Annotated in this window: 48 protein-coding genes (1 of these 48 cut by a window edge); 30 read left to right on the top strand and 18 right to left on the bottom strand. The window is 65.2% G+C overall.

The window, feature by feature from the left end:
• Nucleotides 1–225: 225 nt before the first annotated feature.
• The 11 genes from Spa11_RS21170 to Spa11_RS21125 all read left to right on the top strand — a co-directional run bounded on the left by Spa11_RS21170 (nt 226) and on the right by Spa11_RS21125 (nt 10,088).
• A complete protein-coding gene (locus Spa11_RS21170) occupies nt 226–717 on the top strand; it encodes a hypothetical protein (protein ID WP_145116576.1) in 492 nt (163 codons plus the stop codon).
• Nucleotides 714–2,309 carry a phage terminase large subunit family protein gene (locus tag Spa11_RS21165; RefSeq protein ID WP_145116573.1) on the top strand — a complete coding sequence of 532 codons (1,596 nt, stop codon included), beginning with the start codon at nt 714–716 and terminating at the stop codon, nt 2,307–2,309. The genes Spa11_RS21170 and Spa11_RS21165 overlap by 4 nt, the downstream gene beginning before the upstream one ends.
• A gap of 368 nt (nt 2,310–2,677) precedes the next feature.
• Entirely contained in the window at nt 2,678–4,030 is a 1,353-nt protein-coding gene (locus tag Spa11_RS21160; RefSeq protein WP_145116570.1) for a phage portal protein, read from the top strand.
• A 181-nt stretch (nt 4,031–4,211) separates the two neighbouring features.
• Nucleotides 4,212–4,376: a hypothetical protein gene (locus Spa11_RS23135; protein ID WP_197529575.1), complete on the top strand. Its 165-nt coding sequence runs from the start codon at nt 4,212–4,214 to the stop codon at nt 4,374–4,376.
• A 269-nt stretch (nt 4,377–4,645) separates the two neighbouring features.
• On the top strand, nt 4,646–5,512 hold the full coding sequence (locus tag Spa11_RS21155; protein WP_145116568.1) for a hypothetical protein: 867 nt from the start codon (nt 4,646–4,648) through the stop codon (nt 5,510–5,512).
• Between the two features lie 226 nt (nt 5,513–5,738).
• On the top strand, nt 5,739–6,212 hold the full coding sequence (locus tag Spa11_RS21150; protein ID WP_145116566.1) for a hypothetical protein: 474 nt from the start codon (nt 5,739–5,741) through the stop codon (nt 6,210–6,212).
• A 157-nt stretch (nt 6,213–6,369) separates the two neighbouring features.
• The gene (locus tag Spa11_RS21145) at nt 6,370–7,533 is read left to right on the top strand and encodes a phage major capsid protein (protein ID WP_145116564.1); all 1,164 of its coding nucleotides are present in this window, start codon (nt 6,370–6,372) and stop codon (nt 7,531–7,533) included.
• Between the two features lie 200 nt (nt 7,534–7,733).
• Nucleotides 7,734–8,837, top strand: coding sequence for a LamG-like jellyroll fold domain-containing protein (locus Spa11_RS21140; RefSeq protein ID WP_145116561.1), 1,104 nt, complete (start codon nt 7,734–7,736; stop codon nt 8,835–8,837).
• A gap of 9 nt (nt 8,838–8,846) precedes the next feature.
• Nucleotides 8,847–9,233: a hypothetical protein gene (locus Spa11_RS21135; protein WP_145116558.1), complete on the top strand. Its 387-nt coding sequence runs from the start codon at nt 8,847–8,849 to the stop codon at nt 9,231–9,233.
• A 1-nt stretch (nt 9,234) separates the two neighbouring features.
• Complete coding sequence (locus Spa11_RS21130) at nt 9,235–9,450, top strand: hypothetical protein (protein ID WP_145116555.1); 216 nt, start codon at nt 9,235–9,237, stop codon at nt 9,448–9,450.
• Nucleotides 9,450–10,088 carry a hypothetical protein gene (locus tag Spa11_RS21125; protein ID WP_145116553.1) on the top strand — a complete coding sequence of 213 codons (639 nt, stop codon included), beginning with the start codon at nt 9,450–9,452 and terminating at the stop codon, nt 10,086–10,088. The genes Spa11_RS21130 and Spa11_RS21125 overlap by 1 nt, the downstream gene beginning before the upstream one ends.
• A gap of 108 nt (nt 10,089–10,196) precedes the next feature.
• Here the strand turns inward: Spa11_RS21125 and Spa11_RS21120 are convergent, their stop codons facing one another.
• The gene (locus Spa11_RS21120; RefSeq protein ID WP_145116551.1) at nt 10,197–11,318 is read right to left on the bottom strand and encodes a radical SAM protein; all 1,122 of its coding nucleotides are present in this window, start codon (nt 11,316–11,318) and stop codon (nt 10,197–10,199) included.
• A complete protein-coding gene (gene epmB / locus Spa11_RS21115; RefSeq protein ID WP_197529574.1) occupies nt 11,315–12,286 on the bottom strand; it encodes an EF-P beta-lysylation protein EpmB in 972 nt (323 codons plus the stop codon). Before epmB ends, Spa11_RS21120 begins: the two co-directional genes overlap by 4 nt.
• Before the next feature lie 192 nt (nt 12,287–12,478).
• Between epmB and efp the strand changes: the two genes are divergently transcribed.
• From efp to epmA, 4 genes are all read left to right on the top strand, one after another.
• A complete protein-coding gene (efp, locus tag Spa11_RS21110) occupies nt 12,479–13,054 on the top strand; it encodes an elongation factor P (protein ID WP_145116547.1) in 576 nt (191 codons plus the stop codon).
• A gap of 64 nt (nt 13,055–13,118) precedes the next feature.
• On the top strand, nt 13,119–13,724 hold the full coding sequence (locus tag Spa11_RS21105; protein ID WP_145116544.1) for a LemA family protein: 606 nt from the start codon (nt 13,119–13,121) through the stop codon (nt 13,722–13,724).
• Between the two features lie 101 nt (nt 13,725–13,825).
• Nucleotides 13,826–15,808, top strand: a complete 1,983-nt coding sequence (locus Spa11_RS21100; protein WP_145116542.1) for a M48 family metallopeptidase — start codon at nt 13,826–13,828, stop codon at nt 15,806–15,808.
• Nucleotides 15,763–16,743, top strand: a complete 981-nt coding sequence (epmA, locus tag Spa11_RS21095; RefSeq protein ID WP_197529573.1) for an EF-P lysine aminoacylase EpmA — start codon at nt 15,763–15,765, stop codon at nt 16,741–16,743. Before Spa11_RS21100 ends, epmA begins: the two co-directional genes overlap by 46 nt.
• A gap of 107 nt (nt 16,744–16,850) precedes the next feature.
• On the opposite strand, the gene Spa11_RS21090 is transcribed toward epmA, so the two are convergent.
• The 5 genes from Spa11_RS21090 to Spa11_RS21070 form a co-directional block, all read right to left on the bottom strand.
• Nucleotides 16,851–17,348 (bottom strand): dihydrofolate reductase, encoded by a 498-nt coding sequence (locus Spa11_RS21090; protein WP_231933062.1) that lies wholly within the window; start codon nt 17,346–17,348, stop codon nt 16,851–16,853.
• A gap of 88 nt (nt 17,349–17,436) precedes the next feature.
• Nucleotides 17,437–18,246, bottom strand: coding sequence for a thymidylate synthase (locus Spa11_RS21085; protein ID WP_145116536.1), 810 nt, complete (start codon nt 18,244–18,246; stop codon nt 17,437–17,439).
• A 174-nt stretch (nt 18,247–18,420) separates the two neighbouring features.
• The gene (locus Spa11_RS21080; RefSeq protein ID WP_197529572.1) at nt 18,421–19,455 is read right to left on the bottom strand and encodes a VIT1/CCC1 transporter family protein; all 1,035 of its coding nucleotides are present in this window, start codon (nt 19,453–19,455) and stop codon (nt 18,421–18,423) included.
• Between the two features lie 62 nt (nt 19,456–19,517).
• The gene (locus tag Spa11_RS21075) at nt 19,518–19,781 is read right to left on the bottom strand and encodes a hypothetical protein (protein WP_145116534.1); all 264 of its coding nucleotides are present in this window, start codon (nt 19,779–19,781) and stop codon (nt 19,518–19,520) included.
• A 277-nt stretch (nt 19,782–20,058) separates the two neighbouring features.
• Complete coding sequence (locus Spa11_RS21070; RefSeq protein ID WP_197529571.1) at nt 20,059–20,568, bottom strand: GNAT family N-acetyltransferase; 510 nt, start codon at nt 20,566–20,568, stop codon at nt 20,059–20,061.
• Nucleotides 20,569–20,661: 93 nt separating this feature from the next.
• Here Spa11_RS21070 and Spa11_RS21065 point away from each other — a divergent pair, with 93 nt between their 5' ends.
• A complete protein-coding gene (locus Spa11_RS21065) occupies nt 20,662–20,979 on the top strand; it encodes a P-II family nitrogen regulator (protein ID WP_145116529.1) in 318 nt (105 codons plus the stop codon).
• A 91-nt stretch (nt 20,980–21,070) separates the two neighbouring features.
• Here the strand turns inward: Spa11_RS21065 and Spa11_RS21060 are convergent, their stop codons facing one another.
• Nucleotides 21,071–22,342, bottom strand: coding sequence for an arabinan endo-1,5-alpha-L-arabinosidase (locus Spa11_RS21060; RefSeq protein ID WP_197529570.1), 1,272 nt, complete (start codon nt 22,340–22,342; stop codon nt 21,071–21,073).
• A 143-nt stretch (nt 22,343–22,485) separates the two neighbouring features.
• Here Spa11_RS21060 and Spa11_RS21055 point away from each other — a divergent pair, with 143 nt between their 5' ends.
• Nucleotides 22,486–23,640 (top strand): DNA topoisomerase IV subunit A, encoded by a 1,155-nt coding sequence (locus tag Spa11_RS21055; RefSeq protein WP_145116524.1) that lies wholly within the window; start codon nt 22,486–22,488, stop codon nt 23,638–23,640.
• Between the two features lie 21 nt (nt 23,641–23,661).
• On the opposite strand, the gene Spa11_RS21050 is transcribed toward Spa11_RS21055, so the two are convergent.
• The 3 genes from Spa11_RS21050 to Spa11_RS21040 form a co-directional block, all read right to left on the bottom strand.
• On the bottom strand, nt 23,662–24,033 hold the full coding sequence (locus tag Spa11_RS21050) for a diacylglycerol kinase (RefSeq protein WP_145116521.1): 372 nt from the start codon (nt 24,031–24,033) through the stop codon (nt 23,662–23,664).
• 106 nt (nt 24,034–24,139) lie between these two features.
• On the bottom strand, nt 24,140–27,250 hold the full coding sequence (locus tag Spa11_RS21045) for an LPS-assembly protein LptD (protein ID WP_145116519.1): 3,111 nt from the start codon (nt 27,248–27,250) through the stop codon (nt 24,140–24,142).
• A gap of 305 nt (nt 27,251–27,555) precedes the next feature.
• Nucleotides 27,556–29,922 (bottom strand): DUF4159 domain-containing protein, encoded by a 2,367-nt coding sequence (locus Spa11_RS21040; protein WP_145116516.1) that lies wholly within the window; start codon nt 29,920–29,922, stop codon nt 27,556–27,558.
• 495 nt (nt 29,923–30,417) lie between these two features.
• Here Spa11_RS21040 and Spa11_RS21035 point away from each other — a divergent pair, with 495 nt between their 5' ends.
• The 4 genes from Spa11_RS21035 to Spa11_RS21020 all read left to right on the top strand — a co-directional run bounded on the left by Spa11_RS21035 (nt 30,418) and on the right by Spa11_RS21020 (nt 37,582).
• Nucleotides 30,418–31,404: an AAA family ATPase gene (locus Spa11_RS21035; RefSeq protein ID WP_231933283.1), complete on the top strand. Its 987-nt coding sequence runs from the start codon at nt 30,418–30,420 to the stop codon at nt 31,402–31,404.
• 610 nt (nt 31,405–32,014) lie between these two features.
• Nucleotides 32,015–32,929 carry a DUF58 domain-containing protein gene (locus Spa11_RS21030; RefSeq protein ID WP_145116511.1) on the top strand — a complete coding sequence of 305 codons (915 nt, stop codon included), beginning with the start codon at nt 32,015–32,017 and terminating at the stop codon, nt 32,927–32,929.
• A gap of 107 nt (nt 32,930–33,036) precedes the next feature.
• Nucleotides 33,037–35,202: a BatA domain-containing protein gene (locus Spa11_RS23490; RefSeq protein ID WP_145116509.1), complete on the top strand. Its 2,166-nt coding sequence runs from the start codon at nt 33,037–33,039 to the stop codon at nt 35,200–35,202.
• A 109-nt stretch (nt 35,203–35,311) separates the two neighbouring features.
• Nucleotides 35,312–37,582 carry a glutamine amidotransferase gene (locus Spa11_RS21020; RefSeq protein ID WP_145116506.1) on the top strand — a complete coding sequence of 757 codons (2,271 nt, stop codon included), beginning with the start codon at nt 35,312–35,314 and terminating at the stop codon, nt 37,580–37,582.
• Between the two features lie 124 nt (nt 37,583–37,706).
• On the opposite strand, the gene Spa11_RS21015 is transcribed toward Spa11_RS21020, so the two are convergent.
• The gene (locus Spa11_RS21015; RefSeq protein ID WP_145116504.1) at nt 37,707–38,699 is read right to left on the bottom strand and encodes an NADPH:quinone reductase; all 993 of its coding nucleotides are present in this window, start codon (nt 38,697–38,699) and stop codon (nt 37,707–37,709) included.
• Nucleotides 38,700–38,896: 197 nt separating this feature from the next.
• On the opposite strand from Spa11_RS21015, the gene Spa11_RS21010 reads away from it, so the two are divergent.
• Both Spa11_RS21010 and Spa11_RS21005 read left to right on the top strand, forming a co-directional pair.
• Nucleotides 38,897–40,495 carry a YcjF family protein gene (locus Spa11_RS21010; RefSeq protein WP_145116501.1) on the top strand — a complete coding sequence of 533 codons (1,599 nt, stop codon included), beginning with the start codon at nt 38,897–38,899 and terminating at the stop codon, nt 40,493–40,495.
• 60 nt (nt 40,496–40,555) lie between these two features.
• Nucleotides 40,556–41,899: a YcjF family protein gene (locus tag Spa11_RS21005; protein WP_145116499.1), complete on the top strand. Its 1,344-nt coding sequence runs from the start codon at nt 40,556–40,558 to the stop codon at nt 41,897–41,899.
• A 257-nt stretch (nt 41,900–42,156) separates the two neighbouring features.
• On the opposite strand, the gene Spa11_RS21000 is transcribed toward Spa11_RS21005, so the two are convergent.
• From Spa11_RS21000 to Spa11_RS20990, 3 genes are all read right to left on the bottom strand, one after another.
• Nucleotides 42,157–42,696 carry a hypothetical protein gene (locus Spa11_RS21000; protein ID WP_145116496.1) on the bottom strand — a complete coding sequence of 180 codons (540 nt, stop codon included), beginning with the start codon at nt 42,694–42,696 and terminating at the stop codon, nt 42,157–42,159.
• Between the two features lie 263 nt (nt 42,697–42,959).
• On the bottom strand, nt 42,960–44,048 hold the full coding sequence (locus Spa11_RS20995; protein WP_145117093.1) for a DUF1559 family PulG-like putative transporter: 1,089 nt from the start codon (nt 44,046–44,048) through the stop codon (nt 42,960–42,962).
• Between the two features lie 110 nt (nt 44,049–44,158).
• On the bottom strand, nt 44,159–45,814 hold the full coding sequence (locus Spa11_RS20990; protein WP_145116494.1) for a PEP-CTERM sorting domain-containing protein: 1,656 nt from the start codon (nt 45,812–45,814) through the stop codon (nt 44,159–44,161).
• A 491-nt stretch (nt 45,815–46,305) separates the two neighbouring features.
• Between Spa11_RS20990 and Spa11_RS20985 the strand changes: the two genes are divergently transcribed.
• The 7 genes from Spa11_RS20985 (at nt 46,306) to Spa11_RS20955 (ending at nt 54,846) form a co-directional block, all read left to right on the top strand.
• The gene (locus Spa11_RS20985) at nt 46,306–46,923 is read left to right on the top strand and encodes a thioredoxin domain-containing protein (protein WP_145116492.1); all 618 of its coding nucleotides are present in this window, start codon (nt 46,306–46,308) and stop codon (nt 46,921–46,923) included.
• 63 nt (nt 46,924–46,986) lie between these two features.
• Complete coding sequence (locus Spa11_RS20980) at nt 46,987–49,176, top strand: hybrid sensor histidine kinase/response regulator (protein WP_145116489.1); 2,190 nt, start codon at nt 46,987–46,989, stop codon at nt 49,174–49,176.
• A gap of 96 nt (nt 49,177–49,272) precedes the next feature.
• Nucleotides 49,273–49,833: a hypothetical protein gene (locus tag Spa11_RS20975; protein WP_197529569.1), complete on the top strand. Its 561-nt coding sequence runs from the start codon at nt 49,273–49,275 to the stop codon at nt 49,831–49,833.
• Between the two features lie 107 nt (nt 49,834–49,940).
• Nucleotides 49,941–50,786 carry a DUF1559 domain-containing protein gene (locus Spa11_RS20970; protein ID WP_197529568.1) on the top strand — a complete coding sequence of 282 codons (846 nt, stop codon included), beginning with the start codon at nt 49,941–49,943 and terminating at the stop codon, nt 50,784–50,786.
• A gap of 46 nt (nt 50,787–50,832) precedes the next feature.
• The gene (locus tag Spa11_RS20965; protein WP_145116482.1) at nt 50,833–51,219 is read left to right on the top strand and encodes a BlaI/MecI/CopY family transcriptional regulator; all 387 of its coding nucleotides are present in this window, start codon (nt 50,833–50,835) and stop codon (nt 51,217–51,219) included.
• Nucleotides 51,216–52,307 (top strand): M56 family metallopeptidase, encoded by a 1,092-nt coding sequence (locus Spa11_RS20960; RefSeq protein WP_145116480.1) that lies wholly within the window; start codon nt 51,216–51,218, stop codon nt 52,305–52,307. The genes Spa11_RS20965 and Spa11_RS20960 overlap by 4 nt, the downstream gene beginning before the upstream one ends.
• Before the next feature lie 115 nt (nt 52,308–52,422).
• Entirely contained in the window at nt 52,423–54,846 is a 2,424-nt protein-coding gene (locus tag Spa11_RS20955; RefSeq protein ID WP_145116477.1) for a glycosyltransferase, read from the top strand.
• A 77-nt stretch (nt 54,847–54,923) separates the two neighbouring features.
• On the opposite strand, the gene Spa11_RS20950 is transcribed toward Spa11_RS20955, so the two are convergent.
• The 3 genes in view from Spa11_RS20950 to Spa11_RS20940 are tightly spaced (each overlapping or abutting the next) and all read right to left on the bottom strand, a layout consistent with a single transcriptional unit that may run on beyond the window.
• A complete protein-coding gene (locus Spa11_RS20950) occupies nt 54,924–56,009 on the bottom strand; it encodes a type III polyketide synthase (RefSeq protein ID WP_145116475.1) in 1,086 nt (361 codons plus the stop codon).
• Entirely contained in the window at nt 56,006–57,193 is a 1,188-nt protein-coding gene (locus tag Spa11_RS20945; RefSeq protein WP_145116473.1) for an NAD(P)/FAD-dependent oxidoreductase, read from the bottom strand. Before Spa11_RS20945 ends, Spa11_RS20950 begins: the two co-directional genes overlap by 4 nt.
• Nucleotides 57,180–57,671: the 3' portion of a methyltransferase domain-containing protein gene (locus tag Spa11_RS20940; RefSeq protein ID WP_197529566.1), read on the bottom strand. It continues 186 nt past the right edge of the window; the window shows 492 of its 678 coding nt (coding positions 187–678); the start codon falls outside the window, past its right edge — the gene reads right to left on this strand; its stop codon occupies nt 57,180–57,182. Before Spa11_RS20940 ends, Spa11_RS20945 begins: the two co-directional genes overlap by 14 nt.

The raw sequence follows: 57,671 nt of genomic DNA, 5'->3' as shown, positions 1-57,671 counted from the left end.
GCTCTTCGACTCCGGGCGCGTAATCCCCCTTCCCCCTGAGGGGCCGCGGCCGGCGCATGGCTGATGTGCGTACCAATTGGTTCTGGCGTCGCGGTACTCGATGCGGCAATTCACGAGACGCGTTTCACCCTCCCCTAGCCCCTCCCTAGAAGGGAGGGGGACACGGGCGGGCGCTTCGCTTCCGTTCTTGATTAACTGATTACTGACCCCTGACCCCTGACTCCTGTGTACCTCTCCGACGAACAAAAACGTGAAGTCATCCTCATCGCCACCGTCGGGTGCGACCAGGAGACGGCCGCCAAGTATGTGAACTGTTCGGTGGAGCAGATCGGCGAGGAGATGCTGCGCGACGCGCGGTTTGGGGCCGATGTGCGGCGGGCAGAGGCGGCCTGTGAGCTGGGGCACATGCGGTGCGTGCAGCAGGCGACGCGGCAGGAGGGGCCGTGGCGGGCGAGTGTGTGGTGGCTCGAACGGCGCTTCCCGGAACGCTACGGCCGACGCGACGCGGGGACGATCGGGCGGCGTGACCTTGTGCGGTTCCTCGGCGCCGTGGCGGGCGGGCTGGCGCCAGCGATCCGCTGTGAGGAGGACCGGCGGCGCGTGCTCGACGCGCTGAGTGAGTTTGCCGAGTCGCTGATCGACCCGCTGTCGTATGTCGGCGGTTGGGACGAATCGGTTGAGGGTGATAGCGCGGGCGACGCACGGGAGGACGCATGACGACGTACTGGGGGAAGATCGATCGACGGGCGTCGCCGCGGTTGAGCCGCGCGTTCCGTGGGGCGCTGGCGGCGGCGTTCCTCGGGCGGCCGCTAGCGCGACCGCTCGAGCAGGCCGACACGGGGCTCGTCGCTTGGGGGCAGCGTTACCTGCCGGCGCATTTCGCCAAGCCGCCGTCGTTGTTGCACCGGTGGTTGGGGGATCAACTCGACCTGATGCGCGAGAGCAGGGGGCTGAAGGTGAACGTGATCGGGCCGCGTGGGGCGGCGAAGTCGACGGTGGCCACCTTGGCGGGCGTGCTGCGGGCGGCGGTCGAGGGGAGCGAGCCTTACATCTGGATCGTGTCGGACACCAAGGACCAGGCCCAGTCGCATCTCGAGAACGTTAAGACCGAGCTGCTGGAGAACCGCGAGCTGGCGGCGGCCTACCCCAGCGCGGTCGGCCGCGGGCCGCGCTGGCAGGCGGGGGGCGTCGAGTTGCGGAACGGCGTCGTCATCGAGGCGTACGGCACGGGGCAGCGGATCCGGGGGCGCCGGCGAAGGTCGCACCGGCCGACGCTGGTGGTGTGCGACGACCTGCAGAACGACCGGCACATCGCCTCGGCGCTGCAACGCGAGGCGTCGAGCCAGTGGTTCCACGGCACGCTGATGAAGGCGGGCACGAAGGAGACGAACCTCGTCAACGTCGCCACGGCCCTGCACCGCGACGCGCTGGCGATGCGGCTCGGGCAAACGGCGGGCTGGGCTTCGAAGACCTTCCGGGCGATTGTCCGCTGGCCGCACGACACGGAGCTGTGGCGCGAGTGGGAGGTGATCTACTGCGACAGCGACCGCAAGCACGCCGCCGCCGACGCGCGGGCGTTCTACGAGGCGAACCGCTTCGCGCTGCACGCGGGCGCCGAGGTGCTGTGGCCCGAGGAGGAGGACCTCTACACGCTGATGGAGATGCGCGTGCAGAGCGGCCATCCGGCGTTCGAGCGCGAGAAGCAGGGGTCGCCGATCGACCCGACGCGGTGCGAGTGGCCCGATTCGTACTTCGGCGAGCACGCCTGGTTCGCGGATTGGCCGAAGCGGCTGAAGCTGCGGGTGATCGCGATCGACCCCAGCAAGGGGAGCGACGCGCGGACGGGCGATTACTCGGCGATCGTGCTGCTCGGCGTCGATGAAAACGGCGTGCTGCACATCGACGCGGACCTCGCGCGAAGGCCGACCGCGCAGATGGCGGCGGACGGCGTTGCGCACTGCCTGGCGTTCAAGCCAGACGCGTTTGGCGTCGAGGCGAACCAGTGGCAGCAGCTGCTCGCGGGCGAGTTCGTCGCGGAGTTCGCGCGGCAGGGCGCGATCGGGATGACGCCGTGCGAGATCCACAACCACACGAACAAGGCGATGCGTATCCGGCGCCTGGGGCCGTACCTGTCGCAACGGCGGCTGCGCTTCAAGCGCGGCAGCCCGGGGGCGGCGCTGCTGGTGGACCAGCTGCGCGACTTCCCGATCGGCGCGCACGACGACGGGCCCGACGCGCTGGAGATGGCGATGAGGCTGGCGGAGGAGATTTGGCGCGAGGGGTTAGGGGCTGAGGGGCTAAGGGGCTGAGGGGACGCGCAAGCGTAGGGTGGGTCGGGACCCACCGCGAAGTGGGTGCCCGGCTTCGGTGGGTTGCAACCCACCTATGAGGCGAGCCGGGAGCGTGAGCGACCGGAGTGAATCACCAGACGACCCACTATCTAAACAGATCAAGCAGCGCTACTCCCCTCCCTTTTTAGGGAGCCCGTCATTCAGAGAAGTGGGGGGGAGGGTCTGCGGTGACTAGCGTCCTTACGCATTGAGTACCGATTTACGTGCGTGGCTCGAATCGCTGACGGAGTTTTTCGTAACGGAGAACGCAGACCCTCCCCTAACCCCTCCTTAAAGAGGGAGGGGGATTACCCATCGCACTACAACATTCGATCCATAGGTACAGCATGTCACACGCCTCTCTCACGCAACTTGAAACCCGCCTCCTCGAAGCCTTCGACGCCATGTGGGGCGACTACATCGACCCGCGGGACGCGTTCCGTGGCGAGAATGGAGAGTGGTGGGCGTCGGTGGGGGGCGTGGGGACGACGGCGGCGTCGGCGCCGTTTTCGTTGCCGCAGCTGGCGGACTTGCGGCAGGAGTGCCGGCGGCTGGCGGTTTCGAATGAGTTTGCGATCAACGGGCACGAGAACCGGATCAGCTACATCGTCGGGCCGGGGCACCTGTACCAAGCGACGATCCGCAAGGGCGTCGAGGCGCCGGTCGCGCTGGCCCTTGAGGTCCAAGCGGTCGTTGACGAGTTCCTGGCGGAGAACGACTGGCACGATCGCCAGCAGGAGCTCGTGCGGCGGCTCGATCGCGACGGTGAAGTGTTCCTCAGGTACTTCGACGACGGGCGCGGCGGGACGCGGATTCGCTTCGTCGAGCCCGAGCAGGTGGCGCCGCCGCGGGAACTGGGCGATGACAGCCCCTCGAGTCATGGCGTGCTCACCGACGCGGACGATGTCGAGACGGTGCTCGGCTACTACATCGACGGGCGCTTGATCGACGCGGGGGAGATCCAGCACCGCAAGGCGAACGTCGATCGCAATGTGAAGCGGGGCCTGCCGCTTTACACGGCGGTGCGGGCCAACCTGCGGCGCGCCGAGAAGCTGCTGCGGAATATGAGCGTCGTGGCGGAGATCCAGTCGGCGATCGCGCTCATCCGCAAGCACCGCAGCGCGACGCGCACCGGCGTCGAACAGTTCGTCGCGGATCGGTCGGCCGCCACGCGGATGGACGGCGCGGGTCGGACGCGACGCGTTACCGAGTATGGGCCGGGGACGATCCTCGACGCGCCGTCGGGGCTCGAGTACGAGTTCCCGGCGACGGGCGTCGATGCGGCCGGGTACGTGACGATCCTGCAGGCCGAGCTGCGGGCGATCGCCGCGCGGCTGGTGATGCCGGAGTTCATGTTCACGTCGGACGCGTCGAACGCCAGCTACGCCTCGACGATGGTGGCCGAGGGCCCGGCCGTGAAGATGTTCGGGCGGCTGCAAGCGGCGATGATCGAGCAAGACCGAAGGGTCTTCCACCGGGTGATCGACAACGCGGTGCGCTACGGGCGCTTGAGCGCCGACGCGGCGGCGGCCGTCGAGTTGCAAGTCACCGCGCCGACGCTACACACACGCGACCGCACGCTCGAAGCGCGGGCGGATGAGATTGCGTACCGCAACGGCGTGTTATCGACACAGACGTGGAGCCAGCGGCTGGGGCTCGATTACGCCAGGAGCAGAAGAACCGACGCGTGCATGGAGTGACGGAGGGGCTGAGGTGTTAAGGGGCTGAGGGGACGCGCAAGCGATCCCCCGTCTCTTCCCTTAGCCCCTCAACCCCTCAGCCCCTAGCCCCTCGTCAGATTGTGCGGAAAAGTGGCTATTACGGTACGTCTGTTCACCGTCGGTCGCATATAATACGGCCATGCGAAACGACAGGAGATCAATGATGAATGGTCGGGGCAAAGCGCGGGACGCGGAGTCGGCGTTTGTCGACCTCCTCAGCGAGGCGACGCAGCGCGGGTACTACGGTTCGGTGTCGCTAACGCTGCACGTGCAGGATGGGTTTATTCAGCAGGTGCGCGTGGCGACGGAGCGACTGGTGAAGTGAAAGGGGGAGAGCGGAAGGCGACAAGAGAAGTTCTCTCTGCGTGAGAACTTTTAACGGTGGCGCCCGAGGCTAGCGCCTACGGCTCAAAAAAGTCACGCACGACTTGAGCCGTAGGCGCTAGCCTCGGGCAGCGCCACCAGAAGGCTTTATTACACAAACAACGGCGTCGAGCCGAGCGTTGGTTCTTGAGAACCGGCGCATCCTTTCTCGAGCCCACGACTTTGCCTCTTGGTAGGCATGGTCGTGGGCTTTTTGCATTCATGGGGGGCATGGTGAACGAAACGGGTGACGTGGCGATTGAGGCCTCGCAGCAGCCGCTGCAGGAATACGTGCAATCGGCGGGGCGGGCGTTGCGGGTGGACGCCGTGCGCGGGGTGCTGCGGGGCGTGAAGCTGCTCGGGCTGCGGTCGCGGAATGGGCGGCGTTACGAGGAGTCGGGCCTGCGGAAGGCGATCGGGCTCTACGAGGGGTCGAAGGTCAATGTGAACCACCCCGAGCGCGACCCGCTCGCGCCGCGCGATTATCGCGACCGGCTGGGGATCGTGCGCAACGTGCGTGTCGAAGCGGGGCAGGGGCTGTTCGGCGACCTGCACTACAACCCGAGCCATCCGCTGGCCGAGCAATTGGCATGGGACGCTGAGCACGCGCCGGAGAACGTCGGGCTGTCGCACAACGTGCTCGCCCGCACGCGGCGTGACGGGGCGGGAATCGTCGTCGAGGCGATCACCCGCGTGCAGAGCGTCGACCTGGTGGCCGACCCGGCGACGACTGCGGGGCTGTTCGAGCAAACGGCGCTCGACGAGTTCGATCCGACGGTCGCGCTACAAGAAGAGATCGCGAGCCTCAAGCGGCAGCTCGAAGAAGCCATTGCCCAGACCGAGCGCGAGACACGGCTGCGGAAGCTCGAGCAGGGCCTTCGCGAGAGCGGCGTGGCGGCGGTGAGCGAGGCGTCGTTACGCGAGCTAGTCGCGGCGCCGGCGGAGGACGTCGATACGCTCATCGAGCGTGAGGTGAGCGAGGCGCGTCGGCTGATGGAAGCGCGGAAGCCGCGGTCGCGCGAGCAGGCGGGTCTGTCGAATGCGCGAACGTGTGCGGACGTGGGGGCGTTTGTGGAGGCGATCACGCGGCGGCGGTGAGGGCGGCCTTTTGTTTCCCCCTCCCTGTAAGGGAGGCCCTTTTTCAGAAGTACGGGGGGAGGTCTGCGGCGTCCAGCTTCTTCACGCTCTGAGTACCAATTGCAACACAACGGTACTCAATGCGTTAGGTAGCTGGAGACGTTTCACCCTCCCCTAACCCCGGGGATAAGTCGGCGCCCTTCGGGCGTTGGTTGTTGATTCATCAACTAAGCATGAGGAGCGAGTGATGGCGAATACGATGCGGTGGCGGTATGGGGACACCAACCCGGTGATGTTGCCGGTGGCGGCGGACGTGGCGGTCGAGATTGGTGACCTCGTCTATCTGGCCGAGGGGATGGCGCGGCCGGCTTCGGCTCTGGCGAACCAGGGGTCGAGCGTGCTCAACCTGTCAGGGTTCCACGACGCCTTTGTTGGCGTCGCGATGCAGGCGTCGCCGGTGGGGACGGCCTCATCGATTCGGATCGCGACGTCGGGCGCCTTTGAGTTCGATTGCGACTCGGCGACGCACGGGTTGGGCGACTTCATCTCGGTCGGCATCAACCTCGCTGGCGATCAACTGATCGACCAGAAGGTCGCCGACGCCGCGAGCGTCGGCGTGGCGATCGGACGGTGCGCCAAGCAAGTGACGGTGGCGGCGACGCGGGTGCTGGTGGACGTCGTCAGCACGGTGATGAAGGGCGGGCCGCAAGAAGCGGCGTAGGGGGGGAGGGGTTAGGGGCTGAGGGGCTAAGGGGCTGAGGGGCTGAGGGGACGCGCAAGCGTCGGGTGGGTCGGGACCCACTGCGAAGCGGGTACTTGGCCTCGGTGGGTTGCAACCCACCCTACGGGATGAGAATCAACACACAAGGAATCTTGATATGCGTGCTTTGAATTACCGGGAGTTGCGGCGGCGGTATGAGCTGGATGGGGCGGCGAAAACCGTCGCGCATCTGAGCGAGGCGCTCGAGGAGAAGACGCTGCGGCCGGAGGACTTTAGTCTGCGCGACTTGGCCGAGGCGCTGGTGCCGGACGGGCGTGAGTGGGTGCGGAGGCTCGACCCGCGGAGCGGCGGCGTGTCGCCGGTGCTGGAGTCGAGCGAGGGGGTGGACGCCACGGCGTTTCAGAACGTCGCGGCGCAGGTCGTTCATGCCAAGGTGATGGAGGCCTACACGCAAGAGGCCTTCGTCGCGTCGCGGCTGGTGGAGACGATCCCGACGCGGCTCGACGGCGAGAAAATCCCCGGCGTGTCGCGGATCGCAGACCAGATCGACGAGGTCGGCGCGGGGATGCCGTTCCCGAGTCTGGGGTTTGATGAGGACTACATCGAGACCCCGGCGACGGCGAAGCACGGCTTCATCGTGCCGGTGACGAAGGAGGCGATCTTCTTCGACCGCACGAACTTGGTGTTGAGCCGCGCGGCGGAGGTGGGCGAGGTGCTGGGCCTCAACAAAGAGAAGCGGCTCTTGGACCTGATCATCGGCGTGACGAACAACTACAAGCACAAGGGCGTCGCGTACGATACGTACCAAGACTCGGCGCCGTGGAAGAACGTGCTGACGGGGAACGAGCTCGAGGATTGGGCGAGCGTCGATGCGGCGGAGCAGCTGTTCGCCGATATCCTCGACCCGGCGACGGGCGAGCCGGTGCTGCTGGGGGCGACGACGGCGCTGGTGATGCCCGCCTACCGGCACGCGGCGCACCGGACGTTCAACGCGTCGGAGGTGACGTACGCCTCGGGCGGCGGCGGGACGGCGACCGTGGCGGCCAACCCGCTTGGCAACTACCGCGTCGAAGAGAGCCGGCTGGCGTATCGACGGATCCTGGCGTCGGGTGTGGCGGCGGCGGATGCGAAGAAGTGGTGGTTCCTCGGCGACTTCCGCAAGGCGTTCGCCTACATGGAGAACTGGCCGATCACCGTGACGCAGGCGCCGCTGGGGAGCGAGGCGGATTTTACCAGCGACATCGTGCTGCGGTTCAAAGCGAGCGAGCGCGGAGCGGCGGCGGTGATGAATCCGCGGTATGTGGTGAAGTGTGTGGGGTAGGAGTTGAGGGACGGGGGGTTAGGGACGGGGGACGAGGGGGGCGGCGAGCCCACGATGTGAATCGTGGGTGGGAAGTGGGAAATCGCTTCCCACCCACGACTTACGTCGTGGGCTCGCCGGTGGTTGTTGTGGGCGCCCGCTTCAACCCCGACGCTCGCTGATGCTTCTCTAAGTCTTGGAACCTGATTGGGAACCACGCCATGTCGAGTTACTGGGACGTGATCGCCGACGCGGCGGCTCATTGGCCGCTGCAAGAGACCTCGGGTTCGAGCGGCGCCGATCTGGCGGGGGCGAATCCGGCGGCGCTCGTGGTAGGGTTTGACTTCGCGATGGGTTCCGTGGCGGGGCCTGGTGGGTGGTTGCCGCGGGGATTGCGGTTCGACGGCGCGACGCAACTAGCGAACATCCCCGCGCAGACGACGCTCGGGCTCGGCGAGGAGCACGCCTACTCTTTGTGGTGGAAGCCTGACGCGCCGCCGCCGTGGTCGCCGCAGGTGTTGGTGGAGACGGGGGGCGCGACACACGGTTCGCTGGTCTACCTCGTAGACGGCGACGTCGTGTTCGTCAGCACACGGAACTACGTCGCTACGCCGGTCAGCGCTTCGTCGCCGGTGTGGGGTAGTTGGCGGCACCTCGTCGCCGTGCATAAGCCGACAAGCTTAGAGGTCTATCTCGACGGCGAACTGGCGGGCGTCGCGGCGGCGCCGGAACCCTGGGTGCAGGGCGGCAACACCACCGGCGCCATCGGCGCGGTCGATGGCGGGCGGTGGATGACTGGCTACCTCGACAGCGGCCAAGCGCGCCATTTCAACGGCGCGATCGCCGGTGTGGCGCTGTTCGATCGGGCGTTGACGGCGGCCGAAGCGGCGGAGCTGTATCACGGTCCCGAGCCGACGACTCTATCGGCGCCGACGTTGGCGGGTCCGCTGCGCGCCGGATCGTTCGCGGCGGTGACGACGGGCGTGTGGGAGAGCCATGCGAACGGTTCGCTGGCGGTCGCGGGCGCCGTGCAGCTGAGCCCCGATGCGGTGAGCGGTTGGGTGGACGCGGCCGCGGTCACGGGGGCGGGGAGCTACGCGGTTCCGCTGGGCTCGGCGGGGCGTTGGGCGCGCGTCGCGGCAATCGCGACGAACCTCGGCGGCGTGAGCGCGCCGGCGTACTCGGCGGCGATGGAGGTGCTGCCGGCACGGGCGCCGGCCGTGGCCGTCGCACAGTGCGTTGCGAAGTCGGGCGCGGAGGCGGGCGACGCCTGTCCCACGGCGGGAGCGCAGGCGGGGTTGGTGTTGGGTGGGCTCAAACCATGAGAGGGGGTAATGGAGATCTACGGGAGCACTTTCGCGGGCGCGAGCGCGGTGCTGATGGCGCGGGTCGCGTACGCCGACGGGACACTGGTGGCGCCGGAGGAGATCGCATCGGCGGCGTATGCCGTTGCGGAAGTCGATCCGTGCGGGTTGGCGCCGCCAACGGACGTGGCGGGGCACACGGGCGTCGCGCTCGACGTGGAGCAGGTATTGTCGACGGAGTTGCTGGACAACCCGCCGTGGGAGGTGGACGAGGTGGGATTCAACTTCCGCCACGAGGTGGACGTCACCGAGTCGCCGGCGTTTGTGACGGCGGGGCGGCGTTACCGGGTGCAGTACGTGCTGACGCCGACGGACGGCCAGCCGATCGTGGTCCGATTCTTCATCGAGGCGCTCTGAGATGACACAAGACCAAACGCAACTCCTCGCCATCCGCGCGCAGACGCTCGCACAGATCCAGGAGGTGCGGAGTGAGTTGAAGCCGACCTACTGGATCGACGGGCAGCGGGTTCACTGGGAGCAGTACGTCGAGTCGTTGCAGCGGACGGTCGATTGGTGCGACCGAAAGTTGATTGAGTTGGAGCCGTACGAGGTCGTCTCGGAAGGAGGTTCGTGATGCCTATCCAGTGGAACGCCGAGGGCGACTTCGCGGCGGTAGTCGATACGCTCGAGCCGGTGACGCTCTATCGCTGTCCGCACGGCGGCGCGGGCGTGGAGATGTTGGCGTGGCGGTTCGACGACGCGACGGATTCGCCGGACGACGCCGAGGGCGCCGTGCGGCGGCGGGTGGTGGTTTGGCAGTTGCCGCTCGAGGTGGAGGGGGTCTCGCCGCAACCGGGAGACGTGGTCGTCGACGGCGCCGGCGGGTGCTCGACGATTCGGAGCGTGAACCGGATGCGTGGCGCGACTCGGTGGTCGTGCGAGTCGGTGCGCGCGACGATCGCGCCGGAGTTCGCCGAGCGCTTCGATTGGGAGCGGCCGATCTTCCAAGAGACCTCGGAAGGGCCGACGGTGGTCGGCTGGCGGACGGTGCGGCCGGGGCTCGTGGGATGCTTCGCGAGGGCCGACGGGCTGCAGCCGCAGGACGCGGTGAACCCGGTGAGCGTCACGGTGACGATGGTGGCGCCGATCGACCTTCGAGAGGGTGACCGCGTGCGGCGGCATCGCGGGGGTTTATATGCGGTCGTTGATCAGATGCTGCCGGCGACAGCAGGCGACGTTTATCGCGTGACGGCGGAAGAGGTGGGGGAATGACGAAGCACGAATGACGAATGACGAACCTATCGGAGGGGTCGCACCGTCACCGGTAGGTTTGTCATTCGGGTTTCGTCATTCGTCATTTCCGAAGAAGGGAACCGGGGGCTAAGGCCCCGCGGCTGATAGGTCTTGGCTAGCGACCTGGCGGAGTGATTTGGCGATGGCGAGGTTCTCGTCGCGGACGAGTTGGCCGCAGGCGGCGTCGATGTCGCGGCCGAGGGAGTAGCGGATCGTGGTGGGGTGGCCGGCGTTACGGATGATGACGCCGAAGGCTTCGATCGTGTGGCGTGGGGAGGACTGGAGATGGGGCGCAGTAGCGATCGGATTGAAGGGGATGAGGTTGACGTGGACGCGGAGGCCTTGCAGCCAGTCGAGGAGGAGGGCGGCGTCGGCGTCGGAGTCGTTGACGCCGTCCAGCATCAGGTACTCGATCATCACCGAAGTGCGTTCGGGCTGCATGGCGTTGAGCTGCTCAACGGCGCTGCGGAGAACGTCGAGCGAGTAGCGTTTGGCCAGCGGGATGATCGTTTCGCGCGTGGCTTGCGAGGCGGCGTGGAGGCTGAGGGCGAAGTTAACGGTGGGGAAGCGCTCGGCGGTGCGGAGGAGCGGCTCGGGGACGCCGACGGTGCTGACGAGGGTGCGCGACGGCGGATGGTCGAAGCCCTGCGAGGCCCCGAGTGTGGCGAGCGTTTCGTGGAGGGCGGCTTCATTGTGCAGGGGTTCGCCCATGCCCATGAAGACGATGTTGCGGACGCGGCGGTCTTCGGCGGCAAGGAGGCGGTTGGCTTGGACAACTTGGTCGAGGATCTCGGCGGCGCTGAGGCTTTTGGCGACGCCCATCTGGCCGGTGGCGCAGAAAGCGCAGGCGGCGGCGCAGCCGACCTGGCTCGACACGCAGAGCGCGGTGCGACCGGTCGAGGGGCGGAGGATGACGGTTTCGATCGCGTAACCGGCCGTGGTGCGCGAGATGAGTTTACTGGCGCCGTCGATCTGCGAATCAAAGCGGCGGATGTCGGTGAGGGTTTCGAACGCAACGGCGGCGGCGAAGGCGTCGCGGACTTCGGGCGGCAGTTCAGCGAGAGCGGCGTCGGCGCTGAGCGACTTCTTGAAGTAAGCGACGCGCGCGCGGCGGACGCGGTGCGGATCGATCTTCAAGCGGCGCGCGAGGGCGTCGATCGCAGGGAGATCGAAGAAGGCCGCTTTATTGTTGAAAGGGGCATCGTTCATGCGAGCGGCGTCTTGTGGGGTTCGCCGGCGGTCTCGCGCACGTAGCGCGGGACGGCGTAACCCGGTAGGCGCTGGCGGAGTTCTTTGACAATTTGGAGACCGCGGGGGACGGGGGTCTCGAAGTGCCCCACGCCCTCGACCATGTCGAGCTGGTGGAGGTAGTAGGGCGTGACGCCGACCTCCACCAGCCGCTCGCAGAGGGCGGCCTGGGCCTCGACCGAGTCGTTGACGCCGCCCAGCAGAACGCTCTGGTTGAAGAGCATCGCGCCGGCGCCACGGAGCTTGGCGACGGCCGTGGCGACGGCGTCGTCGATCTCGTTGGCGTGGTTGATGTGCAGGACCACGACGGTACGGAGCCGGGAGGCTTCGAGCGTGTCGCAGAGGGCCGTTGTTACTCGCTGCGGGATGACGACGGGCAGACGCGTGTGGATGCGGAGCCGGGCGACGTGCGGGATGGCTTCGAGCGAGTCAATGAGGCGTGAGAGCCGCTTGTCGCCGAGCACCAGCGGGTCGCCGCCGCTGAGGAGGACCTCGGCGATCGTGGCGTCGGCGCGGATTTGGTCGAGGGCGGGGGCCCAGGCGGCGTCGCCGGCGGGGACCGTGTCGTAGGGGAAGTGGCGGCGGAAGCAGTAGCGGCAGTTAACGGCGCAGTTTGGCGCCAAGATTAAGAGGGCCCGGCCGAAGTACTTGTGCAACAGCCCGTCGGCCTTCTGGGCGGCGAGGTCGCCGACGGCGTCGCTCGGCAGCGACGGCGAGCGGCGTTCGTCTTGCCGGGGGAGGACCTGGAGCAGCAGGGGGTCGTTCGGGTTACCGGACCGCATCCGGGCGACGAAGGGCCGGGGGGCGAGCAGCGGGAAGCCGTGATCTTGGGCTCCTTGGGCCACCGAGACGGGGAGGCCGAGGAGTTCGCAAAGCTCGAAGGGGTCGCGGATGGCGTGCTGGAGTTCCTGCCGCCAGTCTCCGAGCACAGGGATTTCATGTCCGAGGAGGGGGGGGGATTGGGGGCGGACAGGAGGTTGTTGGTCGGATAAACTCTGCATCGCGTACATTCGACGCCATCGGAAGGGGGTCTGCCCTCACCGAGGGCGACTCGCGGGCAGGGGGCGACTCACGAGGGGCCCCTCATCTTACCAGCAACTAACGACGGAAGAGAGTGAAGCGTGGGCACGGTCAGCACGAGTGATTTCCGCAAGGGGTTGAAGGTCCAGATCGATGGCACCCCCTACCTAATGGTGGAGATGAACTTCCGGAAGCCCGGCAAGGGGACCGCTCTGTACGAGTGCAAGATGAAGAACTTGCTCCGTAACACCGTCGTCGATCGGACCTACCGCGCCGGCCAAGTGCTGGAAGAGGCCGACGTGATGGAGTTCACCGCCCAGTACCTGTACAAGCAGGGCGACAGCTTCGTCTTCATGAACAACCAGGACTACGAGCAGTACGAGCTGACGGCCGACCAGGTCGGCGACGCCGCCAAGTACCTGAAAGAGAACATGGACTGCCAGTTGATGACGTTCAACGGCAACGCGATCTCGGTGTTCGCGCCGAACCACGTCGTCCTGCAAGTCGAGTTCGCCGAGCCGGCGCCGAAGGGAAACACCGCCACGGGCGTGCAAAAGCCCGTCAAGCTCGAGACAGGCGCCGAGATCCTCGCCCCGTCGTTCATCAACACGGGCGACTGGCTACGCGTCGATACGCGGACGGACGAGTACATCGAACGGACCAACGCTCCCGAGTAAGCGGGGCTCCCGAGTGATCGGTGAGCGTTTCACCTAAAGGTTTCTTAGACCGGAGAGAAATGCGATGCTCGGCCCAGGCCTCATCATGCTGATCGTCTTAGCGGCGATTGCGGTCCTCATTTTTCTCTACGTCGTCGGGATTTACAACCGGCTGGTGACGCTGAAGAACCGTTTCCAGAACGCGTTCTCGCAGATCGAGGTGCAGCTGCAGCGGCGTTATGACCTGATCCCGAATCTGGTCGAGATCGCCAAGAAGTACATGGCCCACGAGCGCGAGACGCTCGAAGCGGTGACCGCGGCGCGGAACCAAGCCGTCGGCGCGTTGAAGGCGGCGTCGGCCAACCCCGGCGACCCGACGGCGATGGCCAACTTGTCGGCGGCTGAGAACGGCCTGGGCGGCGTGCTGGGCCGTTTGATGATGGTTTCGGAGGCGTATCCGGACCTCAAGGCGAACCAGAACATGGCGCAGCTCACCGAAGAGCTGACCTCGACCGAGAACAAGGTCGCGTTCGCCCGTCAGCACTACAACGACGCGGTGACGGAGTACAACACGTACAAGCAGACGTTCCCGCCGATCTTCTTCGCGGGCCTCCTGGGCCACTCGCAGGACGCGGAACTGCTCGACTTCGACGACGCCAAGATCAACGAAGCGCCGAAGGTAAGTTTCTGACGAAGGGGCTAGGGGTTAGGGGCTAAGGGGCTAAGGGAAAGCGCAAGCGTTCCCCAGTCCTTCCCTCAGCCCCTCAGCCCCTAACCCCTAGCCCCTCCCCCATGGCTACCGACTTCTTTCAGCGGCAGGCGGCGGCGAGGCGGTCGACGGTTTGGTTGATCGGCGTCTTTGCGCTGTCCGTGATCGCGGTGGTGGCGACGGTCTTCGTGGTGACCTACCTGGCGCTCGTGGCCGACAACGAGCGCGTCCGGGCGCTCGACGGCGCGGCGCATCACGTCCCCTGGCAAGCGCCGGCCGGCGCAGCGGGCGGGGCGCTCGCGTTGATCGCGGGCGGTTCGCTGTTCAAAGTGGCGTCGCTCCGCGTCGGCGGTGGACGCGGCGTCGCGGAAGGCCTTGGCGGGCGCCGGCTCGTGCGCGACACCACGACCGACCCGGACGAGCGGCGGGTGCTAAACGTCGTCGATGAGATGGCGATCGCCTCGGGGACGCCCTCGCCGCCCGTGTTCCTAATCGACGACGATTCGATTAACGCCTTCGCGGCCGGCTACACGCCGAGTGACGCAGTGGTCGGCGTCACCCGCGGCTGTGTGAAGAACCTGAGCCGCGACGAGTTGCAAGGCGTCATCGCCCACGAGTTCAGCCACATCCTCAACGGCGACATGCGGATGAGCATCCGCCTGATCGGCGTGCTGCACGGCATTCTGCTGCTAGGGCTGATTGGGCGGCTGGTGCTGCGGATTGTCTTCCACTCGTCGCATTCCTACGACTCGCGGAGATCGGGGAGCGACGGCACGGGGAAAGGCGGGACGGCCGTCCTCGCCGTGTTGGCGATCGGCGTGGCGCTGGTGGTGCTGGGGGCGGTCGGCAGCTTGCTCGGCGGGCTGATCAAGGCGGCCGTGTCGCGGCAGCGCGAGTACTTGGCCGACGCCTCGGCGGTGCAGTTCACGCGCAACCCGGGAGGCATCGCGGGGGCGCTGAAGAAGATTCTGGCGAGCTCGGTCGGCAGCCAGGTGTCGCACCCGCGGGCGCCGGAGCTGAGTCACATGTTCTTCTCGCAGGGCGTGTGGGAGGGCTTCACGTCGTTGATGGCGACGCATCCGCCGCTGAAGGACCGCATCAAGGCGATCGAGCCGAAGTGGGATGGCAAGCTGCCGCAGGGCGTGGCCGGCGGCGTGGCGGACGTCGGCGACGGCGTCGGCTTTGCCGCGGGCGTTGCACGCGGCGGGAACGGGCCGGACGAGGAAGTCTCCATCGATTCGATGGATCATGCGGTGGACTGGATCGGGGACCCACTCGAAGCGCATCGCTTGTATGCGGCGGAGTTGATCGCGTCCATTCCCGACACGATCCGTGACGCGGCGGGCGAGCCGAGCGGCGCGCGGGCGGTCGTCTACGGTTTACTTCTCGACGAGAACCCCGAGGTGCGGGCGAAGCAGCGACAGGCGCTGCAGGAGACGGCCGACCCCGCCGTGGTGGCGCTGCTCTTCAATCGGCTCTTGGAGCCAATCGACAATCTCGACGAGCGGCTCCGGCTGCCGCTGGTGGATTTGAGTCTGGCTTCGCTGGCGGCGATGTCGTTCCCGCAGTACCAACGGTTCTGCCGGAGCTTCCGGGCGCTGGTGGTCGCCGACGATCGATTGAGCCTGTTCGAGTGGACGCTGTCGCAGGTGCTGCTGCGAAACTTGCGGCCGCAGTTCGAGCGGGTGCGTTCGCCGCGGGTGCAATACAGCTCACTGTATCCGCTTTCGCACGAGTGCGGCGTGCTGCTGTCGGCGTTGGCGTATGCGTGTGGCGAGAAGAGCAACGCGGCGGCGGGTTATGCAATCGGCCGATCGCAGTTGAAAGAGGCGCCGGGCAACCTGCTCGATCGATCGCAATGCGGCCTCGACGCGCTGCGGGCGGCGCTGGAGAAGATCGCGTTGGCGGAAGAGCATCACCGGGGCCGGGTCGTCGATGCGGCCGCGGCGGTGATCTGTGCAGACCAGCACGTGGTGGTCGCCGAGGCGGAGCTCCTGCGGGGCATTTCGGACCTGCTCGATTGTCCGATGCCACCATTGCTGCCGGGGCAGAGGTTGTCGGCGTGATGAAGATGGAAACGCTCCGCCAGCGTGCCGACTTGCTCGACAAGACTCGCGCGTTTTTCAAGCAACGTGGCTTCCTGGAGGTCGAGACGCCGCTCGCCGCGGCCGAGGCGATCCCCGAGCAGCACATCCAGCTTTCGACGATCGACGATGGCCGGCGTGTGTTGCAGGCGTCGCCCGAGATGCACCACAAGCGGCTGTTGTGCGCTGGGGCTGGTTCGCTGTTCGAAGTAACGAAGTCTTTCCGCGGCTACGAGGTGGGGCGGCTGCATAATCCCGAGTTCACGATTCTGGAGTGGTATCAGGTCGACAAAGGTCTTGATGACGCGATCGCGTTGACCGAGGCGTTGTTTCAGACGTTGTTGAAGGCTCCGCCGTTTCGGAGAACGACGTATCGCGAGGCGTTTGGACCGTTGGGGATCGATCCGCACACGGCAATGGTCGAGGAACTGCGCGAGTTGGCGCTGAGCAGATCACCTTCGGCGGTGGAACCGTTCGAGTCGGACGATCGTGACGAGTGGTTGAACGTGCTGCTGGCGTTGTGTGTGGAGCCGACGCTCGGGGTCGAGGCGCCCGAAGTGCTGTATGACTACCCGGCGACGCAGGCGTCGCTGGCGAAGACGGTCGTTGACGGCGAGGGCGCCGAGGTAGCGCAACGGTTCGAGGTCTATTGGCGGGGGATGGAGCTCGCCAATGGGTACGAAGAACTGACGGACGCGGTCGCGTTGCGACGGCGACTGGAAATAGCGAATACCCAGCGGGTCGCGGCGGGGTGGCCGGTGGTTCCGATGCCGGAACGGCTGCTGAGCGAAATGGTCGATCCCGGCTTGCCGCCGTGCGCGGGCGTGGCGATTGGGTTCGACCGGATCGTGATGCTTGCGACCGGGGCGCAGAGCATTGGCGAGGTGCGGGCGTTTGCTGAGAGTCGTAGGGTGTGATGTAGCGTCAGCGGAATCGCACCGCCACGGCGTCCATCGGCTGGCTTGTGGCTATCCGACCGATGCCGTGACGGTGCGATTGCGCTTCGCTGCATCGCACCCTACACCTACACACTTCGCCGCTCCCAGACTTCGAACGTGCAGGCGTGCTCGTTGCGTTCGTCGGCCGGATGGTCTGCTGATGAGACTAGGCGCCACTCGGAGGAGTTGAGTTCAGGGAATGTCGCGTCACCCTCAACAACAGTCGTATGGACACGCGTCAGGTAGATGCGGTCGGCTTTCGGGAGGGCGAGGCGGTAGATCTCGCCGCCGCCGATGACGAAGACTTGGGCTTTCAACTCGACTTCGGCTTGAGCCGCGATGGCGATGGCTTGATCGAGAGACTCTGCTACCAAGACTTCGTCGTGAATGGCGCGCCAGCTCACATCGCGGGTGAGGACGATCGACTTCCGGCCGGGGAGAGGGCGGCCGATCGAGTCGTAGGTCTTGCGACCCATGAGGATCGCGGCGCCCATCGTGAGGCGTTTGAAGTGGGCGAGGTCGGCGGGGAGGCGCCAGGGGAGTTCGCCCCCACGGCCGATGATGTTGTTTGAGGAGGCGGCCACTACCAGGGACAGCCGCGGTCGGGACGACGCGGCTCGCGGCGCGTCGTCTTCTTGCTGCCCACTGCCCACTGCTGACTGCCCACTCACACTACACCGCCACTTGGGCTTTGATGTGGGGATGCGGGTCGTAGCCTTCTAGAGTGAAGTGCTCGAAGCGAAAGTCGTCGATCGACGTGACCGACGGGTCGATCCGCATCTGGGGGAGCGGGCGGGGTTCGCGGGCGAGTTGCGTCTGGGCCTGCTCTAAGTGGTTGTCGTAGAGGTGGGCGTCGCCGAGGGTGTGGATGAACTCGCCCGGCTCGAAGCCGGTCACCTGGGCGACCATCATCGTCAGCAGCGCGTAGCTGGCGATGTTGAACGGCACGCCGAGGAAGACGTCGGCCGAGCGCTGGTAGAGCTGGCAGCTCAGCTTGCCGCCCGCGACGTAGAACTGGAACAAGAGGTGGCACGGCGGCAGCGCCATGTCGGGGAGGTCGGCGACGTTCCACGCGCTGACGATCAGCCGGCGGCTGTCGGGGTCGCCCTTGATCTCGTCGATGACTTCGGCGAGCTGGTCGATGTGACGCTCGCTGTGGCCGTCTTCGCCGGGGACTCGCCACGAACGCCACTGCTTGCCATAGACGGGGCCGAGCTCGCCGTCTTCGTCGGCCCACTCGTCCCAGATGGTGACGCCATTGTCGCGGAGGTAGTCGATGCTCGTCTCGCCGCGGATGAACCAGAGCAACTCGTGGATAATCGACTTGAGGTGCACCTTCTTGGTGGTCACGAGCGGAAACCCCTGCGACAGGTCGAACCGCATCTGGTGACCGAAGACGCTGCGAGTGCCGGTGCCGGTGCGGTCGCCCTTGGGGGCGCCGTGCTCGTAGACGCGGCGGAGCAAGTCGAGGTATTGGTGCATGGGGGTAGCCTAACGGCTACGAGGGGTTAGGGACGAGGGGCTAGGGGCTGAGGGAAGAAGCCATCGAAGATGGCTGTGGGGGGGGGCCTCCAGACCCCGATTACGTGCACCATGCCGTAATTCGGCTGGGAGACCGTAATCGGCGTCTGGAGACGCCTCCTACAGTAGGGGATTCTATCCTACGACGCCCTTCAATAGCACGCCGGCTACGTAGGCGAGGGCTGCTGCGGCGCCGCCGACGGCTAGGGTTTCGGCGCCGCTGACGGTCCAGTGGTGATCGACGAAGCGGGACTTGGCGGCGCCGACGGCGACGAAGGCGACCGCGGTCATGATGGTGCTGGCGAGGAAGGGGCTGCTGGAGACGTTGCCCCGGGCAAACTCCCAGAGGAAGGGGAGCAGCGGGATGAGGCCGACCAGGAGGAAGGCGACGAACGTCGTCCACGCCGCCCGCCAGGCGGAGGGGCTGGAGAGGGGGAGGCCGTGCTCTTCTTGGAGCATGGTGTCGACCCAGCGGTCGCGGTCGCTGGTGATGACGCGGACGGCGTTCTCGAGGTCGGCCCCCTCAAAACCCTTGGCGGCGAAGATCTGGCGGACCTCTTCGCGCTCGCCCTTTTCGTAGCGCGCGATGTGCTCTTCTTCGAGCCGGCGGGCGCGGGCGCGGAGCTGTTGTTCGGCGCGGGTGCCGAGGAAGTTGCTCGCCGCCATGCTGAAGCCGTCGCCGACGAGGTTGGCCGCGCCGAGGATGATGATGATCCCAGGCGAGAGGCCCGCGCCGGCGACGCCCGATACGACGGCGAATGTCGTCACCGCGCCGTCGATGGCGCCGTAGACGAAATCCTTGAGGTAGCTATGGCGGAAGCCGAGCTCGAGCCGCTGGGCGATCGCGGACGGCTTGTGCTCGTCGATGTGGGCGCGGAGGCTCTGGTCGGTGAAGTCGAGGACGTTGTCGATGTCGGCGAGGCCGTCGTGTTCGCGGAAGCTGAGGCGGCCTTGCGAGCGCAGGTCACGCAGCAGGTTCTTCGCGGCGGGCGACAATGCGACGGCGACTGTCGAACGCGGGAACTGCGTCGAGGCCTGGTAGACATCGGCGAGAGCGTCGGCCCACGTCGAGTCATCGCCGAAGTCGGTGATGACGAACTTGTCGCCGCGCAGCTCGCCCGTCGCTAGCCCACGCCGCCACGTCTTTTCGTCGATCGAATCCCAACGCACGGCGGCGACCTTCTCTCGTCATCGAAAAGCCGACAGCCGACAGGCGACGGCCGACAGCCTTTCTACCCCTTCGCCATCAACTCTTCGACAACTTTTGCGAGCAGCTGCGGGTCGTCCTTCGCCTTGAGGTGGGCGATGCGATCGGGTTTGACGCCGACCTTCTCGAGGGCCTTCTCGATGTAGCCCCAGGTGGTCGCGCGTTTCTTCCCCTCGGCGAGGTAGAGGTCCGTCACCAGCTCTTGCAGCCGCTGGAGCCCGGAGGCCTCGCGGTTGTCGTAGAAGCTCTTGATCTTGCTTTGGACGTGCTTGGAATGCTGCTGGGCCATGGGTGAGATCGCCTGTGGTGCGCGGCGAGCCGTGGGGGCAACGCCGTTGGTCTTGTGTGCCGAGCCGCGTCAATCGGTACGAGGATTGTGCCCGATGGGTCGACGCAGGCCTACCGAATGCGGATTGCCGTGTGCCGCAGCGCAGTTTACCTGTTCGGCATTCCTTCGCCGGGAGTGAGCGTACCGCTGAAGGATCATCATCGGCAACAGGGCGGGGCCGCTGCCCAAATTTCTCCCCGCAGCGGATGGCAGCGGCAATGGTATTCGGTAGTGATGGCTACACCCCGAAAATCGAGAACTCGGGCGCGTATTTTATGGTCCCACTGGGGCGGGGTGCGGTCGGACCGAGCCAGAGAGCCTGGAAGGCGTCGCCGCCGCCGTACTCGTCCACGAGGCCGTAGCGGCTGGCCGATTCGAAGCCAAACCGGCGATAGTAGGCGGGCTCGCCGAGGACCACGACCAGGGGCGTCCGCAGCTCACGGCACCGATCGAGGGAGTGCTCGATGAGGGCGCCGCCGATTCCTTGGCGGCGATAGGCGGCGTCAACGGCGAGCGGCGCCAGACCGAGGCCGGCTACGCTGCCATCAACGGTGATGGGGCTGAGGGCGACGTGCCCGACGATTTGGTCGCCCGCGACGGCGACGATCGACAGCGTCAGGCGGCCGGCTTCACGCAGCAGGTCAACGAGGCGACCCTCGGCGGGCGTGGGGAACGCCGCTTCGTTGAGGCGCCGGATGGCGTCGAGGTCGTCGGGAGCTTCGTTGCGCAGCCGAATCTCGTCAAGCACTTCCAGCCTCCGTCGCGGCAATCGCACTGCCCGTGGACAGCGAGTAAGATACCGGGGTTCACGAACCGGCGAGAACCTCTCAGTACGTCCTCGATGAAACAAATCATCGCCATCGTTAAACCCTACCTGGCCGAGCGGGTCCTCGAAGGCCTGCGGCGGGCGCCGCTGGAGGCGTTGTGGGTCCACGAGGTGAAGGGGATGGGGAAGCAGAAGAGCTACCTCGACCAGTACGCCGGCGACGACGGCGCCATGGCGTTCTTGCCGAAGGTCGAGCTGTCGATGATGGTCGAAGACGCCCGCGCCGAAGAGGTGCTGGAGCGCCTCGTGGAGATCGCCCGCACGGGGCGGATGGGCGACGGGAAAATCTTCGTGCTGCCGGCTCAGCCTTACGAGCGGGTCGTGTCGATCTAGAGAAGTTAACCACAAAGGAACTAAGGAACGACGGGAAGAACGGATCTGGACCCCCCGTCGATTCTTCTTTGTTCCTTCGTTCCTTTGTGGTTCAAGATTCTTGGCGGCGGAACGCTGAGAGATACGCGGCGGCGATGGCAGTGAGGCTGAACGCGGTTGGCTCGGGGATGGTCGTGCTAGTGGTTGCCGTGGCGTAATCGGCGCTGTAGTTGATCGACCAGACGCCGTAGTCGGATTGGTCGATGCGGCCGGCGCTGCCGCGGCCGCTGCTGCCATCGGCGCGGAGGTCGGTTGTCGAGCCGAAGGTGTCTCGCCAGACGGTGTAGTCGGCGGCGTCGACGCGGCCGTCGCGGTTGTAGTCGCCGGCAGGAAGGTCGCGCAGCGCTACGGGCCAGCCGTCGTAGGTCCAGCCGAACTCTTCGATCCCTAAGCGTGGGGCGCCATTCGCGGCGCCGTCGTAATAGTGGAAGGCGAAGTAGTCGAGGCCATTTGCGGAAAAGTCGCTGAAGTGCCCCGGGCCGATCTGGTTTCCCTCGGTAGCGAGGAACAACTCGCCGCCGCCTTGGAGCATGTTGACGCCGTTGCGATCGAAGAAAGGGCCGAGCGGGCTGTCGCCGCGGCCGACTCGAAGATTGTAAGTGCTGCTGGCGCCTTGGCAGCAGGCGTCCCAGTTGGTGACGAGGTAGTACGAGCCCTCGCGCTCCATGATGTGGGCCGCTTCGATCGCATTTACGGGGCTGCCGGGATTGCGCGCGATGTTGACGGGAGCGGGATTGCGTGGCGACAGCTTGCCGGTATCGACGTTGAGCTGCGTGCTGTAGAGGCCGTTCCAGTAGGAGCCGAACGATAGCCAGAGGCGGTCCGTATCTTCCTCGTACAACAGGCCGGCGTCGATCGCGTTGTAGGGCGAGCCGGGTTGCGAGGCGATCACGAGGCCTTGATCGACCCACTGGTAGTTGGGGCTGTTGAAGTCGAGCGTCGTGTTGGTCGCGAGCCCGATGACCGAGCGTTGGCTGCCGAAGGACGAGACCGAGTAGTACATTCGGTACTCGTCGCCAACTTGTACGACATCGGGCGCCCACATGCCGCCGCCGTTCTCGGGGACCATCTGCAGGGCCCAAGCGGGAACCGCGGCGATGGCGGCCGGTCCGTTCCACCATTGGACGAGGTCGTCCGAGTAGCGAGTAACGATCGCGCCCCCAGGCCCGCCGGTGCCGTAGGTGTAGTAGCGACCGTCTAGCTCATGAATCCGTGAGGGGTCGTGGATGTCGCGCTGGCCGGTGAGGGTGATTCCCTGGACGCTCGGAGAAATCGCCGCCATCAGCAGGGAAACGAGCGGCAGAAGTAACAGCCACTTGGTCACGGTTGGCTTCAAAGGAGTTTGTCGGGAGATGAGAAAAACCTCTAAATAGTTTAGACAAGAGGCCCCTCGTCGCCGAGGCTTTTGGCGTAGAGAATTGCGGATTCCCATTGAATTGACCGCCGACGAACCTCTCTGCGACCGCCATGGCGAAGAAGACCGCGACCACCAAGCCCGCCCAGAAGAAGCGCGTCGTCCTGACCGAGCGCGACAAGAAGACGATGGCCGCCCTGGTGGGGCTGGCCGACGGGGTCGTCATGGCCGCGGAGAAGAAGCGGGACCCGTTCCTCGACATTCCGAGCAGGACCCTCTCGAACGTGAAGTACTCCCCACGGAAGGGGATCCTCGAGATGGGGAGCGGTAAGAACCGCCGTCAGCTGTTCGACCTGTCGCAGGCGAAGGCGTACATGCGGACGATGCTCGTCGCGAAGGGGTGTAAGGAGCTGCTCGACGTGGGCAAGTCGTCGAGCCTCCGGGGACTCTACTACATGCTCAAGCACAAGATCGCCGAGACGAAGGAGAACACGTTCGACGATCAGAACGAGTGCGACACGATCATCGAAGACGTGGAAGTGCTGCTGTCCAGCATCCGCGAAGAACTACACCTCTACGCCGAGAATCGCGGCGCGATGGTCGGCGGCATCACGCTGACGGATCGTGGCGACACGATCGACTGTCGGCGGATGGGGTCGGGCGGCTACGCGATCCCTTCGATCGTTGAGCCGGGCATCATCGAGCTCGACCCAAAGAAGTGCGACGCCAAGTTCATCCTTCATGTCGAAAAAGGCACGGTCTGGCAGCGCTTCAACGAGGACCGCTTCTGGGAACAGCACAACTGCATCCTCACGCACGGCGCCGGGCAGCCGCCACGTGGCGTGCGTCGGCTGTTGCACCGGATGCATAACGAGTTGAAGCTGCCGATCTACTGCGTGCTCGATAACGACCCGTGGGGGTACTACATCTACAGCGTCATCAAGCAGGGCTCGATCAACTTGGCGTTTGAATCGCAGCGGATGGCGATCCCCGAGGCAAAGTACCTCGGCCTGCGGAGCCTCGACTTCGACCGCTGCGAGCTTTCGGACGACGTGATCATCGGCCTCTCCGACACCGACCGTAAACGCGCCAAGCAGGTCGCCAAGTACCCGTGGTTCGAGAAGAAGCGGGATTGGCAGCGCGAGATCGAGCGGATGCTCAAGAACGACTTCAAGCTCGAAGTCGAATCCCTGATGTCGAAGGACATCAGTTACGTGACGGAGACGTACGTGCCGGAGCGACTGGCGGCGAAGGACTGGTTGGATTGATTATCGCCTCAACGTGAACGGTCAGCCGACGAGAATCAGCACCCCCACCGTCGCCGCGCCGATCACCGCGGTGAAGACGGCGCCGCTGGCGATGTCGAGCGCGTCGCGGATGTGGGGGTCGTACTCTTTCGTTACGGCCTTGGCGAGCGCTTCGATCGATGAGTTGAACATCTCGGCCGCGAGGACGATCGTGATGCAGACGATCAGCAGGTACCACTCGGGCCACGTGACGCCGTCCCAGACCGCGAAGGCGAGCACGCCCGCCATGACGGGGAGGTGCACGGCGAAGCTCGCCGCGCCGTAGGCGCCGATGCCGACGCGTACGCCGCGGAACGCGCAGCCGAACTTGCCGAGCCAGGTCTTGGGGAGGAAGGCCTTTTCGATTTCTGCCATGGAATGGCGCGGCGGGCCGCTGTGAGGCTTGGGGCTTGAGACGTGAGGGCTGTTACGGTGAATCTTAGCAGCTTGCACCACACCCCTCAGCACTCAAGTCTCAATCCTACTCTAGCCCGTAGGCTCCCGCGGGTGGGATGTCGATGCCGGTGCGGCGGGTGAGGCTGGTGCGGGGGAGGAAGCGGGGCTCCACGAGGAAGCTGAAGCCGACGTTATTCTTCGACTCATCGACGTTCATGCCAAGCGTGAACAGCAACGACTCGCCGATCCGCGACAACGAGAACGTCTGACCGATGTTGCCCGCCTCGCCGAAGTCGATGACGGTCGAGGCCGAGCCGACCCACTTCTCGTTCAAGCGGTAGTTGAGCCGCAGCGAGACGAGGTCCGAATCGAACGGCCCGCGGATCGAGCGGTAGCCGATGTAGGCGTTGCCGCGCGCTGGGCGGTTGAGGGCGACGCCAGCCGACCAAGTTTGCAGGCCGTCGGTGAACAAATCGGCGAAGCCGTCGGAGAGGAACGTGAACCGGTCCCCGAGGTGCCAAGCGAGATCGTAGTCGAGGAGGCCGACCGTTTCGCCAAAGTTCTGTGTCGTGTCGGGAAAGAGGCTGGCGTTTGTATCGAACGTGAGCCAGTCGACAACGTGCTGCTGACCCGGCGCGCCGCGTTTGGTCTGCAAACGGTGGCGCATGCCGACGCGGCCAACGGAGAGGTCGTCCACCACTTCGGTCGTGGGGGCGGCGACCCAGCTCTGCATGCCGCTACGGACCATGTAGAACCGCGGGTCTTGCAGCGCCGGGATGGTGGGGAAGAACTGACGACGGCGGATGTCTTCGAGCGTGTTGTCTTCGACCTCATCCCAAAGGGCGAACTCGTTGATGTCGCGCGACGCGTCGGCGTAGGAGACTTCGCCGTCAAACACGACCTTGTGGGCGAGGCCGTCGAGGTTGAACAGCGGGTCGCGGACGTTCGGGTTGACGGCCCAGAACGGGGCGCTAGCGCGGACGCCGGTCTGCATGTAGAGCCGCTGGACGTCGCCGCCGGCGAGCGAGTCGCCCCAGTGCGCAGCCTCGCCGAGGAAATAGGGCGCCACCTTCATCGGCATGCCGTAGTCTTCTAGGTCGATTGGCAGGTCGATCTCTTGCCGTGTCACGAAGCGCTCGCCTTCCATCGGCGCTTCCCACGGGAAGAGGAAGAACTGGTTGGCGAGGGTCGGGTTGCTGGGCGTTGTGGCGACGTTTGAGTTCGCGTACGCCGCTTGTGAGTGGGCGAACCAAGTGAGCCGCTGCCCGCCGAGCTCTTGGCCCATCAACCAGTGGTCGAGCCGCGGCAGCCACTGCGTCTCGCTATAGAACTCGTTGAGCTGGCCGTTGGCTTCGATCGACAGGGACTGGTTGTCGATGATCCGCCGCAGCCGCAGGCCGGTGGGTTGGTCGGCGCGTTCGTCGTACTCTTGCTCGTAATACTGCTCGAGGAATGTGCGGTCACTGATCCAGCCGACCTGCCCCTGCACGGTCCAGGCGTCGAGCAAGCCGCCGCGGACGTGCTGGCGGTGGTTCCAGAAGGCCCGGCCGCGGAACTCTTCCTCGGGGACGATGTCGCGGCGCCCGAAGCCGAGGTTGTCGCGGCCGTCGTCGTTGATGACCCAGCCGTCGAACTGACCGAAGGCCGGGCCGTTCACGCCGAAGAAGCGATCGACGCCGTACTCGTAGTGCGTGCCGACGCCAATGCCGCGTTCGCTGAGGAAGTCGCCGGCGACCGTCCACTTCGTGCCCGGCGGACGTCTTGAGCCCAGCAGCTGGTAGACGTCCCAGTCGGTAAGGACTTGGAAACCGAAGACCGAATCGTTGCTGATGCGGAAGTCGTCGATGTAATAACGCGGCTCGCTGAGGTCGGTCTCCAGCGTCGGCCAGTAGAACAGCGGGACGCCGCCGAACTCGACGCGGTTCCCCTCGGCCGTGGCGAACTGCTGGCGATCGCTGATCGGCGCGCCGGTGAACGGGTCTGCCGCAGGCTGACCGGTAAGTGGATCGATGATCGGCTGCTCAAAGTCCTCAAAGGTCATCCGGTCCGACTTGAGGCTGTAGGTCGGCACTTCGAGTCGGCTGGTGGTGAACAGCGCGTTCTCGGCGACAAACCGCGAGTCTTCAAGCTGACGCAGCTTGTCTGCTTTGAGCCTTACCAGCCCACGGTAGTCAAGGTCGGGGACGGGCGTGAGCAGCTCGGCGTCGAGGATGACGCCGGTCTTGCGACGGGCGTCGTAGAACATCCGCTGCGCGTAGATGGTGCGGTCGCCCTGGCGGACCTCAATGTTCCCTTCGAGGTAGATCTCGATCGGCGTGTCGCCGGTCTGATTGACCCCGCTGCCGACGCCGAGGACGCCCGAAGTCCAGATCACCGCCCGGTCCGCACTGAGGTCCACACGATCGATGGGACCTGCCGCTGCTGGCATGCCTGGGACATCGACGCCCGAGATGACGATCGTCGCGCCGCCCATGAGGACGCCGATCGGCTGGCCATCGGTGTCGGTCCTGGATTCGAAGTTCAAACCGGCGCCATAGCGCGGGAAGAGCTGGACGCTGCGGAAGCTCGGCTGTCCGGCGCCGGATGGTTGCGGCGTCGGCGCGGTGATGGCGAATGGATCGCCGAGGAACTGCGCGGGGGTCACCGCATCGTCGCGTATCGGTCCGTCGGTAGTGTCGTTATCGGCGCCAACCGGAACGTCGCCTGCGAGTGGGTCCCACTCGGCGTTGAAGCGCGATAGCGCGCGGACGTAGATGGCGGGCTTCTCAGCAGAGGCGGTCGCGGGCGGGGGCGTCTTCCACTCGACGCCGCCGACCGAACGCAAACGCCCGAACCAATCGGGCGACTGCTGTCGGGCGATCGGCGTGACGGCGGGGTCGGGCGTCTTGTCGTACAGGTCGAGCCAAACGGGCTCGCCGCCGCCCGCTTCGAGGTAGGCGATCAGCTTGGTGGGCTCGTCGAAGTTGGTCGACTTATCGACCCATAGGATGGCTTCGGCGGCGCGCCAGACGTTCTTGCCCTGCGTGAGCGAGACGCCCCCCCTGAGCCGCCACATCTGGTAGGCGCCCTGCGTCCACTGCGACGCCTCGCTCGCCGTCACGGTGATGGGGTCGTCGAGATCGGGCTGCTGCAGCTCGACCTGCGCGGGCGCGAAGCAAACGCAGAGCCACATCATCAGCGCGCAGACCGTGCGCACGATGGGGCGGGGCGTCGACTTGGCGGCGCGCAGCGGGGTGATGGGAGGCGTCCTTGCCTGAATGTCAGCCGACCGGCGCCGCGCGACGCGCGAACCGGGGGCGTGGAAAATCGGGCGGATCGTAGGAGTCGCCCCCCCGGGGGTCAACCCAAACGCGCAGTGCTGGCGCCGACCGCAAACCGTGGGGCGAGAAGGAGATAGCTTTGTAGGGTCCGCTGTGCGAACCGTCCGTTCGGTTCCCTAGCTCGCATCGCGCTCCAAACCGCTAGCTACGGTCCGCACAGCGGACCCTACAAAGCGCACGTTCACTGATTGATCGAATACAGCAGCACATTCAGCCCGATCCGCGCCGCGTCTTCCTTCGAGTATCCGCGGCACTGTACCGCTTCGTGCTGCTCCAGCGCGCAACTGAGGTCGTAGGGGCTGAACACCACGGCCCAGCGGCCATCGATCTGGATGCCTTCGAGCACCGGCGCCCGGCGGCGGGTGCGGGCTGCTAGCGGTTGGTCGTCGGCGGTCGGTTGCGGGTCGCGGATGCTGACGAGGCGGACGTCGTAGCCGCCGAACGCGGGCGATAGCAGCGGATCGTCGGCCGGAATCTGCTCAAACCGCGCGCCGGGCAGGGCGGCGGCGACTTCGCGCCGGAACGCTTTTTGGAACTCGCTGCTGGCGCAGATAGCGTCGGCGAGCAGCGTGCCGCCGTTGGTGAGGTACTCGCCCAGCGCCGCGCGTTCCTCGGCTGAAAGGCGGAAGTCGCGGCGGCCGTGGGTGAAGGCGAAGTGCCGCAGCGGCAGGGCCGGGTCGTCCGCAGCGACTTCGACGGGCGTCGGCGCCACGGAGAGCTTGGCGTCGCTCTCGCTAGCGGCGCGGAGCAGGTTCGCCAGCGCGCCGGGGGCGTCGTTGCAGCCGCCGGCGTGGCGGAGCTTGGCGATCTCGATCAGGCCGCGCTGGCCTGCCGCGTCGAACTCGAGTCGTGTGGCCTGTTCGACGAACTGCTGTTCTTTGCCCCGGGGTTCACGGTTCGAGGCGTAGGCCAACACGTTGAGACCGACAGTGCGGGCATCGTCGATGCGGCGCTTCACATCGTCCGGGTAGTCGCCAGCACGGGGCTTGGCGTCGAGCTCCCAGTAGCACGACAGGTCGCGGTCGCAAAACACAACGCACGTCCGGCAGCCGTACTCGACTCCCCACAGGCTGCCGACGTAGGGCGAGTCGGGCCGCACAAGCCGCTCCATCCGCCAGAGCGGGTGCGAAGGTTCGATCTGCCGCAGGCGGTAGTCGGGTTCGGGGAACATGGCGACGACGAGACGCTCGATGTCGGCGCGCGACGCCGACCGGCCGCTGTCGCAGGGGGACTCGACGAAGACGAAGCCCCCTTTGTCGATGTAGTCGCGGAGCTTCTTGCCTTGAGCCGTGAGGCCCGCCGTCGCCGCGGCGCCGCTGGCGTAGAGCACCGGGGCCATCGACAGGTCTTCGACGTTCGCCTTCGACGCATCGATCGCCTGCCACGTCATGGGGAGGTCCCAAGCCGTTTCGGCGGCGGCGACCAGGTGCGCAGCGTCGCGACGGTGCTGCGCCCACGCGCGGAGGTCTTCGCCCTCGGGCGCCTTGGCCTTCGCCATCACCACGGGCCGCCGGCCTTTGGCGAGGAACAGCAACGAGAACGAAGTCGTGATCGTGGCGTCCGGTTCGCTAACGCCGCCACGCCAGGCGTCGGTGAGCGGGTCTTGCTCACGCACCAGGTACTCGGTCCCTTCGCGGTACCAGTCGTGCTGGTCAATGAACCGTTGCGCCGTGAGTCGGCCCGCCCGCTCGAGTGCGTAGAGGTAGTAGTAGTGCCAGTTCTCGCTGATCTTGCGGCCGACGGGGTTGCCACGGACGGCGAAGTTGCGGCCGAGCCACGCCAGGCCGCGCTCGACGGACTCGTCTTCTTTCTGCGGTTGGCAGCAGAGCACGGCGCCATTGTCATCGACGGTGGCGTCGGCTTCGCCGGCCGCCATGCCGATGATGACCATCGCGCCGACGCCGGCGCAGGTCATGCTACCGCTAGCGCGGTCGCTCGACGTGTAGTGCCACGAGCCGTCGCGGTTCTGACGTTTGCGCCAGTACGCGCCGGCGCGGCGCCAGACCTCGGGGTCGATCTTCACGCCCGCTTCCTGAGCGGCGTAGAGCCCCAGCACGGCGAACTGCGAGTTGCTCGGGTCGGCCATGCCGCGGGCTTCGCTGTACGACCAGCCGCCGGAGAACTCGCCGTCCTTGGCTTGGGCCTTCTCGAGCCAGCGGGCGTTCTTCTCGATCTGCAACCGGTCGCGTCGCGGCGTCGCCGCTTGGAGGGCCATCGTCTGCAGCGCGACGACGTAGGTCTTCTCGGGCGGGAACCGGCGGATGTATTCGAGGCCTTTCGAGACCGTTGAGTCGTCCGGCTCGATGCCCGCCTCGAGGAGGGCGAGGGTCGCCAGCGAGGAGATGCCGCCGGGGTTGGCGACGCCGTCGTCCCAACCGCCGCTAGGCTTCTGCTGACGCTTCAGGTAGCTCACGGCCCGATCGATCGACGCCAGCACCCGCGCGGGGTCGATCGGGTCGTCCAAGCCCCGCCGCTGCGCAGCCGCCGGCGCCACGGCGCTCGCCGCCAGCGCAACCGCTACAACCGTGACAATCCAGCCCCGTGGCATCCTGGCGTTCACCTGAGTCGAGAAAGGGAGCAGGGCATCCTACCTTTATTGCGGGTCTGCGTTAGGAAAGGGAGATAGGGGGATGTTGGTGATAGGGGGGGATCGCAAGCGAGCGGGCGTAGCGCCTTTCGCCGCGGACTGTGATCGACGCCGAGTGTCTAACGTGCTGCCTGGGGGATATAGCGGGCAGCCGCGGAGCGGCTGGCGGCTTATCCCCAAAATGAACAAGGGAGAGACTAATTACGTCGATACGGCTCGAACAACAAAGCGGCAACTCGCCCGCCTGCGATCCCCCCTATCACCAACATCCCCCTTATCTCCTTCTAAAGTACTCCGCTTCCTAACGGGCGCGGCTCAAAGAGTCCCTTGCTGACGCGATTCAACTGAACAGCGTAGAATCCTCGCATGAGCACAGCCGACCCCACGACATCTCCTGGCCCAGCTTCTCAGGGTGGCCCCGTTTCCCAGGCGGGTAAGACACGCAATCTGGGGGATGTGCTGCAGGAGTTTGCCCAGCATCGCTGGGTGATGCAGCAGGAGTTGCAGAAGGTCATCGTCGGGCAGGACGAGGTGATCGAGCAGGTCTTCGCCGCCATCTTTACGCGCGGCCACTGCTTGCTGGAGGGCGTGCCGGGGCTGGCGAAGACGCTGATGGTCTCGACGCTTGCGCGGATTCTGGACCTGGGGTTCAAGCGGATCCAGTTCACGCCCGACCTGATGCCGTCGGACATCACCGGCACTAACGTGCTGGACGAAGACGAGCACGGCCGGCGGTCGTTCCGCTTCGTCGAAGGCCCGCTGTTCACCAACATCCTGCTGGCGGACGAGATCAATCGCACACCGCCGAAGACGCAGGCCGCGCTGTTGCAGGCGATGCAGGAGCGCGAGGTCACCGTCGGTCAGACGACGTACGAACTGCCGAACCCGTTCTTCACGATCGCAACGCAGAACCCGATCGAGCAGGAGGGGACCTACCCGCTCCCTGAGGCGCAACTCGACCGCTTCATGTTCAACATCAAGGTCGACTACCCGACCAAGGACGAGGAAGAAAAGATCCTTACCGCCACGACGCGCGGCGAGAAGCCGGAGGTCAACAAGGTCCTCAGCGCCAAGGCGATCCTCAACGTGCAGCGGCTCGTCACCTCGGTGGCGGTGAGCGAGTACGTCATCAAGTACGCGGCCGCGCTGGTCCGCGCGACGCGTCCCAAGGACGACTCGGCGCCCGACTTCGTCAAAGAGCTAGTCGACTGGGGCGCTGGCCCGCGCGCGGGGCAGTTCCTCATCCAGGGCGGCAAGGCGATCGCCGCAATGGACGGCCGCTTCAGCGTCGCGGTCGAGGACATCCAAAAGATCGCGCTACCGGTGCTGCGTCACCGCGTCGCGGCGAACTTCCAGGCGCAGGCGGAGGGGATGACGACCGAGGACATCATCGCGCGGCTGCTAAAGCATGTGCCACAGCCGGAGATACCGAAGTTCAGTTGATTCAGCGTATTGAAGGAAGAATGGGACGCGGATGAACGCGGATTGAAGAGGATGGACGCAGATTTTGTAGCCCGGAACAAGCGAAGCGATGTTCCGGTAATGATCGATGAGTAAGTCTCCGGCGAAGAGCGATGGTTTGCGAACATCTCCGACAACTCGACTGCGAGCTTACCGTTGCTGGAATGGATGTCATCTATCGAGATGAGAAGCCGTGGTCGAAAAACTGTCGCAGATGGACTCGGTATGCGTGCTACTTGGAACTGGATTCGATTCGTCAACGAATGAGGTTCGATCCATGTGTCGTCGATCATCTTTGGGACAATCATTGGACTGGTAGCGAACGGGGGTTTGTGTGCGAGAGATGCGGAGATGCTGTGATCGGTGACTATGCTCCTCAGCCCGATCGCCCCGTCATTCGGTAGTTGAGCGTTGATACTTTTGCTGCTTACGTGATTCGTTGCCACAACTGCGCTACGCTTGTTGCGGCCTACAAGACATCCGCGAACATCCCCTTAATCCGCGTCATCCGCGTCCCATTCTTCCCCGCGTCGACACGACGCGACTCGCTTTCTCTGCGTCCTCCGCGTCTCCGCGGTGAAAGAAGAACAACGTGCCCGCTGTCGAGCAGTACCTTAAGCCCGAAGTTATCCGCCAGATTAAGCGGCTCGATCTGCGCGCGCAGTTCATTGTGAAGGGGTATCTGCAGGGTCTGCACGCTAGCCCGTTTCATGGGTACTCGGTCGAGTTCTCCGAGCACCGTAAGTACACGCAGGGGGACGATCCGAAGGACATCGACTGGCTCGCTTACGCGAAGACCGATCGGTACTACGTCAAGAAGTTCGAGGCCGAGACCAACATCACCGGGTGGCTGGCGATGGATTTGAGCCGGTCGATGGCGTACTCGCACGGCCCGACTCAACGCGGCAAGCTGGGGCTGACGAAGTTCGATTACTCGATCTGCATCGCCGCGGCGCTGGCGTACTTGATGATCGGCCAACAGGACCCCGTGGGGCTGGCGGCGTTCGATCAGAAGATTAGACACTCGTTACCACCGAAGAGCAAAAGGACGCAGCTAGCGACGCTCCTGGCGCTCCTGGCGAGGCTTCAGCCGACCGGTGAGACCGACATCGGCGGCAGCCTCACGCAGCTCGCCGCGATGCTCCGGCACTCAAGTCTGGTGATGATCTTTAGCGACCTGCTGACGGACGAAGAGCCGGTGCTGAAGGCGTTGCGTCGCCTCCGCCACGGCGGGCACGACGTGATCTTGTTTCACGTGCTCGACGAAGCCGAAGTCAAGTTCCCCTTCCGCGGCCTCACCGACTTTGAGGAGCCGGAGACCGGCGAGCGCTTAGAACTCGACGCCGACGGCTTCCGCGCCGAGTACCGCGCGAGCGTCGAAGAGTTCCGAGAAACCTACCGCCGCGAGTGCCTGGAGTCGGGCGTGGACTATGTGCCGCTCGATACGGGGATGCCGTTTGATCGGGCGCTGACGGAGTACCTTGTTCAGCGGCGCAGGAGGGGATGATGATTGAATGACGAAGCACGAATGACGAATGACGAACCTGCCGGAGGGCTCTAGCGGCTCCGACAGGTTCGTCATTCGTGCTTCGTCATTCGTCATTTCTCTTGGCTATGGCCTTTCTAGCACCAGCCTTACTCGCCGGCGTTCTTTTGATCGGGATTCCGATCGCGCTGCACTTGCGCCGTCGGCGTGATCCGGTGCGGGTGGAGTTTCCGGCGTTGCGGCTGCTGAAGCGGAATCGGCATCGCACGGAGACGCAACTGCGGCTGCGGCGGTGGGTGCTGCTGGCGCTGCGTTGCTGTTTGCTGGCGCTGTTGGCGGCAGCGCTCGCGCGACCCTTGCTCAAGCCGCCGTCGGCGGACAGCGGGGCGGCGGCGGACGGGCCGGCGGGTGAGGGCGTGGGGCTGGCGCTCGTGATCGACAACGGGCCGAACGCGGCTTATCAGAGCCTCAACGAAACGCGGCTCGAAGCGGCGCAAGAGCTGGCGTCGAAGTTGCTCTCAGGTTTGCCCGGGGATACGCCGGTGGTGCTGGCGGACCGGGCGGCCGGGGGCGGGGCTTCGATGTTGGAGCCCGCGGCCGCGGCGGCGCGGGTGGATCGGCTGCGGGTGGGGGGCGCCGCCAAGCCACTAGCGGCGGCGGTGCGCGACGCGGTTGTGAGGCTGGCGGAGACGCCGGCGGCGCGGCGCGAGGCTTATGTCTTTACCGATCTGTCGGCGGGGGCTTGGGACGAGGCGTCACAGCGCACGGTCGCCGCGGTGCTGGAAGAACACCCGGGCGTTGCGCTGCGGCTGGTCGACGTGGGCGTGGCTGAGCCGCGTAACGCCGCGATCGATGACCTGCGGATGCCGAGCGAGTCGCTCGCCGTTGGCGAGGCGCTGGCGCTCTCGGCGTCGATTCATCTTGTCGGTGAGTGGCGTGAACCGCTCGCGGTGCAGTTGTGGGTCGATGGCGAGAAGGGGCCTGTGAAGCGAGACGAGCGGCTGGTCGATCCGAAGGGCAAGAGCGTGCCGGTCGAGTTTACGTTGTCGGGTTTGAGCGAAGGCTTTACGACGGGCTTCGTGCGCGTCGTCGCCGGTGACGCGGCGCCCGATGACGACGCGCGGTACTTCGCCGTCGAGGTGCGGCGGCCGCGATCGATGCTGATCGTCGCGCCCGAAGAGCGGGACGCCGTCTTCTTCCGCGCGGCGATCGACCCGTCGGTCATGGACCCGAGTGTGGCGCCGCGGTTTGAAACGGGCGTCATCGCGTTCGACGCGTGGCCGCGGCAGTCGCTTGCCGGCTACGACGCGGTCGTGATGATCGACCCGTCGCCGACGGTCGAACGCGGCCGCGGCTGGCGACGGCTGTACGACGCGGCGATCGGCGGCGCGGGCGTTGGCGTGTTCCTCGGCGGCGAGGCGACGCTCGACGATTTTAATTCGCCCGACGCCCAAGCCTTGTTGCCGGCGCCGCTCGAGTGGCGTTCGCGCGATTCGACTTACTTACGGCCTACGTCCTTTGCGCATCCAGCGATCAAGCCGCTCGCGCCGTACGCCGACGCGATCCTCTGGCAGACCTTTCCGGTTTATCAGCGGTGGGAGCTCGGCGACTTGCGCGAAGGGGCCGCGGTCGTGGCGCGCTACGCCGATGGCGGGCCAGCGATCGTCGAGCAGTCGGTGGGCCGCGGGCGTGTGCTGATGATGACGACCAGCGTCAACGACCGCTACAACCCCGCCGTTGACGGTGGCTACGAGTGGAATCGCTTACCGACAGGCGACGACCCGTGGCCGTTCGTATTGCTGGCGCGGTCGCTGGCGGACTACCTCACCGGCGCCGCCGAGACGCAGCTGAGCTACATCGCGGGCGAGACGGTCTCGGCGCCGCTGCCGACGGGCGTTGAACTCCCCGGCTACGTGCTCCGCACGCCCGGCGGCGAAGCGGTGCGCCAGTCGGTCCCGCCGGGGCGAAGCGAGCTGGCGATCCCCGCCGCCACCGAGCCCGGCCCCTACCGCCTCGAAGCGGGCGCCGACCTCGACCGCCGCTTCGTGGTGAACCTCGACCCGCGCGCGGGCCACGTCGAACGCGTCGCGTTCAGCGAGTTGCAAACCTCGCTCGGCAAAGACCGCGTTGAGTTGATCCGCAATGAGGAAGAGTTGACCGCGTCGATCGACCTGGGCCGTGTCGGCCGTGAGTTGTACGGTTGGGTGCTGGCGCTCGTGGCGGCGACGCTGGTGGGCGAGCAGTGGGTGGGGAATCGTTACTACCGACAGACGAAGGAAAACAAACCATTGTAGGAGGCGTCTCCGACGCCGATCACGGCCTCCATTCCGAATCGGTGTGGTGCGCGTAATCGGCGTCGGAGACGCCTCCTACAAGCAGAAAGAGTAGAGCCGCAGCGTTTTCATGGAACTCACCTTCGACCCCGTTGGCGGCGCGTGGCTTGGCTACGTTATCGCTGCGCTGCTGTTGGCGGCGCCGTGGGTGGTTCCGCCGCGCGCGGTGGGGCTACAGCCTTCGAAGCGGCGGACGATCCAGGTGCTGCGGACGTTGGCGACGCTCGCGCTGCTGTTCGCTTGGGCGCGGCCGACGCTGGTGCGGGTAAAGACCGAGTCGTTGCGGCCGACGCTGGTGATGCTGCTCGATGCTTCGCGGAGCATGACGGTCGAGGACGCGCTCGACGGCGATTCGCGCTGGGACGCGACGCGAAGGCTCTTGGACGTCAGCAGCTCGGCGCTGTTGCGACTCAGCGAGAAGCAGGACGTGCGGGCGTTTACGTTCGACCGTGGTTTGACGCCGGTGGAGTTGAAGGGCGGTCAGCTCGCGCTCCCCACTACTCCAGAGGGCGAGGAAACGGCGATCGGCTCGTCTCTCGCCGACGCGCTCGACGCGGCGCGGGGCGAAGGGGGCGACGTGCTTTCGGGAGTCATCGTGGTTAGCGATGGCGCGCAGCGCGCGAGACCGCCGCGCGACGCGGCGCCGTTGGCGGCGGTGTCTCGGCTGGCTGCCGAGGGGGCGCCGCTATATGCCGTGCCGGTTGGCGATCGGGCCACGGGGGACCGGCCCGACGTGGCGATCGACGATCTACTAGTGAGCGACGCCGCGTTCGCTGGCGCGCCGCTCGACGTGGGCGCCACGATGCGCGTCACAGGATTTCCGAATCGGACGGTCGTCGTGCGGCTCTTGTGGGAGAACGCCGAGGGGAAACTCGAGGCGGTGGACGCCAAGCAGATCACCGTGCGGCAGGGCGTCGATTCGTATCCGGTCGCGCTGCGCTATGCGCCGCCGACGCCGGGCGAGTGGAAGCTGTCGGTCGTGGCCGACACGATCGAGGGCGAGACGGTCGCCGACAACAACGAGGCCAGCACGTTCGTCACGGTCCGCGAAGGGGGCATACGCGTGCTCTATCTCGCCGGGACCGATCAGGTCGGCGGCGCTGCGCCGGGTGTTGAGCAGCAGTTTATCCGCCGGTCGCTGGCGGCTTCGCCCGACATCGTTATCGATTGGGAGCTGATCAACTATCGCGAGCCCCGCCGCGACCTGACGAGTCGGTTGCAGCCCGGCGACGTGGACGTGGTGTTTATCGACAACGTCGACGCCGGCGGCTTGAGTCGCACGACGTGGCGGCGGATGGCGGAGCTGATCGAGTCGGGCGCGGGGCTGGCGATGATCGGCGGTCGGCAGAGTTTCGGGCCGGGCGGGCACCGTGAGACGCTCGGCGACATCCTGCCCGTGACGCCCGGTCGCGCCGAACGGCAAACGCTCGGCGCCGCGCTGCGGGAGGACGTTCATCTGCCGGGGCCGCTGAAGATGGTTCCCAGCGCACGGCATCCGATTGTCGAGCTGGGCGACGACGTGTGGTCAGAACTGCCGCCGCTGAAGGGCGCCAACCGCATCGGCGATGACCTCAAGCCGAACGCACAGGTGATCGCGACCACCGACGGCGCGCGGTCGCAGCCGCTGCTGGTGATCGGTCAGCCGGGTCTCGGACGCGTGCTGGCGTTCGCGGGCGACTCGACATGGCAGTGGGTGCTGACGGGGCATCGCGAGGCGCACCAGCGGTTCTGGCGACAGGCCGTGCTGTGGCTGTCGAAGAAGGACGACGACCCGAACGCCTCGGTCTACATCGATCTCGCTTCGCGACGCGTGCCGGCGGGTTCGCGCCTCGACCTTGTGGCCGGCGTTCGTGCCGTTGAGGAGAACGAAGAGAACAACGCCGCTAATCCGATCCGTTACGAAGCCTCTGTCACACGGCCCGATGGACGCGTCGTCGAGCTGCCCTTGCCGAGCGGCGGCGTTCGCACGACGGGCGTCTACACGGATACGTCCATAGCGGGCGACTACCGCATGGCGGTCAGCGCCTTCCGAGGTGATGCAAAGCTCGGCGACGCGCAGTCGCGGTTCAACGTGCCAAAACGTGACCTTGAGCTCGAACGCCCCGGCGCCGAGCCCGACACGCTCGCACGGCTCGCTCAAGCGACCGAAGCCGATGGCGGCCGCACGCTGGCGCTCGAAGAGCTGCCGACGCTATTGGCGGAACTCGCCGCGAAAGAACTCGACGAGCGCCGCGAGGTCGTCGCGAGGACGACGCTTTACGACAAGTGGCCGCTGCTTTTGATTTTCGCGGGGCTGATGACTTCGGAGTGGTTGGTGCGGCGCGGGGTGGGGATGCCTTAGTGGAAGATTCAAAGACAGAGTTGTGGCGAGCCGGCGACGTTAGTCGTCGGTGTGCGCCGGTTTTCGCATTCAATTGGATCGCACTTCACACCGACGACTAACGTCGCCGGCTCGCCGTCTGTTGCTACGGTTTGACGATGATCTTTCCTGCGAGCGTTGCGCTGCGGTCGATCGTTGCCGCTTCTTGCAACGTGTGGGCGATGGCGGCCTCTTTGAGGGCGAACGTCTTCGCGATCCTTGGGTGGTACTCGCCGCTGACGAGCCAGCGATTGAGGTCTTCGGCGGCGGCGCGTTGTTCTTCTGCGGTGGCTTTGAACATGGCGAAGCCGAGCAGGTGGCAGCCCTTCACGTAGAACGGACCGATCGGCAGCGCGGGCTTCGCGTCACGGCCCGCCATGACGACGATCCGCCCGCGCTCGGCCGCGGCGCCGACGGCTTGGATAAGGTCGGGCTCGCGGCGGGTGTCCCACCAGACGTTGACTCCACTGGGGGCAAGCCGCTTGGCCGCTTCGCCGATGTCTTCGATCGTGTAGTCGATGAGTTCGTCGGCGCCGGCGTCGCGGGCGATCTCGGCGCGGTCGTCGCAGCCGGCGGTGGCGATGACGTGGGCGCCGAGGGCCTTGGCGAGTTGCACAACCGTTGAGCCGACGCCGCCCGAACCGCCGACCACGAGAATCGTTTCGCCGGCCTTGAGCTGCGCCTCCCGCACGAGGCCCAGGTGCGCGGTGACGCCCACGAGCGCCCCGGCGGCGGCGATCTCGTCGCTGACGCCTTCGGGGATGGGATACAGCAGGTCGGCGTCAACGGCGGCGTACTCGGCGAGCGTTCCTTGGCGGCCGAGGAGGCCCTGGTTCGAGCCCCAGACGCGGTCGCCGACCGCAAAGCCCGTGACGCCCTCGCCGACGGCTTCGACGACGCCCGCCAAGTCACTGCCCGGGATGTAGGGGAGCGGCAGGTTCATCGCCACCAGTCCGCCGCGGACATACGTGTCGATCGGGTTGACGGCGGAGACGGTGACCCGGACGAGGCACTGGCCCACGCCTGCATCAGGCGTGGGCATGTCGCCGATGACGATCGTGTCGGCGGGGCCGGGCTGGTGGACATAGGCGGCACGCATGGTCTCTTCCGGCTGGTATCAAGTAGACTGGCAAGGACGACGATTAGGCGACGAACACGTAGTGGGGGAGACTGCTGTGTTCACTCCGGTCACTTACGCTCCCGGCTCGCCAGCCAATTGTAGGCGAGCCGGGAGCGTTAGCGACCGGAGGAAACCACCAGCCGCTCCCCTACCGACACTCACTCTCGCAGCACGACTTGTTCCCCAAGAAACCCAGCCAAGGCATTCTGATCCTCGTCGCCCTTGCGGCTGCGGGGTATTTGCTCGTGACCGTGCCGCCGCAGTTGGCGGAGGGTTATGAGGCGGCCGGCGGCTGGGCGAGTTGGGCGGGCAAGTTGTATGTGCTGGTCGTCGCCGTCGGCGTGGCGCTCTTGGTGGGACTCGCGGCGTGGGGCGCGTGGCGGTTGTGGGGGAACACGGCGTGGAACCGCCGCGTCACCGAGCGCCGTGCGAAGAACCCCAGCCAGCTGACGAAGCACGACCTGTCGGCCGAGCTCGGCGACAATCTGAAGCAAAGCCGTGACTACGCTTGGGGACTCGACTCGAAGTCGGCGCTGCGATCGGAAGTCGAACGGGCGATCACCGAACTCGAAGCAAAGCGCGAGGCCCGCAAGTTAGAGATCGTCGCCTTTGGCACGATCTCAAGCGGCAAGAGCTCGCTGCTCAATGCGCTGTGCGGGCGCGAGGCGTTTGCGTCGAACGTCGTTGGCGGGACGACGACCGCCGAGCAGAGCGTGCCGTGGCCCGACTCCGATCGGGTGACGCTCGTCGATACGCCGGGGCTCGCCGAGGTGCGCGGTGAAGGCCGGGCGGCGATCGCCGCCGAAGCCGCCAAGGACGCGGACCTTGTGCTGTTCGTCGTCGATGGTCCGATCAAGGCGTACGAGCACGACTTGCTCGAACGGCTCGCGGTGATGGAGAAGCGGCTCGTCGTCTGCCTCAACAAAGAGGACTGGTACGACGCGCGGCAGCGCGAAGACCTGATCCGTCAACTGCAAGAGCAGACGAGCGGCTTGGCGAAAGCGGCCGACGTGGTCGCGGTGCGCTCGCGCGAAACAACGCGGCCGGTGGTGCGCGTCGGCGCTGACGGCGTCGAGACCCAGGGCGAGGCGGTCGTGCCGCCCGACATCTCGCCGCTCGCCGATCGGCTGATGGCGATCGTCGATCGCGAAGGGGGCGATTTGCTGTTGGCGAACCTGTTGATGCAGTCGCGCGGCCTCGTCGACGAGGCGAAGGAACGCGTCCTGGCGACGCTCGACGCCGAGGCCGACCGGGTCATCGACCGCTACATGTGGGCCGCCGGCGGCGCCGCGGCGGCGAACCCGGTGCCGCTCTTGGACCTAGCGATCGGCAGCGGCATCTTGGTGAAGATGTCGCTCGACCTCGCCGGGGTCTACAAGCAGCGCGTCGACGCCGAGACCGTCGTCGAGATGCTCGCGCAGCTCGGCAAGAACCTGGTGGCGATGCTCGGCGCCTCGGCGGCGGCGCCGGCCTTGGGGTCGGCGATTGGCTCGCTGCTCAAAACTGTGCCGGGCATCGGCTGGATCGCGGGCGGCTTGTTGCAAGGCGTCGTGCAAGCGCTAGTGGCCCGTTGGATCGGCCGCGTCTTCAAACGGTACTACCGGGCCGAGATGCAGCCCCCACCGGGCGGACTCGCGGAGCTAGCCCGCGAAGAATGGAAGCACGTCACGTCGGCGGACGAACTGCGTAAGCTGGTGACCCGCGGGCGAGAAAAGATCGGCGACCCGGTTGCGGGTTCAAAAAATGAACCACAAAGGAACCAAGGAACGAAGTAAGACGATGGATTTGGCGGCATACTTTCTTTGTTCCTTCGTTCCTTTGTGGTTTCCCTTCTAGTGTCACAACAAACGCCTGCCGCCGATTTGGACGACGCCCTGGCTGGGGTGGAGCGGGCGATTGCGCAGATTGAGGGGTGTGACCCGGCGGAGCGTGAGGCGCTGGTGGCCGAGTTGCGGGAGCTGCGCGACCTCGCCGACAAGCTGCGGCACGAGCGGGTGGAGATCGCGGTCTTTGGCGAGATCAGCACCGGGAAGAGCGCGTTGATCAATGCGTTGGCGGGTTCCGAGGTGGCGAGCGTCAACGTGCGTGGCGGTTGGACGCGCGAGGTGTGGCGGCTCGGGTGGACCGCGCCCGCGGCGGTGGTGAAGGGGCTCGAAGAGTCGGAGCTGGTGCTGGTCGATACGCCGGGCCTCAACGAGGTCGATGGCGCCGCCCGGGCCGACATGGCGCGCGACGCGGCCGAGCGCGCGGACGTTGTGCTGCTCGTTACCGACAGCGACCTCAACGAGACCGAGTTCTCGGCGCTCGAACAGATCGCCGCGATGCACAAGCCGGTGCTGCTGGTGCTCAACAAGCAGGACCTCTACACGCCCGAGCAGCTTGCCGACCTGCGGGAGTCGCTGACCTCGCCACGCGTCGTGAAGCTTATCGGCGGCGCCGAGAATGTGGTCTTTGCCTCGGCGGACCCGCGCGAGGTCGAGTACGTGATCGAGAAGGCTGACGGCTCCACTCGCAGCGAATGGAGGAAGCCGAAGCCCGACATCGAAGGGGTCCGCGGGCGGATCCTCGAGATGCTCGTTGACGAGGGCAAGGCGCTGGTGGCTCTGAACGCGGCAATGTACGCCGCCGATCGCAGCGACCGCGTCGCGGCGCTGCGGGTGCGGATGCGTAGCAACAAGGCCGACACGGTGGTGTGGAGCTACGCCGCGGCGAAGGCGCTGGCCGTGTCGATGAACCCCTGGCCCGCGGCCGACGTGGCCGGCGGCGTCGCGGTGGACGTGGCGATGGTGCTGACGCTCGCCAGCGTCTACGGCATCGAGATGACGACCGACAACGCTCGGCGCCTGGTGATGGCGATCCTCCAAGCGGCGGGCTGGATGATGCTCAGCGAAGCGGTCGTCAGCTTTAGCAGCAGCTTCTTCAAGGGCCTGACCTTCGGCGGCAGCACGCTGCTAACGGCGCTGCCGCAAGGCGCGGCGGCGGGCTACGGCAGTTACCTCGTCGGCCAAGCGGCGCGGTACTACTTCGAGCACGGCGCCAGCTGGGGCGACCGCGGCCCGAAGCGCGTCGTCCAGCGGATCCTCGAGAACACCGACAAGGCGTCGATCATCGAGCGGCTGAAGGGCGAGATCAGTAAGAAGCTGGCGCGGAATCGGCACAGCGGAGACAGTCGTGAGTAGTCAGGGATCAGATCAGTAGTCAGACGAGCCGGAAGCGTGAACGACCGGAGTGAAGTGGGTACTCGGATTGACAACGTGTTCGCGCTGCAACTCCGGGCGCTCACGCTTCCGGTTCGCCGACGCTTCGCGCCAGACCCGCGCCAGATCGCCCAGGATGCGTTCTGAGGGGCTTTTGCGATCTGGGTGGACAGATGTATCGACCGGGCGGCGGGCGAGAAATGCAAGCCATTGAGCAGCATCCGCCGCAAGACTACTGACTACTGACCCCCGACGCCCGTCATCCGCTTCTCCGCCAAACGCTGCGCCATGTTGCGCGCCCACGCCGCTACTCGCTTCGCCGTGGGCATCTTGAACGCGCTGGAGAGGATCAGCAGCAGGGCCATGCCGAGGTTCCACAGCGACTGCGTCGGCATGAACGCGATCAGGTTGAGGAACGCGGCGGCCTCGTTCATCCCACAGGCGACGAGCGTCCCGATGAGGTAAGCCTCGGCGATGTGCTCCGGGTCGGCGGTCCCTTCGCGCACCAGCACGCGGATCGACTGGCCGGTGACGAAGCTGCCGATCCACGGGTGCACCACGAGGATCAACAACCCCACCACCAAGGCGAGCCGTTCAATGACGACCATCGCGTCTTGGCGGTCGACCATCTGGCCGCGGATCGGCGCGGGGTTCTGCGGCGCCTGCGAGCCGATCGCGTAGACGACACCGGCAAAGATCAGCGGCACGACGATCATCGCCAGGATGAAGATCTGCTTATTGCGGACCTGAACGGCGAGACGTTGGGCGAGGTCGTCCACGGAGTGGCGGGGGTGGTCGGGAGTTGGAGGGGGAATCTCGAGTATAGCGGTTGGGGCTCCGCTTCCTAACGGGCGCGGCTCAAGAAGACTTGCAAGGTCAAGTGCGTTTGAGCCGCGCCGGTAAGGAAGCGGAGCACTCGCAAGAAAAGCCAGATGTATACTTGCGTACACCATCGCCGCTTTTGTACTCTCCCCCACATGAACCACGTCCTCCTCACCTGCACGACTCAAGAGGTAAGCGCGGCTCAAGAGCTGGGCGCTGCTCAGAGTGAGCTTTCGTCGATCGTTTCGCCGTCGGAGCGATGGCCGAGCCGGTTGAACATTTCTTGATCGACACCGAAGGAGATCATGTGGACCGAGCCGTCGGCGTAGGCCGTGTTGATTCCGTTCGGGTGAGCCGAGCCGAAGCTGAAGCCGTAGCTGCGGTCGTCGAGAATGATGGTAGTCCCGTTCCAGGTCGCGCTTTCGGAATTCGCTTGGACCTTCGCCAAAGTCGTGTCGGGGCCAACCGGGAACATTGTTGAACGCATCTGGTCCGGGTCCCAACCGTCGGACCAACCGCGGTCATCGAACCAGTAGCCCCGATCGTAATGGTCGCTGAAGATCCGCTTCTCAGAGACGACCATCGACTTGCTGAGGCCGTCGGTGATGCGTCGAGGCGCGACAGGCGGGGTATTGCCGAGCGGTTCTGGCGTGGTGGCCGGCCTTCCGGCGACGCCGGGGGCGGGGATCGACAAGTTCGTCCGGACGATGACGCCCCAATACTTCCAACCGCGGCCGATCCTGCCGATGCAGTTGTAATTGTCGCAGGCGCTCTTGGCGCCCCAGAACTCGCCCTGATGGCAGAAGCTGCCGCCAGAGCTGGGGTCGCCTGGGGTTAAGGGGAGCTCGCCGGGGTTGGCGGCGCCGTAATCGGACAAATAGCGACCCGACTCGGGATGCTGGGTCGGGGGGCGTCGCGAGGGACAACTGAAGAGCCCAATCGAGACTTTGTCGAGTTCGTCGGTCGTCGCGATCCCATGGACCGCCCCCTCTTCCAAGAAGGGGAGGATCTGAAAAGCCCAGCCTAGGCCTTGGGTCGCTGGTCCATTGGGCTTGCCATTGGTTGAGTAGTCTTCGATCTTCGGCCAGATGCTGTTCCCGCCGGTCGGAAAGACCTTGAACGTATCGACGTGACTCGTCATCGCCAGGGTCATCTGGCGGAGTTGGTTGATGCATTGCGTGCGTCGCGCCGATTCGCGCGCCGCTTGCACAGCGGGGAGGAGCAACGCGACCAGGACGCCGATGATCGCGATGACCACCAACAGTTCGACGAGCGTGAAAGCGATGCGTCGGCGCGAGACAGAGTTCATGTTGGCTCATTGCAGCGGCGCGAGCGCGGCGTTCTCGTAGCGAGCCCGATAAGGGTCACGGGCCCGCCACGAGATTTTGCCACCCCGCTGCGGCTTCGAAGGGAGGGGAATCAACGACGACGCTTTGCGGTGGCGCAGGCGGCGAGGCCGGCCAGCGTGGCGACGAGGGTCGTCGGTTCGGGGATCACCGCCGCCGACATGGCGACACTCGATCCATAGCTATTCCTCCATAGCTGGTAGTCGGCGGCATCGACGACGCCCGCGCTGCTGCCCGTCTCATCGCCATTGCCGCCGAGGTCGTTCGAGGTGTTCTCGTTGTCACGCCAGACGGTGTAATCGGCGGCGTTAACGAAGCCGTCGTTGTTGAAGTCGCCCGCCAGACCGGTGCTTGCGGCCACGACCTTCAAGAGCACCTCGTCTTGGAAGTACTCGACCTCGAACTCCAGCCCCGGTGACAACGGCGCCGCCGAGAAGTCGAGTGACTTGAAGGGGCCATCGACGCCGAGGTAATTGGGGTCGGAAGCGTTGTTGGTGAAGGCGTTGTTGTTGTGCGTGACGATATCGCCGTAGGCTGCCTCGACGCCGTTCCGATCGTAGGTGGTGATGTCTTCGGCGGCGGCGATCGCGTCGAAAGCGAGGAGGGCGTCGGTCAGGTCAACATTCGTCTGGATGATCGACCACTCGTCGCCAAGCACTGGGCTATAGCCGTCGAGTTCGACGAGGAAGTTGCCGTTCTTGATCAAGGCGTTGCGTCCCGCCAGGATCGGTGTGTGCGAAGGCCCGGTAACCGTGGCGACGAGATTCGACGACTCCATGACGTTCTTGACGTCCATCGTCACGTCAAGGCCGACCGCGATGACGGACTGGTCGCCAACCACACGGAACGTCGAGGTGTTGCCCGAGACGCCGTTGGCCAAGACATCCGCAGCGGTCCAATCGGCGCCGCGGCCGATATCGAGGGAGTTTTCACGACCGTCGCCAATCTCGTTATCGGCGTCGCCGGTGATCGCTAGCCCGCCGCCGCGGATGTTGACTTCGCCCGTCCCGATCCGATTGCTGATCGCCATACGGTCGCGTGCGAAGATGGTTCCGCCGGACAGGTTGATGGTCCCCTCCCGTGGTCCTGGGGTGCCGGCCTGATTGGGCCTGCCGCCGTCGCCGATCTCGAAGTCGTTCGCCGCCACGTAGAGGCCGCCGGATTGATTCCACACCCCCGTGCCGAACTTGCCGACGACGCTATAACCGCCAAGCCCGTAGCCACCGGTCTGGAGGTTGAGGACGGCCGTCCCTTGCGAAGCAACTTGAATGTCGTCGGCAGAGACGATGGCGCCGCCCTGGCCGACCGTTAACTCGCCGTTGCCGGTAAGACCGATCGTGGACTGTTCGCTGCTACCGACGTAGATACTGCCGTTCCCGGTGATCAGCAAACCGCCGGCAACGGAGGCGGAGGCGACGCCCTGGTTGCCAATGCGGACCCGAGAACTAACGAGGTTGCCTCCCGGAAGAACCTCGAGGCGGCCGGTTGCGCTGGGCGTTGTAGCGAGATCGAGGTCTTGGAAGAAGGGGAGAATCAGGGCGTCGACTTGGGCTGTCCCTCCGTTGTCGATGTTGACGGTGTCCCCGTCGATAGGCGTGCCGAGTGACCAGTTGGCGCCGTCGTTCCAGTTGCCCAAGCCACCCGTCCAGGTATTCTGCGCCTGAGACCTGCCGGTAGGCGAGAGGGCAGCAAGAACTAATAGGGCCGTAACTTTGATGGGAGTCCGCATGCGATGCGATCCTAAGCAAGAAGGCGGGACAGTAAGGCCAACGGCCCGCAACCTATCGATGCGAAGTTAAAAAGCAGTGATGGTGGTGTTAATTGTTGTTTCCGCCAGTACGGCCACACGGCACGCCGAGCAACGATGAGCGCTGTTCGTGCCGGTGTTCTGCGACAAGCACCCACAGCGATCGAGGTTGTTTGAATCGGCGGCCGCGATAGGGGAGGCTCTGCGACCGCAGCCCTACGTCACACCAACGGGCCAGCGGCGCGGGGTGTTCTCGGTGGCTCTTCTCAAATCATGTTGGCAGTCGCCGATACACAGCGTGTCCGCATCATCGGCACAATTGGCGCCGGCCCGAACCTCTGAGTGAACTCCGTAACGGAACGGTTCGGCTTGCCGAAGCCGTGCCGTTTTATGCCCTACGTTTGGTGGAATCGGCGGTTCTCGTACGTGGCGATCTGCCGCGGGCCGCGGAGGCTTCACCATTGATTGGCAGCGTGGTTTCCTTCCGAAGTTGGCGAACGACGGCGCTGGTGGCGGCTTGGTTTGCCGCAAGCGCGGGCGTGTGGGCGTGGACCGTGGCCTATGGGACCACGACGGCCCAGCCTACGCACCTAGCGTTGGCCGATCCGGCGCCGATCGTGGACGGAATAGGGATCACGCGGCCGACGCTCTATCTCTTCATGCACCCGCGTTGCCCGTGTACGCGGGCGACAGTCACGCAGCTGCAGCGCGTGCTGGCAAGCTCGGGCCTCGATCGGTCTGAGCTTCCTGAAGTGTCAGTCGTCGCCACGATCCCCGTTGGCGTCGCCGAGGACGACGACACTTGGCGACAATCGGAGACGTTACGCCAAGCGGCGGACCTGCCCAACGCAACGGTTCATTACGACGAGGGTGGCGTTAGGGCGCAGAGCTTCGGCGCGCAAGCCAGCGGCTCGGTCGCGCTGTACGCCGCCGATGGCCGGCTCTTGTTCGCGGGGGGCGTCACCGTCTCGCGCGGGCACGACGGCGAAAGCCTCGGCGCCGAACAGCTGCGTAAGCAAATCCAGAACCCCAAAGAAGGCGCTCCCGTTACCGCGCCGGCGCTCGGTTGCCGGCTGTGCCGAGAAGACTGACGCCACGCAAGAAAGACTACGCCTCGCGGCACGACTCCCTGCGGCGACTTTGACGAACGACCCATGACACAACTCCTTTCCTCCGCCGTTCTCCAAGGCGCCGCGGGCCTGAGCCCTGAAGCGCGGCGTCGGCTCGCCGAACACTCGCGCGTCATCCACGTCCGCACCGACCGCATGTTCGCGGTGCTGATGGCGCTGCAGTGGGTAGCGGGGATCGCCGTGGCGCTGTTGGTGGCGCCGCAGACGTGGATCGGCGCACGCAGCGAAGTGCACCAGCACGTGCTGATGGCGATCTTCGGCGGCGCGGTGATCGCGTCGGCGCCGATTGCGCTGGCGATCTACGCGCCGGGCCGCTTGCTGACGCGGATGGTGATCGCCACCAGCCAAGCGCTCTTCTCGGCGCTGTTGATCCATCTGAGCGGGGGGCGGATCGAGACGCACTTCCACGTGTTCGTGTCGCTGGCCTTCCTGGCGGCGTACCGCGACCCGCGCGTCCTGGCGCCAGCGACGCTGGTGGTGGCGATCGATCATTTCGTCCGCGGCGTCTGGTGGCCCGAGTCGGTCTTCGGCGTGGCGACCGCTTCGCCGTGGCGGTGGATCGAGCACGCCGCCTGGGTGATTTTTGAAGACATCGTGCTGCTCTTCGTGATGCTGCAGAGCTGGGCGGAGATGCGCGACCTCGCCGAGCACACGGCCGACCTCGAGCAACGTGAGGTCGAGCTGCGCCGCGCCCGCGAGGCTGCCGAGCGCGCCAACCACACCAAGAGCAAGTTCCTCGCCAACATGAGCCACGAGATCCGCACGCCGCTCAACGGCATCCTCGGGTTCACCGACGTGTTGATCCGCGACCGGGCCGCGTTGTCGGAGCACGAGCGGAGCGACTACCTCAACACGATCCAGCGGAGCGGCAAACACCTCTTGGCGCTGATCAACGACGTGCTCGACCTGTCCAAGATCGAGGCCGATCAGTTGAGCGTCGAGTCGATCGCTTGCTCGCCGCACCAAGTGATCTCCGAGACGGTCTCCGTGCTGCGTGTCACCGCGCACGAGAAGGGGATCAACCTCGACTATCGTTGGGAGTCCGGCGTCCCCGAGACGATCCACACCGACCCGTACCGCTTCAAACAGCTGCTGCTGAACCTCGTGGGCAACGCGGTGAAGTTCACCAGCCAGGGCTCGGTGATGATCGTCGCCCGGGTCGAGACGAGCGCCGCGGAGCCGACGCTGACGGTCGAGGTCCGCGACACGGGCATTGGCATCGCGCAAGACAAGATCGATGCGATCTTCCAGCCGTTCGTCCAAGCCGACGACAGTGTCACACGGCGATTCGGCGGCACGGGACTCGGTTTGGCGATTGGCAAGAAGATCGCTATCGCGTTGGGCGGGGACCTCACCGTGGAGAGCAGTGTCGGCCACGGCAGCACGTTCACGGTGCGTATCGCCACCGGGCCGCTCTCGGGCGTTCCGATCCACGAAACACCGCCGACCGAGCCGGTCGCCGACATCCGTGAGACGCAGGTTTCGTCTTGCGACTTGAGCGGCGCGCGCTTGCTGGTGGTGGATGACGGCGACACCAACCGTCGGTTGCTCAAGCTGCTGCTCGAGCGCTGCGGCGCCGCGGTGCATCTGGCCGAGAACGGGCAGATCGCGCTCGACATGGCCGCGCGCAAGAACTACGACGCGATCCTGCTCGACATGCAGATGCCGGTGGTGGACGGCTACACCGCCGCGAGCCGGTTGCGGGCGTCGGGCTACCGCGGCCCGGTGATCGCGCTGACGGCCCACGCCATGAAGGGGGACCGTGAGAAGTGCGAAGCGGCGGGCTGTGACGGCTATCTTCCCAAGCCGATCGACGCGAACCAACTCTACGAGACGCTCCAGACGACGATCCGCCCGAGCGGCGCCCCGACAAACTCGGCGGCAGCCAATCGGAGCGTTGAGTCAGCGAAATCGCTCGGCCCGATCCGCTCGACACTGCCCACCGACGACGCTGAGTTCGCCGAGATCGTCGTGAGCTTTCTCGACACGCTCGACCTCAAGCTCGGCGCCCTACAGAAGGCGTGGGACAACGGCGACGACATGGAGCTAACGCGGCTCGCCCACTGGCTGCGCGGCGCCGGCGGAACGGTGGGCTTCGGCTGCTTCACCACGCCGGCCCGCGACCTAGAGACCGCGGCGAAAGAAGGCAACCGTGCGGTGGTGGCGGAATCGGTGAGGGAGATCCAGGCGTTGCGGGGAAGGATCGAGGTGTAGCGGTGTTATTGCGGCGCACTCCGACGACACTATTTGGTTGAAGGGCGTCGCCGGCTCGCCGGCAAGGGGCAGAGTGAATTGAATCTACTGCTGCCGATGTTGGATGTCTTCCGTTACGGGAGCGTCTTGCTCGGCGATCGATTGATCTATTCGTGGAACAACTTCGTTTTGCTGCGAGAGCGTGGCGTCGATGCCGTCTTCCGCTTCACGTCGAACCGTAACATCGACTTCCGTCTAGGGGAGCGGCTCGGCCCGAGCGACCACATCGTGGTCTGGCCTCGGCCGACGACGAATCGGCTGTTTGCTTGGAAGCAGTTCATGGCGATGCCCGCGTCGATCCCGGTTCGCGAGTGCCGCGTGTCGATCGCCCAGCCCGGCCTCCGCTCCCAGACGCTCGTGCTCGCGACAACGCTGCTCGACGCGAAACGCTACCCGGAAGAGGCGCTCGCCCAACCTCAAGCGACGCAAGAACGCTACGACCTCCTCACCCGACCTCGCCACGTGCTTAGAGCCCTGATGCCAAAGGAGCTGTCGTCAACTAAGCGCCATTCAAGTGTCGGTCGTTTGCAGGTTCGGGAAGCTACTTCCAGCAGCCGTTGTTGGGAATCCACGAGTGGCCTTGCCTGCATTACTAACGATTTAGTAAATTGCGAGTAATGCTGCTCGACCAGATGCTGCCGACAGTTCGCCCGCGACGATCACTCCGCCCTTGGCGCCAGTTTCGTCCGCGCTGTGTCGGCGCATTTACGGTTCTGGAATTGCTCGTGGCCATCGGCGTCGTCGGCGTGCTGGTGAGCCTGTTACTCCCTGCTGTCATGCATGCTCGTGAGTCGGGCCGGAAAACGATTTGCTCGAACCAGCTCCATCAGATTGGCTTGGCGATGCACCAGCATCACAACTGGAGAGAGCGGCTGCCGCCGGCATGGCGTGTCGCCACGGATCGCCCCGAGTTCGCTTATGGATGGGCCGCTTTTCTGCTGCCTGGGATGGAAGAAGCTTCGGTAATGCCGCGTCTCGATTTCAATCAAGCGCCAAACGCGGCGGGTGTTGGCGATCTCGGTCTTGCCTTAATGAATTGCCCATCCGACCTCATCGAGCCGAGCTTCGATCTCTATGAATCAACCCCAGAGCCGGAGGAGGAAGAGGATTCCAGCGAGGGTTCAAAGGATGACCGTATGGGCGAGGTGTTGATCCGGTTGCCCACGGCTAGCTACGTCGGCGTTTATGGAACGGTCGAAGCCGATGAGTATTACACCGAGCTGCGGGAAGGGACGCCCGAGCGCTCCGATGGCGCGATTGTTTTTGATCGTGTCGTACGGTTTGCCGACCTCACCCGGGGCCTCAGCAAAACTCTGCTGGTCGGCGAAAGGACGATGGCGACGGTTCCCTCGACTTGGCTAGGCGTCGATCTGCGAGGAGAAGACGCCGAGTGCCGTCTCACCGGGTCCGCCATGACGCATCCCAACTGCGACACCTGCGACGAGTGCGAGTTCACCAGCCGGCACGCGGGAGGGAGCTACTTCCTTTGGGCGGACGGCCACGTCTCACTCGTGGCGGAAACCATTGATCCGAATGCCTACCGCGAGTTGGCACGCCGGTCCGCCCCTTAATTAAGCCGCCAGCGCCGCTGGAACGATCCGTTCTGAAAGAAGTGTCATGAATAGCGACAAAGAACCCGGGATGCTTACGGCCGCTGAGGCGGAGGTGATGAATGTCATCTGGGACCACGACGAGGTCACGGTGTCCGACATCGTCGAGCGATTGCCACGCGAGTTGGCGTACACGACCGTGATGACCACGTGCGGCATCCTCGAAGAGAAGGGCTGCGTCAAGAAAGCCGGTAAGCGCGGTAGAGCGTTTCTCTACCAGCCGCTCATCTCTCGCGACGACGCCCGCGGCGTCATGTCTCACGAAGTAGCCCGCCGACTCTTTCGGGGGTCTGTCAAGTCGCTAGTGTTGAATCTCGTGCGCGACGACGCCATCAGCGCTGAGGACCTCAGCGAAGTCAAGAAGATGATCGAAGACCTGGAGGCGTCCAAATGAGCGCGATCCAGTTCCTGCAGTGGATTGCCTCCTATGCGATTCAGTCAGCGCTCGTAATCGGCGTCGCTGCGGGCCTCGAACGTTGGTCCAGCGCCTCAACGACCAAGACACGGGTCTGGACCGCATGCTTTGTTAGCCTCTTGGGCTTATTGGCGGTCGGGCTACTGCTGCCGCATCTGCAGTTAAGCAGCCCTTGGACGACGGCGTCCTCGGCAACGGTTCTCGCAGCGGCAGGAGCTGAGAAAGAACTCGGAACGCTCGTGCTGTGGGTGTGGCTCTTTGGGGTCGTGGTGATGGTTGCTCGGCTGGCGATCCACTTCGTTCTGGTGCAGTGGTTCATCAACCGCCAGCCGCGAGTGCCTACAGAAGTTGATCGCCATCTTCGCGAGATGGTCACCCCCGAAACCCTTGTCGCGGCTGGCAAGCCCGTGGAGTTCCGCATCGGTCCCGAAGAGATCGGTCCCTTTTGTTACCAGTTCCATCGGCCGCATGTGTTTATCCCGGCCTCGCTTCTCGAATCGGACTCACAAGAGCTGCGCCACGTGCTCGAGCACGAGCTAACCCACCTGCGCACCGAGCACCCGCTTCAGCTGTTCTTGCAGAAGACGACGCAATGCGTCCTCTGGTTCCATCCCCTGGTGTGGGTCGCGAGCAACCGGGCGAATCTTATCCGAGAGTTTGTCTGTGATGATGCGGCTTCCAACGGCGGGGCTGCGACCGCCGCGTACTTACGAACCTTGCTCGCGATTGTGGAGCGTCAGCGGCAATTCAAGCTTAGCGGACTCGCCCTCGGCCGATCGGTAAGCGAAGTCCGAGTTCGAGCAGCCCGACTGGTGGCGCAGCACAAGGGGGTGAGCCCCGATCTCCGCCTTCCAGTCGTCGCGCCAACAATGCTCGCCGCACTGGCCGCATCTCTCCTTTGGTTGCCGATCGATCCTTTTACCTCCAGCCGCAGTATCCTTTCGCCCTGGCCAACTTGGTCGGCGGCAACGCTACACGCCCTCGACTTACCGGTCCGGGACTTTCAAACCTTCCACCAACGCTACCGAACTCACGAACTCCTGGAAGACGCTCCACTATCCAGGTGATTGGCTGCTCATTTCTATTTACACCACTCTACTAACTTTTTAGTAACACGTCCGGCGGCTGAGGCAGGAAGCCTCGGCGGGAAGCTGCCGGTTCAACAACCCTCGCAAGGATGCGATGACGCCCCTTCCACGTCGAACTCACGCGCCGGCAATCAATAACAGGCGATTTATGTCAATCTCGCTGGTTCTACCCGCTTGGAATGAAGAAGCAGCACTTCCGCGGGCTCTAGCTGAAGCAGACATGGCTTTGAGCCTGGTTGCCGATGACTACGAGATCATCGTTGTCGATGACGGCAGCACCGACGCGACCGCTCAGCTTGTGCTCCAACTGTCGGAGACAGTGCCGAATGTGCGGCTGATCCGGCACGAAACTAATGTCGGCTACGGCGCCGCCCTGCGGAGTGGATTCGCCGCCGCGACAATGGACCTCGTCACGTTCACCGACGCCGATAACCAGTTCGACTTGCGTGAGTTGGATCGCTTCGTGCTGCTCGCTCAAAGCCATCCGGTGGTTTGCGGGTACCGGATCGACCGTCAGGACACCGCTCTGCGGAAGCTTTACTCTCGCGGCTACAACTTGGTGGCTCGGACGCTGCTCGGAATGAAGGTCCGCGACATCGATTGTGCTTTCAAGATGTTTCATCGCGAGGTGATCCAGCAGGTGGAAATCACCACGGACGGTTTCCTCGTCAACTCGGAAATCCTCACCCGCGTGTCGCAGCTAGGCTGCTCGATTGTCGAAGTCGGAGTCACCCACCGCGCACGCGAAGAAGGGACGAGCACTGTTTCGCAGTGGCATATCCCGGGGGTGTTGCGAGATCTGTCCCGGTTTTGGTGGAACCAGGTGCAATTCGCTGGGCAGCCTCACGACGACGGGGCGCCGACGCGGCGAGCGGAGTGGGCCGCCGCACTGTTGCTGGCGGTTGCCGCGGCTGTCCTGTTCAGCGGCCTTGGGTATCCTCTCATCGATCGCGACGAGACGCGCTACGCCGAGACCCCGCGAGAGATGGTCGTCACCGGGAACTGGGTGCTGCCGCAACTCAACTTCCGACCCTACTACGACAAGCCGCCGCTGATGTACTGGGCGACCGCGGCGAGCTATTCGTTGCTAGGCGTTTCAGAGTTCGCCGCTCGCCTGCCGCACGCCGCCTCGTGCTTCGGCGCGCTATGCCTCACTTTCTTCTTTGCTAGGCGATGGTTCGGTGCGGAAGCCGCGCTTCTCTCAACGCTGGTGCTCTTGCTCTCGGTGGGCTTTCTCGGATCAAGCCGTGTCTTGTTAATCGACGGACTCTTGATGCTGTTGATGACGCTCGCGCTTTGCTCGGGAATGGAGGCGATCCGGAGCGGGACGTTCCGTCGTGGCTGGTGGCTACTAGCGGCATTCGCGTGCGGACTGGCCTTCCTCGCCAAGGGTCCCGTCGCGCTGGTCCTCTTCGCGCCGCCGCTGCTTGCCTACGCGGCGCTCTCGCAGGGCGTTTCGCGGCCGCGTCTCTTCGATTGGCTTTTGCTTATCGCGGTCGTCGCCGCAATGGCGACGCCTTGGTTCGTCGCGGTTGCAGAGCAGGCGCCCTCCTTCGCTTACGAATTCTTTTACAAGCATAACGTCACGCGGTTTGGCGGCGCCTTTCATGCTCAGCCCGTGTGGTATTTCCTGCCGGTCCTACTGATCGCGGGGCATCCGTGGTCCTTTCTCAGCATCTCGCTCGCAAGATACCTGGGGAGCCGCGACGCCGCGTGCCGGCGTAGCCGTCCCCGCGAGTTAGGGTTCCTCGTGCTGTGGGCTGGGTGGTGCGTCCTGTTCTTCTCCCTATCGCGATGCAAGCTGCCGTCTTATGTCATGCCGGCGTTTCCGGCGCTGGCGATGATGATGGGTCAGTACCTTCACCGACGGGTTCTAGCGCTGCCTAACGTCGACCTTAAGTGGCTGGAGCGGATTGCTCCCTGGAACGCGACGCTGATGACCGCGATGGGCGGCGTGGGGTTTGCAATGTTCTGCGCTATCGATGGCAGTGAGAACTTCACGGCCGCGACGGGACTCGCCGTTGGCTGGAGCGTCCTAGGGGTCGCCGTCCTATGGTTCCGTCGCTCTTGCCACAGTCAAACGGTTGGCTGGGGAGTAACTCTGGCGATGGCGTCGGCGCTCGGCGTCCTGGTCACCCACCGCGAGATTCCGCTCTATGCCTACCAGCACACGCTTTTCGGCCCGGGTTCGACGCTCGCCTCCGCCGAACTCAAAAGCAGTTCAACGCCAATCGTAACGCTCTCGCACGAATGGTCCGAAGCGCCTTTCTACCTCGATCGAGTGGACATCAAGAACACCGATCGAAACGACACCCTGACGGTCGCGGGAGCGCTGGAGACATCCGGGCGAGTCGTTCTTGTCATGCGTAGCAATGACCACTTAAGCGACTTTACGGACGGGCTGCCGGTAGAGACAACGTCACGCCTCCTAGGTCAGCGCGGACGTGGCTTGGTTTACGAACTCACATCGGTGGCGTCCGTCGCCGGTAGGCCGACAACACCTCCAACTCAATACTGACGACGGCAGATCGAACCGATTCGAGACCGTCGCTATCGTTCACGGTTGCCGTCGAGGACGCGAGAGTTCTCAGGCTGTCAAACCAACAGCGCCGCTTCAACAGCCAACCCCGGCCCAAATCCGAGGACGACACAAGGCCCTCGACGGCCTGCTCTTCGTTGCTGCCCTAGTATAAATAGCACCGTTGGCGACGACATGTTGCCGCACTCGGCGAGCACTTGCCGAGAGACATCGAGATCAGCGGGCAAGAGCCCGAGCGCCGTCCCTGCGGCGTCGAGGATGCGCGGCCCACCGGGATGCACGGCCCAATCGGCGACGTCGCTTAGACTCAATCCCTCTCCAGCCAGCCACAGTTCAATCGGTGCGCGAGTTGACGATTCGATAAGCTCGGGCACCCGCGGCGCGAGTGTCATCGTGAAGCCGTGATCGCCAATCTTCCAAGACATAGCGTCTTGTGAATCGGGAACGATCTCCGAGAACGTGCTGGCGATTCGGGGGCCATCGGAAGGACCCGCGGAGATCACCGCGGCCGCGGCGCCATCAGAGAACAAGGCGTTGGCGATGATCCGTTCCGGGGTCCAATCGTACTGGTAGTGCAAACTGCAAAGCTCAACCGCCACCAGTAGAACAACAGCGGCGGGGTCGGCGTCGCTATAAGCCTTGGCGACACGCATGCCATTGATGGCGCCATGACAACCCATGAACCCAACGCTCGTGCGCGAAGTGGTGGGGCGTAAGCCGAGACGCTGAATTAGCGCGACATCCACCCCCGGCGCATCGAAACCGCTGCACGTCACCAACACGATGTGCGAGACGCGATCTCGAGGGATCGCCGACTCCTCCAACGCGGCAAGCGCCGCCTTCTCGGCGAGGTCGCTGGCCGACATCTGGTAAGCGGCCATGCGCTCGCCTGTGGTGGGACCAAAGGGCCGGGACGAGGAGGGGAGCGAGTAAAAGGACTGCTGCGCGGGTTCTCCGTTCGTAGAAGATTCTAGTAAAACGCTGTGTCGCTTCTTTACGCCCGATCGGGCGTAAATGGCTGGCGCCAGACGCCGACCCTGATCCGTCGCCACACAAAACTGCAATGAGCGATCAATGGCGTCCTCCTGCGAAATAGAACTCTCAGGCTTTGCAACACCGATACCTTGGACAACTGCCGTCATGCTACCCCTTGGAGTTCGTTCGTATCGACGGCGCTGATGCGCTGCGCAATCTTCTGACCCAGCGTTGGCCACGTCGCCGCCAATCGCAACCCGAGACGTGTCGCCCAGGGTCGCTGGAGCATCCACGCCAGCTTTCGGCACGCCGCCTGGCGGTTGCGCTGGCGCCCGCGCTGCTCTGTTTCCCACCGCTCGGACAAAGCGTTGTCCCAATCGCGGGCAGCCTGGATGACAAAGGGCGTTACAACGATCGCGTCCTCAATCGCCGCGGCCATGCCTTCGCCGGTAAATGGTTCGACGTAACCGCCGGCGTCGCCGATGACGAAGAGTCGTCGTGCGGCGAGCCGACCCGCCGAGCGTGTGAGCTGCCGCGTTGCCCGCCAATCGGCTTGCGTGAGGTCGTCTTGTAGTCCAATACCCGTCCGGTCGAGAGTCTCTCGAACGAGGAGTGGAATGACGCCACGTCGCGAGATCGCGGCGGGTGAGAACGCTGCCGCTAAGTTGACGCTACCCTCTTCACAGCGAACCGCGCCCACATAGCCATGCTCACCAATCGCCATGTGGATGGCGCCCGGCGTCAGTGTGTGCGACGCACCCGTCCGCAGTACAGCCCCGACGCCAACGAGTGACCCAGGCCGAACAGCCGACCTGAATTCCGGCAGTCGCGCAAGCGACGGCGCCCCAAGTCCATCAGCGGCAACGACAACCTCCGCTTCGACCACGATCGACTGGCTGCGATCATCGGTCAATTGTACGCGTCGCAACGCATCGGAGGCTGAGGGCAGCACGGTGGCGCTGGTGCCGAAGCGAACCTCGACACCTGCGGCGCCGGCCGCTTGAGTTAGGTGGTCGTCAAGCGTTCGCCGCGTAATGGCGAGACCACCAGGGATGCGGAGACTGAGTGATCGGCCAGCAGTCCTCAACTCAAGACCATCGGTGGTGATCCCGCCGCAGCGCTCTAACGCCTTGGTGAAGCCCGCTGCGCGAAGGTTCATTACCGCTCGCTGGTTGAGGCATCCCCCGCAGACTTTCTCGCGGGGAAAGCGTTTCGCCTCGACAAGCAGCGTTTGCACTCCCGCGTCGGCCAGCAATTTAGCCGCGACCACGCCGCCTGGCCCGGCCCCAATGACGAGCGCTTGGACACGGTCAGCAGCGAATCTTTCTGCCCTGCGATCAGTGCTGTTCATCAGGGCGCTCCCACTCCATCAGGAACCGATAAGGCCAGTGCCGCGTGATCCTTGCGCCATCGAGACCAGACTTCACCGCGAGACCGCGGGCCTCTTCGACAGTGTAGGCGCCCAACACCGACACGGGTCCGTCATAGTGAACAACCGGTGAACTTGTCAGAACTCGACATCCAGCCCACGCAAGCCAATGGCCCATGTGAGACCGTTCAAGGTCATCAAGCAGCACTGCGTGACGCGCGGCACCGCGGAGGTTGCTCAGCAACTGCACCGACGACGCTTCGTCCAGATGGTGCAAGAAGAGCGTCGAGATCACGATGTCGTAGCGCTGCGGCAAGGGATCGTTGACGGCGTCGGCAACGAAGAAATCGATGTCGTCGCTCGAGTTACGCGATTCGTTCGCGAGTCGGACGGCCGTTGGGCTCAGATCGCACCCGGCAAAGGAAGCGCGAACTCCAGCACGCCGTGAGCGTTTTGCCAG

It is taken from the genome of Botrimarina mediterranea (assembly GCF_007753265.1).
Classification (GTDB): domain Bacteria; phylum Planctomycetota; class Planctomycetia; order Pirellulales; family Lacipirellulaceae; genus Botrimarina; species Botrimarina mediterranea.
This window is presented reverse-complemented; position numbering and strand designations above follow the sequence as displayed.

What these genes read in the sequence shown, in the direction of transcription:
- Spa11_RS21165 (WP_145116573.1), top strand. Translation starts at nt 714, where the DNA reads ATGACGACGTACTGGGGGAAGATCGATCGACGGGCGTCGCCGCGGTTG.
- Spa11_RS21160 (WP_145116570.1), top strand. Translation starts at nt 2,678, where the DNA reads ATGTCACACGCCTCTCTCACGCAACTTGAAACCCGCCTCCTCGAAGCC.
- Spa11_RS23135 (WP_197529575.1), top strand. Translation starts at nt 4,212, where the DNA reads ATGATGAATGGTCGGGGCAAAGCGCGGGACGCGGAGTCGGCGTTTGTC.
- Spa11_RS21155 (WP_145116568.1), top strand. Translation starts at nt 4,646, where the DNA reads ATGGTGAACGAAACGGGTGACGTGGCGATTGAGGCCTCGCAGCAGCCG.
- Spa11_RS21150 (WP_145116566.1), top strand. Translation starts at nt 5,739, where the DNA reads ATGGCGAATACGATGCGGTGGCGGTATGGGGACACCAACCCGGTGATG.
- Spa11_RS21145 (WP_145116564.1), top strand. Translation starts at nt 6,370, where the DNA reads ATGCGTGCTTTGAATTACCGGGAGTTGCGGCGGCGGTATGAGCTGGAT.
- Spa11_RS21140 (WP_145116561.1), top strand. Translation starts at nt 7,734, where the DNA reads ATGTCGAGTTACTGGGACGTGATCGCCGACGCGGCGGCTCATTGGCCG.
- Spa11_RS21135 (WP_145116558.1), top strand. Translation starts at nt 8,847, where the DNA reads ATGGAGATCTACGGGAGCACTTTCGCGGGCGCGAGCGCGGTGCTGATG.
- Spa11_RS21130 (WP_145116555.1), top strand. Translation starts at nt 9,235, where the DNA reads ATGACACAAGACCAAACGCAACTCCTCGCCATCCGCGCGCAGACGCTC.
- Spa11_RS21125 (WP_145116553.1), top strand. Translation starts at nt 9,450, where the DNA reads ATGCCTATCCAGTGGAACGCCGAGGGCGACTTCGCGGCGGTAGTCGAT.
- Spa11_RS21120 (WP_145116551.1), bottom strand. Translation starts at nt 11,318, where the DNA reads ATGAACGATGCCCCTTTCAACAATAAAGCGGCCTTCTTCGATCTCCCT.
- Spa11_RS21105 (WP_145116544.1), top strand. Translation starts at nt 13,119, where the DNA reads ATGCTCGGCCCAGGCCTCATCATGCTGATCGTCTTAGCGGCGATTGCG.
- Spa11_RS21100 (WP_145116542.1), top strand. Translation starts at nt 13,826, where the DNA reads ATGGCTACCGACTTCTTTCAGCGGCAGGCGGCGGCGAGGCGGTCGACG.
- Spa11_RS21085 (WP_145116536.1), bottom strand. Translation starts at nt 18,246, where the DNA reads ATGCACCAATACCTCGACTTGCTCCGCCGCGTCTACGAGCACGGCGCC.
- Spa11_RS21075 (WP_145116534.1), bottom strand. Translation starts at nt 19,781, where the DNA reads ATGGCCCAGCAGCATTCCAAGCACGTCCAAAGCAAGATCAAGAGCTTC.
- Spa11_RS21065 (WP_145116529.1), top strand. Translation starts at nt 20,662, where the DNA reads ATGAAACAAATCATCGCCATCGTTAAACCCTACCTGGCCGAGCGGGTC.
- Spa11_RS21055 (WP_145116524.1), top strand. Translation starts at nt 22,486, where the DNA reads ATGGCGAAGAAGACCGCGACCACCAAGCCCGCCCAGAAGAAGCGCGTC.
- Spa11_RS21050 (WP_145116521.1), bottom strand. Translation starts at nt 24,033, where the DNA reads ATGGCAGAAATCGAAAAGGCCTTCCTCCCCAAGACCTGGCTCGGCAAG.
- Spa11_RS21040 (WP_145116516.1), bottom strand. Translation starts at nt 29,922, where the DNA reads ATGCCACGGGGCTGGATTGTCACGGTTGTAGCGGTTGCGCTGGCGGCG.
- Spa11_RS23490 (WP_145116509.1), top strand. Translation starts at nt 33,037, where the DNA reads ATGGCCTTTCTAGCACCAGCCTTACTCGCCGGCGTTCTTTTGATCGGG.
- Spa11_RS21020 (WP_145116506.1), top strand. Translation starts at nt 35,312, where the DNA reads ATGGAACTCACCTTCGACCCCGTTGGCGGCGCGTGGCTTGGCTACGTT.
- Spa11_RS21015 (WP_145116504.1), bottom strand. Translation starts at nt 38,699, where the DNA reads ATGCGTGCCGCCTATGTCCACCAGCCCGGCCCCGCCGACACGATCGTC.
- Spa11_RS20995 (WP_145117093.1), bottom strand. Translation starts at nt 44,048, where the DNA reads ATGAACTCTGTCTCGCGCCGACGCATCGCTTTCACGCTCGTCGAACTG.
- Spa11_RS20990 (WP_145116494.1), bottom strand. Translation starts at nt 45,814, where the DNA reads ATGCGGACTCCCATCAAAGTTACGGCCCTATTAGTTCTTGCTGCCCTC.
- Spa11_RS20980 (WP_145116489.1), top strand. Translation starts at nt 46,987, where the DNA reads ATGACACAACTCCTTTCCTCCGCCGTTCTCCAAGGCGCCGCGGGCCTG.
- Spa11_RS20975 (WP_197529569.1), top strand. Translation starts at nt 49,273, where the DNA reads ATGTTGGATGTCTTCCGTTACGGGAGCGTCTTGCTCGGCGATCGATTG.
- Spa11_RS20965 (WP_145116482.1), top strand. Translation starts at nt 50,833, where the DNA reads ATGAATAGCGACAAAGAACCCGGGATGCTTACGGCCGCTGAGGCGGAG.
- Spa11_RS20960 (WP_145116480.1), top strand. Translation starts at nt 51,216, where the DNA reads ATGAGCGCGATCCAGTTCCTGCAGTGGATTGCCTCCTATGCGATTCAG.
- Spa11_RS20955 (WP_145116477.1), top strand. Translation starts at nt 52,423, where the DNA reads ATGACGCCCCTTCCACGTCGAACTCACGCGCCGGCAATCAATAACAGG.
- Spa11_RS20950 (WP_145116475.1), bottom strand. Translation starts at nt 56,009, where the DNA reads ATGACGGCAGTTGTCCAAGGTATCGGTGTTGCAAAGCCTGAGAGTTCT.
- Spa11_RS20945 (WP_145116473.1), bottom strand. Translation starts at nt 57,193, where the DNA reads ATGAACAGCACTGATCGCAGGGCAGAAAGATTCGCTGCTGACCGTGTC.